General features: G+C 69.1%; 59 protein-coding genes and 2 pseudogenes (1 of these 61 running past the window's edge). 31 read left to right on the top strand and 30 right to left on the bottom strand.

Annotated features, from left to right (window positions below):
- Positions 1-393: the 5' portion of a pyridoxal 5'-phosphate synthase glutaminase subunit PdxT gene (pdxT, locus tag I6N91_RS10425; protein WP_198812495.1), read on the bottom strand. The gene continues 321 nt to the left of window position 1, outside the view; 393 of the gene's 714 nt are visible here — the first part of the coding sequence; it begins with the start codon at positions 391-393; its stop codon lies beyond the left edge, outside the window.
- 84 nt (positions 394-477) lie between these two features.
- Between pdxT and I6N91_RS10420 the strand changes: the two genes are divergently transcribed.
- From I6N91_RS10420 to I6N91_RS10405, 4 genes are all read left to right on the top strand, one after another.
- A complete protein-coding gene (locus tag I6N91_RS10420) occupies positions 478-1749 on the top strand; it encodes a Mur ligase family protein (RefSeq protein WP_198812494.1) in 1272 nt (423 codons plus the stop codon).
- Positions 1749-2471, top strand: coding sequence for a glutamine amidotransferase (locus tag I6N91_RS10415; RefSeq protein WP_198812493.1), 723 nt, complete (start codon positions 1749-1751; stop codon positions 2469-2471). The genes I6N91_RS10420 and I6N91_RS10415 overlap by 1 nt, the downstream gene beginning before the upstream one ends.
- 165 nt (positions 2472-2636) lie before the next feature.
- On the top strand, positions 2637-4646 hold the full coding sequence (locus tag I6N91_RS10410) for a M3 family metallopeptidase (RefSeq protein ID WP_198812492.1): 2010 nt from the start codon (positions 2637-2639) through the stop codon (positions 4644-4646).
- Positions 4647-4652: 6 nt separating this feature from the next.
- On the top strand, positions 4653-5363 hold the full coding sequence (locus I6N91_RS10405; protein WP_198812491.1) for a GNAT family N-acetyltransferase: 711 nt from the start codon (positions 4653-4655) through the stop codon (positions 5361-5363).
- A 28-nt stretch (positions 5364-5391) separates the two neighbouring features.
- On the opposite strand, the gene I6N91_RS10400 is transcribed toward I6N91_RS10405, so the two are convergent.
- On the bottom strand, positions 5392-5811 hold the full coding sequence (locus tag I6N91_RS10400) for a PGPGW domain-containing protein (protein ID WP_307843323.1): 420 nt from the start codon (positions 5809-5811) through the stop codon (positions 5392-5394).
- Between the two features lie 214 nt (positions 5812-6025).
- On the bottom strand, positions 6026-6649 hold the full coding sequence (locus I6N91_RS10395) for a hypothetical protein (RefSeq protein WP_198812489.1): 624 nt from the start codon (positions 6647-6649) through the stop codon (positions 6026-6028).
- A 244-nt stretch (positions 6650-6893) separates the two neighbouring features.
- Between I6N91_RS10395 and I6N91_RS10390 the strand changes: the two genes are divergently transcribed.
- Positions 6894-7679 (top strand): PRC and DUF2382 domain-containing protein, encoded by a 786-nt coding sequence (locus I6N91_RS10390; RefSeq protein ID WP_198812488.1) that lies wholly within the window; start codon positions 6894-6896, stop codon positions 7677-7679.
- A gap of 86 nt (positions 7680-7765) precedes the next feature.
- Here the strand turns inward: I6N91_RS10390 and pdxS are convergent, their stop codons facing one another.
- The 5 genes from pdxS to thrS form a co-directional block, all read right to left on the bottom strand.
- Positions 7766-8680 carry a pyridoxal 5'-phosphate synthase lyase subunit PdxS gene (gene pdxS, locus I6N91_RS10385; RefSeq protein WP_120169118.1) on the bottom strand — a complete coding sequence of 305 codons (915 nt, stop codon included), beginning with the start codon at positions 8678-8680 and terminating at the stop codon, positions 7766-7768.
- Between the two features lie 117 nt (positions 8681-8797).
- Positions 8798-9763: a diacylglycerol kinase family protein gene (locus tag I6N91_RS10380; RefSeq protein ID WP_198812487.1), complete on the bottom strand. Its 966-nt coding sequence runs from the start codon at positions 9761-9763 to the stop codon at positions 8798-8800.
- 31 nt (positions 9764-9794) lie between these two features.
- Positions 9795-10421, bottom strand: a complete 627-nt coding sequence (gene pgsA / locus I6N91_RS10375) for a phosphatidylinositol phosphate synthase (RefSeq protein WP_198812486.1) — start codon at positions 10419-10421, stop codon at positions 9795-9797.
- A 3-nt stretch (positions 10422-10424) separates the two neighbouring features.
- Positions 10425-11054, bottom strand: coding sequence for an HIT domain-containing protein (locus I6N91_RS10370; protein ID WP_198812485.1), 630 nt, complete (start codon positions 11052-11054; stop codon positions 10425-10427).
- On the bottom strand, positions 11054-13066 hold the full coding sequence (gene thrS / locus I6N91_RS10365; RefSeq protein WP_198812484.1) for a threonine--tRNA ligase: 2013 nt from the start codon (positions 13064-13066) through the stop codon (positions 11054-11056). The genes I6N91_RS10370 and thrS overlap by 1 nt, the downstream gene beginning before the upstream one ends.
- A gap of 185 nt (positions 13067-13251) precedes the next feature.
- Here thrS and I6N91_RS10360 point away from each other — a divergent pair, with 185 nt between their 5' ends.
- Both I6N91_RS10360 and I6N91_RS10355 read left to right on the top strand, forming a co-directional pair.
- Positions 13252-13686: a VOC family protein gene (locus I6N91_RS10360; protein WP_198812483.1), complete on the top strand. Its 435-nt coding sequence runs from the start codon at positions 13252-13254 to the stop codon at positions 13684-13686.
- Between the two features lie 89 nt (positions 13687-13775).
- On the top strand, positions 13776-14033 hold the full coding sequence (locus I6N91_RS10355; RefSeq protein ID WP_307843322.1) for a mycoredoxin: 258 nt from the start codon (positions 13776-13778) through the stop codon (positions 14031-14033).
- 155 nt (positions 14034-14188) lie between these two features.
- On the opposite strand, the gene I6N91_RS10350 is transcribed toward I6N91_RS10355, so the two are convergent.
- On the bottom strand, positions 14189-14950 hold the full coding sequence (locus I6N91_RS10350) for a biotin/lipoate A/B protein ligase family protein (RefSeq protein ID WP_374058940.1): 762 nt from the start codon (positions 14948-14950) through the stop codon (positions 14189-14191).
- Positions 14951-15165: 215 nt separating this feature from the next.
- Between I6N91_RS10350 and I6N91_RS10345 the strand changes: the two genes are divergently transcribed.
- Positions 15166-16062 (top strand): diacylglycerol kinase family protein, encoded by an 897-nt coding sequence (locus I6N91_RS10345; protein WP_198812482.1) that lies wholly within the window; start codon positions 15166-15168, stop codon positions 16060-16062.
- Positions 16063-16294: 232 nt separating this feature from the next.
- Here I6N91_RS10345 and I6N91_RS10340 read toward each other — a convergent pair whose 3' ends face one another.
- The 3 genes from I6N91_RS10340 to I6N91_RS10330 all read right to left on the bottom strand — a co-directional run bounded on the left by I6N91_RS10340 (position 16295) and on the right by I6N91_RS10330 (position 18604).
- The gene (locus I6N91_RS10340) at positions 16295-17326 is read right to left on the bottom strand and encodes an aldo/keto reductase (RefSeq protein ID WP_198812481.1); all 1032 of its coding nucleotides are present in this window, start codon (positions 17324-17326) and stop codon (positions 16295-16297) included.
- A gap of 132 nt (positions 17327-17458) precedes the next feature.
- Positions 17459-17743, bottom strand: coding sequence for a DUF427 domain-containing protein (locus tag I6N91_RS10335; RefSeq protein ID WP_120169103.1), 285 nt, complete (start codon positions 17741-17743; stop codon positions 17459-17461).
- An 84-nt stretch (positions 17744-17827) separates the two neighbouring features.
- Positions 17828-18604 carry a thioesterase family protein gene (locus I6N91_RS10330; RefSeq protein ID WP_198812480.1) on the bottom strand — a complete coding sequence of 259 codons (777 nt, stop codon included), beginning with the start codon at positions 18602-18604 and terminating at the stop codon, positions 17828-17830.
- A 291-nt stretch (positions 18605-18895) separates the two neighbouring features.
- On the opposite strand from I6N91_RS10330, the gene I6N91_RS10325 reads away from it, so the two are divergent.
- Positions 18896-20395, top strand: a complete 1500-nt coding sequence (locus I6N91_RS10325) for an MDR family MFS transporter (protein ID WP_198812479.1) — start codon at positions 18896-18898, stop codon at positions 20393-20395.
- 8 nt (positions 20396-20403) lie between these two features.
- Here the strand turns inward: I6N91_RS10325 and I6N91_RS10320 are convergent, their stop codons facing one another.
- Positions 20404-21279 (bottom strand): Rieske (2Fe-2S) protein, encoded by an 876-nt coding sequence (locus I6N91_RS10320; RefSeq protein ID WP_120169099.1) that lies wholly within the window; start codon positions 21277-21279, stop codon positions 20404-20406.
- A 225-nt stretch (positions 21280-21504) separates the two neighbouring features.
- Here I6N91_RS10320 and I6N91_RS10315 point away from each other — a divergent pair, with 225 nt between their 5' ends.
- The 3 genes from I6N91_RS10315 to I6N91_RS10305 all read left to right on the top strand — a co-directional run bounded on the left by I6N91_RS10315 (position 21505) and on the right by I6N91_RS10305 (position 24544).
- On the top strand, positions 21505-22407 hold the full coding sequence (locus I6N91_RS10315) for a neutral zinc metallopeptidase (protein WP_198812478.1): 903 nt from the start codon (positions 21505-21507) through the stop codon (positions 22405-22407).
- 53 nt (positions 22408-22460) lie between these two features.
- Positions 22461-23561 (top strand): ATP-dependent DNA ligase, encoded by a 1101-nt coding sequence (locus tag I6N91_RS10310; protein ID WP_198812477.1) that lies wholly within the window; start codon positions 22461-22463, stop codon positions 23559-23561.
- Between the two features lie 74 nt (positions 23562-23635).
- Positions 23636-24544: an SDR family NAD(P)-dependent oxidoreductase gene (locus I6N91_RS10305; protein WP_198812476.1), complete on the top strand. Its 909-nt coding sequence runs from the start codon at positions 23636-23638 to the stop codon at positions 24542-24544.
- 38 nt (positions 24545-24582) lie between these two features.
- Here I6N91_RS10305 and I6N91_RS10300 read toward each other — a convergent pair whose 3' ends face one another.
- The 3 genes from I6N91_RS10300 to I6N91_RS10290 form a co-directional block, all read right to left on the bottom strand.
- Complete coding sequence (locus I6N91_RS10300) at positions 24583-25020, bottom strand: universal stress protein (protein ID WP_198812475.1); 438 nt, start codon at positions 25018-25020, stop codon at positions 24583-24585.
- 704 nt (positions 25021-25724) lie between these two features.
- The gene (locus tag I6N91_RS10295) at positions 25725-26477 is read right to left on the bottom strand and encodes an HpcH/HpaI aldolase/citrate lyase family protein (RefSeq protein WP_233091724.1); all 753 of its coding nucleotides are present in this window, start codon (positions 26475-26477) and stop codon (positions 25725-25727) included.
- Entirely contained in the window at positions 26474-27295 is an 822-nt protein-coding gene (locus I6N91_RS10290) for a cation transporter (RefSeq protein WP_198812473.1), read from the bottom strand. Before I6N91_RS10290 ends, I6N91_RS10295 begins: the two co-directional genes overlap by 4 nt.
- A gap of 382 nt (positions 27296-27677) precedes the next feature.
- On the opposite strand from I6N91_RS10290, the gene I6N91_RS10285 reads away from it, so the two are divergent.
- Together I6N91_RS10285 and I6N91_RS10280 are read left to right on the top strand one after the other, a co-directional pair.
- The gene (locus I6N91_RS10285) at positions 27678-28085 is read left to right on the top strand and encodes a hypothetical protein (protein ID WP_198812472.1); all 408 of its coding nucleotides are present in this window, start codon (positions 27678-27680) and stop codon (positions 28083-28085) included.
- A 123-nt stretch (positions 28086-28208) separates the two neighbouring features.
- Complete coding sequence (locus I6N91_RS10280) at positions 28209-29051, top strand: DUF427 domain-containing protein (protein WP_198812471.1); 843 nt, start codon at positions 28209-28211, stop codon at positions 29049-29051.
- Here the strand turns inward: I6N91_RS10280 and I6N91_RS10275 are convergent.
- A complete protein-coding gene (locus tag I6N91_RS10275; protein ID WP_198812470.1) occupies positions 28945-29817 on the bottom strand; it encodes a cytochrome c oxidase assembly protein in 873 nt (290 codons plus the stop codon). The two genes, I6N91_RS10280 and I6N91_RS10275, sit on opposite strands and share 107 nt — an antisense overlap.
- Positions 29810-30313, bottom strand: coding sequence for a DUF2243 domain-containing protein (locus I6N91_RS10270; protein WP_233091723.1), 504 nt, complete (start codon positions 30311-30313; stop codon positions 29810-29812). Before I6N91_RS10270 ends, I6N91_RS10275 begins: the two co-directional genes overlap by 8 nt.
- A gap of 321 nt (positions 30314-30634) precedes the next feature.
- On the opposite strand from I6N91_RS10270, the gene I6N91_RS10265 reads away from it, so the two are divergent.
- From I6N91_RS10265 to I6N91_RS10250, 4 genes are all read left to right on the top strand, one after another.
- A complete protein-coding gene (locus I6N91_RS10265; protein WP_307843321.1) occupies positions 30635-31138 on the top strand; it encodes a DUF2087 domain-containing protein in 504 nt (167 codons plus the stop codon).
- Positions 31139-31209: 71 nt separating this feature from the next.
- On the top strand, positions 31210-31935 hold the full coding sequence (locus tag I6N91_RS10260; RefSeq protein ID WP_198812469.1) for a M23 family metallopeptidase: 726 nt from the start codon (positions 31210-31212) through the stop codon (positions 31933-31935).
- A gap of 74 nt (positions 31936-32009) precedes the next feature.
- Complete coding sequence (locus I6N91_RS10255; protein ID WP_159619249.1) at positions 32010-32372, top strand: PadR family transcriptional regulator; 363 nt, start codon at positions 32010-32012, stop codon at positions 32370-32372.
- Positions 32372-33718: a permease prefix domain 1-containing protein gene (locus I6N91_RS10250; protein WP_233091743.1), complete on the top strand. Its 1347-nt coding sequence runs from the start codon at positions 32372-32374 to the stop codon at positions 33716-33718. Before I6N91_RS10255 ends, I6N91_RS10250 begins: the two co-directional genes overlap by 1 nt.
- 5 nt (positions 33719-33723) lie before the next feature.
- Here I6N91_RS10250 and I6N91_RS10245 read toward each other — a convergent pair whose 3' ends face one another.
- Complete coding sequence (locus tag I6N91_RS10245) at positions 33724-34029, bottom strand: four-helix bundle copper-binding protein (protein WP_198812619.1); 306 nt, start codon at positions 34027-34029, stop codon at positions 33724-33726.
- Between I6N91_RS10245 and I6N91_RS10240 the strand changes: the two genes are divergently transcribed.
- Positions 33953-34369, top strand: a complete 417-nt coding sequence (locus tag I6N91_RS10240) for an erythromycin esterase family protein (protein WP_307843320.1) — start codon at positions 33953-33955, stop codon at positions 34367-34369. The genes I6N91_RS10245 and I6N91_RS10240 overlap by 77 nt on opposite strands.
- Positions 34370-34440: 71 nt before the next feature.
- On the top strand, positions 34441-34806 hold the full coding sequence (locus I6N91_RS10235; protein ID WP_198812466.1) for a VOC family protein: 366 nt from the start codon (positions 34441-34443) through the stop codon (positions 34804-34806).
- A gap of 126 nt (positions 34807-34932) precedes the next feature.
- On the opposite strand, the gene I6N91_RS10230 is transcribed toward I6N91_RS10235, so the two are convergent.
- Complete coding sequence (locus I6N91_RS10230; RefSeq protein ID WP_198812465.1) at positions 34933-35577, bottom strand: NAD(P)-dependent oxidoreductase; 645 nt, start codon at positions 35575-35577, stop codon at positions 34933-34935.
- 350 nt (positions 35578-35927) lie between these two features.
- Positions 35928-36809, bottom strand: a complete 882-nt coding sequence (locus tag I6N91_RS10225; protein ID WP_198812464.1) for a LysR family transcriptional regulator ArgP — start codon at positions 36807-36809, stop codon at positions 35928-35930.
- A 68-nt stretch (positions 36810-36877) separates the two neighbouring features.
- Between I6N91_RS10225 and I6N91_RS10220 the strand changes: the two genes are divergently transcribed.
- The gene (locus I6N91_RS10220) at positions 36878-37480 is read left to right on the top strand and encodes a LysE/ArgO family amino acid transporter (protein WP_198812463.1); all 603 of its coding nucleotides are present in this window, start codon (positions 36878-36880) and stop codon (positions 37478-37480) included.
- Between the two features lie 135 nt (positions 37481-37615).
- On the opposite strand, the gene cycA is transcribed toward I6N91_RS10220, so the two are convergent.
- Together cycA and I6N91_RS10210 are read right to left on the bottom strand one after the other, a co-directional pair.
- Positions 37616-39097, bottom strand: a complete 1482-nt coding sequence (gene cycA, locus I6N91_RS10215; RefSeq protein ID WP_198812462.1) for a D-serine/D-alanine/glycine transporter — start codon at positions 39095-39097, stop codon at positions 37616-37618.
- 151 nt (positions 39098-39248) lie between these two features.
- Entirely contained in the window at positions 39249-40691 is a 1443-nt protein-coding gene (locus tag I6N91_RS10210; protein ID WP_198812461.1) for an APC family permease, read from the bottom strand.
- A 252-nt stretch (positions 40692-40943) separates the two neighbouring features.
- Here I6N91_RS10210 and I6N91_RS10205 point away from each other — a divergent pair, with 252 nt between their 5' ends.
- Complete coding sequence (locus I6N91_RS10205) at positions 40944-41315, top strand: VOC family protein (RefSeq protein WP_198812460.1); 372 nt, start codon at positions 40944-40946, stop codon at positions 41313-41315.
- A gap of 41 nt (positions 41316-41356) precedes the next feature.
- Here I6N91_RS10205 and I6N91_RS10200 read toward each other — a convergent pair.
- Positions 41357-41935, bottom strand: a pseudogene (locus I6N91_RS10200) (type I methionyl aminopeptidase); the annotation flags it as partial.
- Position 41936: 1 nt separating this feature from the next.
- Positions 41937-42263, bottom strand: coding sequence for a GYD domain-containing protein (locus tag I6N91_RS10195; RefSeq protein WP_198812459.1), 327 nt, complete (start codon positions 42261-42263; stop codon positions 41937-41939).
- A 178-nt stretch (positions 42264-42441) separates the two neighbouring features.
- Between I6N91_RS10195 and I6N91_RS10190 the strand changes: the two genes are divergently transcribed.
- Complete coding sequence (locus I6N91_RS10190; protein ID WP_198812458.1) at positions 42442-43266, top strand: metal-dependent hydrolase; 825 nt, start codon at positions 42442-42444, stop codon at positions 43264-43266.
- Between the two features lie 20 nt (positions 43267-43286).
- Here I6N91_RS10190 and I6N91_RS10185 read toward each other — a convergent pair whose 3' ends face one another.
- On the bottom strand, positions 43287-43976 hold the full coding sequence (locus tag I6N91_RS10185; protein ID WP_198812457.1) for a DNA alkylation repair protein: 690 nt from the start codon (positions 43974-43976) through the stop codon (positions 43287-43289).
- A gap of 161 nt (positions 43977-44137) precedes the next feature.
- Positions 44138-45046, bottom strand: a complete 909-nt coding sequence (locus I6N91_RS10180; protein ID WP_307843319.1) for a glycerophosphodiester phosphodiesterase family protein — start codon at positions 45044-45046, stop codon at positions 44138-44140.
- Positions 45047-45245: 199 nt separating this feature from the next.
- Here I6N91_RS10180 and I6N91_RS10175 point away from each other — a divergent pair, with 199 nt between their 5' ends.
- From I6N91_RS10175 to I6N91_RS10140, 8 genes are all read left to right on the top strand, one after another.
- The gene (locus I6N91_RS10175; RefSeq protein WP_198812456.1) at positions 45246-46097 is read left to right on the top strand and encodes an SUMF1/EgtB/PvdO family nonheme iron enzyme; all 852 of its coding nucleotides are present in this window, start codon (positions 45246-45248) and stop codon (positions 46095-46097) included.
- An 18-nt stretch (positions 46098-46115) separates the two neighbouring features.
- On the top strand, positions 46116-46859 hold the full coding sequence (locus I6N91_RS10170; protein ID WP_198812455.1) for an alpha/beta fold hydrolase: 744 nt from the start codon (positions 46116-46118) through the stop codon (positions 46857-46859).
- A 197-nt stretch (positions 46860-47056) separates the two neighbouring features.
- Entirely contained in the window at positions 47057-48322 is a 1266-nt protein-coding gene (locus I6N91_RS10165) for a S8 family serine peptidase (RefSeq protein ID WP_198812454.1), read from the top strand.
- Between the two features lie 84 nt (positions 48323-48406).
- Positions 48407-48814 (top strand): hypothetical protein, encoded by a 408-nt coding sequence (locus I6N91_RS10160; protein ID WP_198812453.1) that lies wholly within the window; start codon positions 48407-48409, stop codon positions 48812-48814.
- A gap of 77 nt (positions 48815-48891) precedes the next feature.
- Positions 48892-49395: a histidine kinase gene (locus I6N91_RS10155; protein WP_198812452.1), complete on the top strand. Its 504-nt coding sequence runs from the start codon at positions 48892-48894 to the stop codon at positions 49393-49395.
- Positions 49392-50264 (top strand): DUF4097 family beta strand repeat-containing protein, encoded by an 873-nt coding sequence (locus I6N91_RS10150; RefSeq protein ID WP_198812451.1) that lies wholly within the window; start codon positions 49392-49394, stop codon positions 50262-50264. Before I6N91_RS10155 ends, I6N91_RS10150 begins: the two co-directional genes overlap by 4 nt.
- Before the next feature lie 136 nt (positions 50265-50400).
- Entirely contained in the window at positions 50401-50808 is a 408-nt protein-coding gene (locus I6N91_RS10145; RefSeq protein ID WP_198812595.1) for a YciI family protein, read from the top strand.
- A 3-nt stretch (positions 50809-50811) separates the two neighbouring features.
- Positions 50812-51957: an RNA polymerase sigma factor gene (locus I6N91_RS10140; protein ID WP_198812450.1), complete on the top strand. Its 1146-nt coding sequence runs from the start codon at positions 50812-50814 to the stop codon at positions 51955-51957.
- 54 nt (positions 51958-52011) lie between these two features.
- Here I6N91_RS10140 and I6N91_RS10135 read toward each other — a convergent pair whose 3' ends face one another.
- The 3 genes and pseudogenes from I6N91_RS10135 to I6N91_RS10125 form a co-directional block, all read right to left on the bottom strand.
- On the bottom strand, positions 52012-52905 hold the full coding sequence (locus I6N91_RS10135) for a potassium channel family protein (RefSeq protein WP_198812449.1): 894 nt from the start codon (positions 52903-52905) through the stop codon (positions 52012-52014).
- Positions 52906-52973: 68 nt separating this feature from the next.
- Positions 52974-53585, bottom strand: coding sequence for a DNA alkylation repair protein (locus I6N91_RS10130; protein WP_198812448.1), 612 nt, complete (start codon positions 53583-53585; stop codon positions 52974-52976).
- A 204-nt stretch (positions 53586-53789) separates the two neighbouring features.
- Positions 53790-54005: pseudogene (locus tag I6N91_RS10125) on the bottom strand (hypothetical protein); the annotation flags it as partial.

Here is a 54005-nt window from a genome sequence, read left to right as displayed (position 1 = left end):
TTCGCGCTGGCGGCCGAAGGCGTTGCGCCGCACCACGATGTCCAGTCCCCCAAGGGTCTGCTGCGGGTTGCCCTGGCGGTCCGTTGAGGGGTCGGCGATGACGTCGGCGAGCATAATCATGCCGGCGCAGGAACCGTAGGCCGGCAGCCCGCATTTCAGCAGCGCGCGCAGCGGTTCCGCGAGGTCGAAGGCCCGGGTGAGCTTGTCGATCGTCGTGGATTCGCCGCCGGGGATGATGATCCCGTCGATCCCCTCGAGCTCGGAGGGCCGCCGGACGGCGGTGGCGGTGCCGCCGAGGGCTTCGATGGTCCGGATGTGTTCGCGCACGTCCCCCTGGACGGCCAGCACGCCGATGCGCACGCCGGAGGAGGGCGAAGGTGAGGAAGAGGCCATGGTCCAATTCTAGGTTGTCCGTTTCCACGCCGGGTGCGGGCCGGCTGACCGGTTCCCGCCGGTGCTTGCGCTAGGTTTAAAGGCATGAATCCCCTGAGCGTGCTGGTTGGAAAAGCGGTGCGCCGCGCGTCGAGGCTGCGCGGCGGCGGGTCCGCGCTGCCGGGCCTTGTGGTGGAACGCCTCGACCCGGGTTTCATGGGCCGGGCCCTGTCCACCCTTGAGCACGGCGTGATGGTGGTCAGCGGCACCAACGGCAAGACCACCACCACCAAGATGGTCGTCGAGCTGCTCGAGGGGCAGGGCCTTCGGGTTTTCACGAACCGGACCGGCAGCAACTTCACCCGGGGCGTCGCCGCGGCCCTGCTGGGCGAGGTGGACTGGCGCGGACGCCTCAACGCGGACATCGCCGTGCTTGAACTCGACGAGGCCCACGCCGTGCACTTCGTGAACCTTGTCCGCCCGAAGTACTCCCTGCTGCTGAACGTCCTGAGGGACCAGCTCGACCGGTTCGGCGAGATCGACGCGACCACCCGCCTGCTGGGCAAGATCGCCGCCGCCACCACCGGAACGGTGATCCTCAACCGCGAGGACCCGCGCGTGGCCGGCCTCGCGCCGACGGTGCGGGACGCCGGCGTCGTCTACTTCGGCCTCGACCCCTCGCTGCGCAGCACCTTCCCGAACGACGACGAACTCCGGGGCGCCACCGGCGTTCCGGCGCCGTCGGACCTCCCCGCCGACGTCGTGCTGGAGCAGGTCGAAGGCAACGGCGCGGTGTTCGGCGTCGGCGGGAAATCGGTACCGGCCGACCTGCGCCTGCGCGGGGTCTACAACATCTTCAATGCGGCCGCCGCCCTGGCCGCGGCCCGCACCGCACTCGGCGGGGCCGCCGACGACGACGCACTGTTCGCCTCGCTGTCGGCCGTCGAACCGGCCTTCGGGCGCGGCGAGAGCGTCACCGTCGACGGCCAGCCCCTCGAACTGGTGCTCGTGAAGAACCCCAGCGGCTTCCGGCTCGGACTGAAGTCCTTCGATCCGGCCGGCCACGCCACCCTGATCGCGATCAACGACAACTACGCGGACGGCCGCGACATGTCGTGGCTGTGGGACGTTGACTTCGACTCGCTGCGCGCCGCCGGCGTCGACCTCGTCACCGGGGTGCGCGCCTACGACATGGCGCTGCGCCTGAAATACGACGACGTCGAAGTCCGCGGCATCGAGCCCGAGATCCCGGCGGCGCTCAAGGCGTTCGTCGCCGGCAGCCCGGGCCAGCCCAAGCGCATCTTCTGCACCTACACCGCGATGCTCGCCGTGCGGCGCGAACTGTCCAAGATCACGACCGTCGAGGTGGTTTCCTGATGTCCAAGGGCACGATTTCCATCCTTCAGCTGTACCCCCGCGAGATGAACATCTACGGCGACTGGGGCAACGTCCTGGTGCTCAAGCAGCGCCTGGCCTGGCACGGGTACGACGCCGTCATCTCCGAACACAACGCCGGTGACAGCTTCCCCGACGACGCCGACCTGATCGTCGGCGGCGGCGGTCAGGACAGCGGCCAGCTGGTGATACAGCAGGACCTCCAGGCCATCGGGCCCCGCCTGCGAGGGCTGGCCGAGGACGGACAGCCCATGCTCGCCATCTGCGGGCTCTACCAGCTGTTCGGCAGGTTCTTTCGGACCGTCGACGGCACTGTGATCCCGGGCATCGGGGTGCTCGACCTGGAGACCCACGGTGGAAAGGAACGCCTCATCGGCAACGTCGTCGCCACCAGCGGGGAGTTCGGCGAGATCCACGGGTACGAAAACCACAGCGGGCAGACCTTCCTGGGCGCCGGAGTGACGCCGCTGGCCACCGTCACCAAGGGCGAGGGCAACAACGCCCGCGACAACCATGAGGGCGCGCGCCACCACAACGTGGTGGCCAGCTACCTCCACGGCTCGCTGCTCCCGAAGAACCCGGCGATCGCGGACTTCCTCATCCGGACCGCGGTCGAGCGGAAGTACGGGACCTTCGAGCCAGGCGAGGTTGACGACACCCTCGCCGACCTCGCCCGGCGCCACGCGGGCAGCCGCCCGCGCTGACTCCAGTCCGCGCTGACCTCCGTCCGGGCCAACCCGCGCAATCATTCAGCGGGGTCGTCCGGGCTGGTCATCCGGGCAGGTCATCCGGTACCCGAACCGGCCGGTACGGGAACCGGAGGGGAACCAGTTCCCCGCCGGCGCCGCGGCATGCAAAAGTTAACGCTTATGAGCAACCCCTTCCTCGAGCCGAGCACGCTCCCCTACCAGCTGCCGCCCTTCGACCGCATCGAGGACGGGCACTACCTGCCGGCCTTCGAGGCGGGGTTCGCAGAGCAGCTTGCCGAGATCGAGGCCATCACCGCCAACCCGGAGGCAGCGGACTTCGAGAACACCATCACCGCCCTTGAGCGTTCGGGGCAGGTCCTGCAGCGGGTGGCCGCCGCGTTCCACAACCGTTCCTCGGCCGACTCCACGGCCGCCATCCAGGAGATCGAGACGCGCATCGCGCCGCGCCTTGCCGAGCACTCGGACAATATCCACCTCAACCGCGCCCTCTTCGAGCGACTCAAGGCGGTCCCCGCGGACGGCCTCGACGCCGAACCGGCCCGGCTGCTGACCGAGTACCGTCGGCGGTTCACGGCTGCGGGCGCCGAGCTCGACGACGCCGCACAGGTCCGGCTGCGGGAGCTCAACGCCGAACTGTCCGAACTTTCGACCGAGTACCAGCAGCGGCTGCTGCGAGACACCAATGCCTCCGCGCTCCTGCTCGACACCGCGGCCGAGCTCGACGGCCTCCCGGCCGATGACATCGCCGCCGCCGCGGCCGCCGCCGATGCGGCAGGCCACCCCGGCAGATACCTGCTCACCCTGATCCTTCCGACCAACCAGCCGGCGATGGCGGTGCTGACCGACCGCGGAGTGCGCCGGCGGCTGTATGAACTGTCGGTGAACCGCGGCTTCAGTGACGGCCCGGACAACACCCTCGACCTGGCCGCACGCATGGCGGCCCTGCGTGCGGACCGCGCCGCCCTGCTGGGCTTCGACACGTACGCCGCGGCCGCCACGGACGACCAGACCGCACCCTCGCTCGAAGCCATCCGGGAGCGCCTCGCCGCCCTGGCCGGCCCCGCCGTGCGCAACGCCCGGGCCGAGGCCGCCGAGCTCGAGGCCGACGCCGGGCACCCGCTGGAGCCGTGGGACTGGGCCTTCCACTCGGAGCGGGTCCGGCGCTCGAAGTACGACGTCGACCTCGCCGCGCTGCGGCCCTACTTCGAGCTGGACCGCGTCCTGAAGGACGGCATCTTCTTCGCGGCCGGGCAGCTGTACGGGCTGCGCTTCACCGAACGCCCCGACCTGACCGGCTACCACCCCGAGGTGCGCGTGTGGGAGGTCTTCAACGAGGACGGCTCCGGCCTGGGCCTGTTCCTCGGCGACTACTACACGCGCGACACGAAGAACGGGGGCGCCTGGATGAACTCCTTCGTTGACCAGTCCGCGCTCCAGGGCACCCGCGCGGTCGTGGTGAACAACCTGAACATCCCCAAGCCCCCGCCCGGGGAGCCGACCCTGCTCAGCTTCGACGAGGTGGTCACAGCCTTCCATGAGTTCGGCCACGCACTGCACGGCCTGTTCTCCAACGTTACCTACCCCACCTTTTCGGGCACCAGCGTCCCGCGCGACTTCGTCGAATACCCCTCGCAGGTCAATGAGATGTGGATGCTGTGGCCCGAGGTCGTGGCGAACTACGCCCGCCACCATGAGACCGGAGAGGCCCTCCCGCAGGAGGTCATTGACCGCGTCACGGCGGCGTCGACGTGGGGCGAAGGCTTCGCCACCACCGAGTACCTCGGGGCGACCCTGCTCGACCTCGCCTGGCATTCCCTGCCGCCCGGCACCACTGTTGAGGACCCTGCGGCCTTCGAGCAGCGGGCGCTTTCGGAGGCCGGCGTCGACTTCGCCCTGGTTCCCCCGCGTTACCGGACCGGCTATTTCAAGCACATCTTCGCCGGCGGCTATGCCGCCGCCTACTACGCCTACATCTGGAGCGAGGTCCTCGACGCCGACACCGTCGAATGGTTTAAGTCCTCGGGAGGGCTCACCCGCGCCAACGGCGGCACCTTCCGCACCGAGCTGCTCTCGCGGGGCAACAGCATCGACCCGCTCCAGGCGTTCCGCAACTTCCGGGGCCGGGATGCCGAACTTGAGCCGCTGTTGAAGCGGCGGGGCCTGGCCTGAGCCCGGATGGTCACGATTGCCCAGGTCCAGCGCCTGCACACCGCCTGGTTCGCCGCACTTGCCACCGCCACCGGTGGGAAGACCTTCTCCACCCACGGGTGTACGTGGGCGTGGCTTCCGGCGCGGTCGCAGCTTCTGCTCCTGTTCCCGGAGGAGGTTTCGCTGGCCGGCATCCGCCCGGGCCTCGCCGAGGGCAGCAGGCTGGGAGCGAAGACCGTGGGCGTCTGGATGAACGGCGCGGTGCGCAGCAGCGCCCTGTCGTCCCTGGGGTTCTCCCCGGGGTGGCAGCCGTGGTGGATGGCCGCGCCGGTCGGGGTTCCGGCCGCCTACGAGGATGGCGCCGCCGAACTGTCGACGGAGGTGCCTGAGTATCTGGGGCCGCTGGCCCGGGAACTGCGGGTGGTGCGGTCCCAGCCACGGCAGGCCTGGCACGCCGAGACAAGGGTCGGCGGGAACGTCGTCGGCGCGGCCTACGCGTTCTACCCCTCCGGAGTTCCGGGGCTACGGGGCCTCGGCGGGATCTTCTCGCTCGAGGTCCTGCCCGAGTACCGCCACCGAGGCCTCGGCACCGCGCTGCTGAGCCGCGCGGCCAAGGCGGCGGCCGCATCCGGGGCCCGGCATCTGGCGGTCAATGCGGCGCCCTCGGGATCGGAGTTCTTCGCGGCCCGGGGTTTCGACCTCGTGGGCCGGGGCAAGACCCTGTGGATGGCACTCTAAGCCCAGCACGGCGGGACGGGCGGCGCCCCTAGGCGGCATCCGCGGCACCACTGGGACGGAACCGCCGGATGCTGTATACGATGAAGGCCGCCGCGAGCAGTGCCGACAGGATCAGCCCCGAGCCGACGCTCCAGCCGCCGGGCAGCCACCACTGCGCTTCGAGCGGCCACCATCCGGGTGCGGGCGGCTTAATGCACCAGAGCACGCCGACGAGGGCCAGCACCAAAGCGGCGGCGAAGCTGAGGGCGATGTTGCGCCGGGTTCGAACGCCCTTGGCGGCGGCCGCGAAGGCCCGGGTCTTGACCGGCTGCAGCCACCGGCGGGCCCATTCGTACTGCTGGGCGAGCACGGTGAGGCCGGCGACGAGCGCCAGCAGGCCCGGGCCGGGAAGGACGAGGGCCGCGAGTCCAATGGCCACGAGGAGCCAGCCCACGACCAGCCCGGCCACACGTTTTGCCCCCCGGGGTCGAGTCCGTCCTCCAAACCGCGCCATGCGAACCCTCCAAAAATACTCGCCTGCTCCAGCGCCGGCACCGGATCAGCACCGGACTGCGGATGTGCCCGATCCGGCGAAGCTGCCGCTCCCGCGCGGAGGCGGGAGCGGCAGCCGGACCGGACAAGCGCCGGTGGGATCGACACGCCGGTCCCACCGGCCGTGTCAGTTAAACGTTCAGGCCGGCCGCAGAGTTCGCGCCGACCTGGTCGACCTTGCGGTGGAAACGCATCCCGGCCTTGCCGCCGAGCACGGCCCCGATCAGCGGGACAATGACGGCGATGACGAGAGCGATGATTCCGCCGGTGGTCAGCGCACCCTCATTGACGGGAATGCGGGGGAAGCCGTTGAGGCTGCCGAGGACGTTGAACTGGCTGCCGGCGACGGCGCCGAGGATGGCGAGGAGAATGGCCACGGCAATCGCCCACAGCCAGACCGCAAGGCCCTGCTTGGCGCCGTCGAAGCGCGCCATGCGCCCGGCAACATACCCACCGCAGAAATAGGCGGTGAAAAGGATTGCGGCAAGCACGAGTCCGCTGACGATGCCGACCGTCTGCAGGTCCTGGGAGGCCTGGTCGGCGACCTGTCCGGCGTCGGCGTTGTTCGCGACCCCCACTCCTGCTCCGACCGCGCCGAGAAGTGCGGTGAGGACCACCGCGATGCCTGTGGCCGTCATCCAGCCGAAGAAGGCCGAGCCGAACTTCATTCCGCCGAACTGCCGGCGCTCCTCGGCGACGATCTCGTCACGCCTACCCTTCGGTGTACTCGACCCGGAGGTGTTGTGCTGTGCCACGAAAATCTCCTTCTACCTGCGGTGCGTGTGCGTTGATCCGACCGGCACGCAGGGTGCCCATCGCCGATTCAACGCTAGTAGCGTATCGCTCGATCGGCTAGTAGTAAGCACGCTTGCCATTTATTTCCGGGGCCCCTAGAGTGGGCGGTGCAAGCAGCCCGGGGCCTCGTGCCCATGACCTCCACTACGGCGCCGCCCACCGCGGCGGAGCCCGTGAACACCTTCGTGAACACCAAGGAGAAACATGATTACCCAGGAAAACCTGAATGACCTGGCCGCCGGCCGCGGAAACGTGTACACCGATGACGGCGGCAAGCTCGGCTCGATCGGCCAGCTGTATGTCGACGACGAGACCGGACAGCCCAGCTGGGTCTCGGTCAACACCGGCCTGTTCGGCACCTCCGAGTCCTTCGTCCCGCTCCAAGCGGCATCCGTAGACGGCAACGACGTCCGCGTCCCGTACAGCAAGGACCTCGTCAAGGACGCTCCCAAGGTGGAGAAGGACGGCCATCTGAGCCCCGAGGAGGAGGACCGCCTCTACCGGCACTACAGCCTCAACGGCAGCTCCGACGGGACACGCGGCGTCGACTACGACACCACCCGCACCACCGGCCGTGACGCCGTCGGCCATGACACCTCCGGCCCCACCACCGACGAGGCGATGACCCGTTCGGAGGAGCAGCTGCGCGTGGGCACCGAGTCGCGCGAAGCGGGCCGGGTGCGCCTGCGCAAGTTCGTCGTCTCCGAGAACGTATCCCAGACGGTTCCGGTGTCGCGTGAAGAGGTCCGCCTCGAGCGTGAGCCGATCACCGACGCCAACCGCGGTGCCGCAATGGCCGGTCCGGCCATCAGCGAGGAGGAGCACGAGGTCGTCCTGCACGAGGAGCGGCCCGTCGTGGAGAAGGAAGCCGTTCCGGTGGAACGCGTCCGCCTCGATAAGGAGACAGTGACCGAGCAGCACACGGTCAACGAGGAGGTCCGCAAGGAGCAGATCGAGGCCGACGGCGATCACGGCCGCGGCCGGCACTAACTCCCGGCCCTCCGGGGAAGAAAGAAGGGGCACCGCCTGGTGGCGGTGCCCCTTCCGTTTGTGCCTTGAGTCTGCTGCGCGGGCTGCTACCAGCCGCGCTCGGCGAGGCGGTGCGGCTGCGGCAGCTCGTCGACGTTGATGCCGACCATGGCCTCGCCGAGGCCGCGGGAGACCTTGGCGACCATGTCCGGGTCGTCGTGGAAGGTCGTCGCCTTGACGATGGCGGCGGCCCGCTCGGCGGGGTTCCCTGCCTTGAAGATGCCCGAACCGACGAACACGCCGTCGGCGCCGAGCTGCATCATCATGGCGGCGTCGGCCGGGGTCGCAATGCCGCCAGCGGTGAAGAGCACGACCGGCAGGCGGCCCTCGCGGGCCACCTCCTTGACCAGCTCGTAGGGCGCCTGCAGTTCCTTGGCGGCGACGTAGAGTTCGTCCTCGGCCATTGAGGAGAGCCGGGCGATCTCCGAGCGGATCTTGCGCATGTGCATCGTCGCGTTGGAGACGTCGCCGGTGCCGGCCTCGCCCTTGGAGCGGATCATTGCCGCGCCCTCATTGAGGCGGCGCAGCGCCTCCCCCAGGTTCGTGGCGCCGCAGACGAAGGGCACCGTGAACTTCCACTTGTCGATGTGGTTGGAGTAGTCCGCCGGGGTCAGCACCTCGGACTCGTCGATGTAGTCGACGCCGAGCGACTGCAGCACCTGCGCCTCGACGAAGTGCCCGATCCGGGCCTTGGCCATCACCGGGATGGACACGGCGTCGATGATGCCGTCGATCATGTCGGGATCGCTCATGCGCGAGACCCCGCCCTGGGCGCGGATGTCGGCCGGAACCCGCTCGAGGGCCATGACAGCCACCGCGCCGGCATCTTCGGCGATCCGGGCCTGCTCCGGCGTGACGACGTCCATAATCACGCCGCCCTTCAGCATTTCAGCCATTCCGCGCTTGACGCGGCTGCCGCCGGTCGAAGCGGCGGTTGTCGAATTGTCGTCAACGGTGGACACAGAAAGCCCCTAAAGATTGGTAAAAGGTAACGCATCCCATAATACGCCCGCACGGGCCGCCGCACCGCTGCCCGTTCCGGGCCGTTCCGCGGGTGCGGCGCCCGGCCGGAAAGGGGGCTACCCTCCCGCGCCGGCGCGCGGGCGGCCGGGCTCCGCCGCCTGGTTTTCCCGCAGCGCCGGGGAGGAGCGCGGCACCAGAACCAGCACGGCCGAGGGCAGCAGGGTGACCTCGGCGGGGACGGGCCCGACCAGTTCCCCGTCGGCGTAGACGTTCAGGCCCGGCGCCGCGGTCAGGCGGACCCTCCGGCCCCGGGAGGAGGCGACGCCCGGCTGGGTGAGGTGGGCGCCGCGGAAGGCGCGGAGGAACACGGAGGCGAGGCGGACCCGGCCGCCGCCGCGCAGGCGGACGACGTCGAGCAGGCCGTCGTCGGCGGCCGCGTCGGGGGCGATGCGGATCCCGCCGCCGTACTGGCCGACATTGCCGACGGCGACGAACCAGCCGGCAAAGTCCTCCCGGTCGCCGTCGACCTCAACGTGAAACCCGACGCCCTTCCAGGTGAGAAGTGCCCGCACTCCCCCGGCGAGGTAGCTCAGGGGGCCCAGGCCGACCCGGGCGGCGTTGGCCAGTTCCGCGGCGAGGCCGTCGAAACCGATGTGGGCGACGCCGAGGAACGGGACGCCGTTCACGCAGCCGAGATCGAGGGGGCGCACCGTCAGGGCCGACATCGAGCGGACGGCCCGGACGGGGTTGACCGGCAGCCCCAGCCGGCGGACCGTGTCGTTGCCCCGCCCGCCGCCAAGGGTCAGCAGCACCGCCGAGGTGCCGCGGATGCCGGCGGCGACGGCCCCGTGCAGTCCGTCACCACCGAGGGAGGCGATGAGGGTGTCCGGGCCGGCGGTGGCGGCGGCCGCGCGGGCGTCGGCCAGTCCTTCGGTGACATGCTCCACGACGTCGTAGCCCTGCCCGGCCAGGGCGCTGCGGACCCCGGCCCGGAACCGCAGGCTCCGGCCGCGGCCGGAGGTGGGGTTGACGATCAGCAGGGCCCGCAGCGGGGCGGGCGCGGGGGCCGGCGGCACGCTCACAAGGCGGTCCGGCCGCTGGAGGGCACCGGGTTCAGCCCTGCCCGGCGGGGCGGGGGTCCATCGACTGGCGCCGCACTGCGGCGACCCGCTGGAACACGGTGACCATACTCGCAAGGGCGAGCAGGACCAGGACGCCGAGGAGGAACTCCCCCGGCAGGCCAAGCCCTGTCAGTCCTGCGGTGACGAGCACCGACACGAGCCGCTCGGCGCGTTCGGCGATGCCGACGCTGGCGTCGAAGCCGAGCGCCTCGGCCTTTGCCCGGGCGTAGGAAACGAGCATTCCGAGGACGAGGCACAGCAGGGCCGCGACCGCCGTCGGGGCGGAGTCCCCGCCGGTGAAGTACCAGACGGCCAGGCCCGCGAACACTGCGCCGTCGGCCACCCGGTCAAGGGTGGAATCCAGAAAGCTCCCCCAGGGGCCGCCCGGTCCCCGCAGCCGGGCCATGATGCCGTCGATGACGTCGGAGAAGACGAAAGCGGTGATGAACAGGGTGCCCCAGAAGAGCTCACCCTGCGGGTAAAAGACCAGCGCTCCGACGGCGACGCCCGCCGTGCCGGCAATGGTCACGGCGTCCGGGCTCACCCCCCACCGCAGCAGCAGCGCAGCCAGCGGGGTGAACAGGGTCGTGAAGAAGGTCCTTGCGTACTTGTTGAGCATGGTTCAGGCACGCCCTTCCGCAGCATTGGCATTCCGCAGACCTGCGGCAGCACCGGAGTCGGGCCAGCCTGCGGCCACCTGCCGGCGCACCTCGTCGAGGGTCTGCGTCACCGCCTTGGTCTGGGCGATGATCGGCAGGAAGTTCCCGTCCCCGCCCCAGCGCGGGACGACGTGCTGGTGCAGGTGTGCCGCGATGCCCGCGCCCCCGGTGCGGCCCTGGTTCATGCCGATATTGAAGCCGGTGGGGTTGGACACCGTCCGGAGCACCCGCATCGCCGTCTGGGTCAGGTCGGCGAACTCCGCCGTCTCGGCCCCGTCGATATCGGTGTAGTCCGGAAGGTGGCGGTAGGGAACCACGAGGAGGTGGCCGGGATTGTAGGGGTAAAGGTTGAGCACCACATAGCAGTGCTCGCCCCGGTGGACGATGAGGGACTCCTCGTCGCTGCGGGTCGGGGCCACACAGAACGGGCAGTCGTTCTCGCCGGTGACCTGGTCCTGGCCGCCCTTGATGTAGGCGAGGCGGTGCGGGGTCCACAGGCGCTGGAAGGCATCGGGCACGCCGGCGAGCTGGAAGTCATCCGTCGCCGCGGCATCCCCGGGGTAGTCCGCTCCGGCGTCTGGGGTCCGCTCCATCAGAGAGACTTATCCCGGGTCCGAACCGCGTCGACGATGCGCTTCACGGCATCCTCGACGGGCACCTGGTTCTCCTGGCTTCCGTCGCGGAAGCGGAACGAGACGGCGCCGGCCTCCTGGTCCTCACCACCGGCGATCAGGACGAACGGCACCTTCTCCTTGCTCGCCGTACGGATCTTCTTGGGGAACCTGTCCGTGCCCGCGTCCACCTGGGCGCGGATTCCTTCGGCCTTGAGCCGGTCGACGACGTCGTACAGGTAGTCGTTGAAGGCCTCCGCCACGGGGACGGCGAGGACCTGCACCGGCGCGAGCCAGGCCGGGAAGGCGCCCGCGTAGTGCTCGGTGAGCACGCCCATGAACCGCTCGATCGAGCCGAACAGGGCACGGTGGATCATCACGGGGCGCTGGCGGGTGCCGTCGGCGGCCTGGTACTCCATCTCGAAGCGCTCGGGCAGGTTGAAGTCGAGCTGGATGGTCGACATCTGCCAGGTGCGGCCGATGGCGTCCTTGGCCTGGACGGAGATCTTGGGGCCGTAGAACGCGGCTCCCCCGGGGTCGGGAACCAGCTCGAGGCCTGATTCCTCGGCCACCTCGGCGAGGGTGCGGGTCGCTTCCTCCCAGATGTCGTCGGCGCCGACGGACTTTTCCTCGTTCCGGGTGGAGAGCTCAAGGTAGAAGTCATCGAGCCCGTAGTCCTTGAGGAGTCCCAGGACGAAGTTCAGCGTCCCGGTCAGCTCCTCCTTCATCTGCTCGCGCGTGCAGTAGATGTGGGCGTCGTCCTGGGTCATGCCGCGGACCCGGGTGAGGCCGTGGATGACGCCTGACTTCTCGTACCGGTACACCGAACCGAATTCGAAGAGCCGCAGCGGCAGCTCCCGGTAGGAACGCCCGCGGGACTTGTAGATCAGGTTGTGCATGGGGCAGTTCATCGGCTTGAGGTAGTAGTCCTGCCCGGGCTTGCGCACCGAACCGTCCTCATTGAGCTCCGCGTCAACGTGCATCGGGGGGAACATGCCATCCCGGTACCAGTCGAGGTGCCCCGACACCTCGTAGAGGTGGCCCTTGGTGATGTGCGGGGTGTAGACGAACTCGTACCCGGCCTCGGTGTGACGCTGCCGGGAGTAGTCCTCCATGGCCTTGCGGATGACGCCGCCCTTGGGGTGGAACACGGGCAGCCCCGAGCCGAGCTCGTCCGGGAAGGAGAAGAGGTCGAGCTCGGAGCCCAGGCGGCGGTGGTCGCGGCGCTCGGCCTCGGCCAGGCGCTCCCGGTAGGCCACCAGGTCCTCCTTGGTGGGCCAGGCGGTGCCGTAGATGCGCTGCAGCTGCTTGTTCTTCTCGCTGCCGCGCCAGTACGCGGCCGCGGAGCGGGTCAGCGCGAAGGCGTTGGAGATCAGCTTGGTGTTGGGCAGGTGGGGACCGCGGCACAGGTCCTCCCAGATGACGTCGCCGGACTTCCGGTCGACATTGCCGTAGATCGACAGCCCGCCGGCGCCGACCTCCACGGAGGCGCCCTCATCGTCGGAGGCATCGCCCTTGAGCCCGATCAGTTCGAGCTTGTAGGGCTCATCGGCCATGGCCAGGCGCGCCTCGTCCTCGGACACCTCGCGGCGCACGAAGAGCTGGTTCGCGTTGACGATCTTCTGCATCATCTTCTCGAGCTGCTTCAGCTCGTCGGGGGTGAACGGCTCGTCGACGTCGAAGTCGTAGTAGAAGCCGTCGGTGATGTACGGCCCGATGCCGAGCCGGGCACCGGGACGCAGCTGCTGCACCGCCTGGGCGAGCACGTGGGTGGCGGAGTGCCGCAGCACCTGGAGTCCCTCGGGCGACTCCATCGTCACGGGTTCGATCTGCGCGCCGTCGGGCAGCGGCTGGTCGAGGTCCTTCAATTCACCGTCGACCCGGACCACGACGACGTCTCGACGTTCCCGAAAAAGGTCGGCACCGGTCGTGCCCGCGGTCACCTGGTTCTCTTCGCCATCGACGATGAGGGTGATAGGTAGGGGCGCTGACACAGTGGTCTCCTTGCGAAAGTGGTACGAGCTTATGGCTGGCGTGCGTCCGGGGCCGGCGCACCCGGAACCGGGCGTCGCCGCGGTCCTCTGATCGTATCCGCTGCGCTCGGGCGCGACCAACAACCGCCGCGCCACGCCCGGGCGTCTGTCCGGGAACCGGGCGGAGGCGGTGAGAGGATCGGGGAATGGATTCAACGGTGAATGTGATCACCCTCGGGGTGCGCAGCCTCGGGGCCTCCCTCGCCTTCTACGCGGACGGGCTGGGCTGGGCGCCCAAACTCCACGTCCCGGAGGAGGTGGCCTTCTTCCAGGTGGGCCACGGGCTGCTGCTGTCCCTGTTCCGCCTCGACCACCTCGCAGCGGAGGCTGGCGGAGGCGGGCCGGGGAACCCGCAGCTGTTCACACTGGCCCACAATGTTGACTCACCCGCGGCGGTCGATGCGGTGCTCCACGAGGCCGCAGCCGCCGGCGGAACGATCGTGGCGACGGGAACCCAGATGAGCTGGGGCGGGTATTCCGGGTACTTCGCAGATCCTGACGGATTCCGGTGGGAGGTCTGCTACAACCCGGGCCTGAAGGTGGAGCCGGACGGCACCGTTTCCATCGTCGAAATCGCCTGACGGAATCGAAACCCGTGCAGCGGCGTTGCATCTGTAGGTACTGAAACCACAACAGCACCACTTTTTGCAGCCATCCCAGGAGGAGCACCGTGGATTACACACCAGAAAACGGGACCATCACCATGTTCTCGACATCGTGGTGCGGCTACTGCCGCCGGCTGAAGTCCCAGCTCACAGCCCAGGGCATCGGCTTCCGCGACATCAACATCGAGGAGACCGAGGGGACGGCCGAACTGGTCGCCTCGCTCAACGGAGGAAACCAGACGGTCCCCACGGTCATCTTCCCCGATGGCTCTGCGGCGACGAACCCGTCCGTGGCTGAGGTCAAGACCCGCCTCGGCGTCTAGGCCGCAGCGGCCGGCCGGTGGGCGCGTCCCGCCGGCTGCCGCCACTGCCCAGCTGCCGGCCCAACAGGTCCGGCCCTACCTGCCGTTCATACGGGCCGTCCAACAGGTCCGGTCATACTGACCCGCCCTACAGATCCGGCCCTACAGATCCGGCGCTATAGATCCGGCGCTGGAACGAGCCGCACGTGCCGGTCGTAGGCGCCGAGAACAGTTTCCTCTAGGTCGCGCACCCGCAGGCCCGGGCGAAGATCCTCGGCCGCTCCCGCGGTGGCCGGGTCCCACTTCAGGTCAAGGGCCGAATAGGCGTCGGTGAGCACTGCCCGCAGGGGCGCCGCGTCCTCGATGATCAGCACCGACGAGAACAGCCACGCCCCGGCCACCACCCGCTGCGCCGTTCCCACCAGTTTGATCTGCCCCGGCCCGCCCGCGGGGCCGTGGACACTGAACTCCCCGGGACAGTACTCCCCCGGGATCTCACCCACCGCGGCGGAGACGCCGGCGTCCTGCAGCGCCCGGGCGAGGAGGCCGCCGAAGAATTCGAAGCGCGCGCGGGTGGCGGACACCGGATCGGAGGCCGGTTCGATATGGTCCACGATCAGGCAGCCCCGGTGGTATGCGGCGGCCCTCCCGCCGGCTCGGCGCACCAGCGGTTCGAACCCGGCCGCCCGCACCTTGCCGCTGGCCTCGCGGAATCCCGGAAGCCGCGCGTCGCGCTGTCCGAAGGCCACCGTCGGCTCCGGCCGGTACAGCCGCAGGGTGGGGCCGCGCCGCCGTGCGGCCACCTCCCTCAGGAGCCCGATGCCCGCGTCGAGGTCCTCGGCGGCACCCGACGTGCGGCGCGGCTGGTGCACCTCAAGCGTGTCCGCTCCCTCCCAGGGGTTCTCCATGGCCTCCGGCTCCGTCCGTTCGTTCCGCATCGTCCCGTTCCGTGTGGTTCCGATCCGCGTCGTCCACCTGCGTTCCGGCCCTCCAGCGGGCGGATCAACCCGCCCCGAGGCCGCTTGCGCCCGGCGGCGTGTCCCGCGCCCAATCTATATGACACTCTTGGAGTTGTAAGGTCCGGGCCGCCCGGTGCAGTACCGGCGGCGTATCCGAACCGTCTCGCAGCACCGAACTCCCCCGGGGGCACTTCATGGACTCAGCGCGCACTTTCGATTCCGTCTCGATCATCTTCAACCCGAACAGCACCGGGGACGCGCCACGGCTCGCCCAGGGGCTCCACGATGACCTGACCCGGCTCCTGTCCTACTCTCCGGAGATCACCCTGCGGCCCACCGAGCGCGCCGGTCATGCCGTGGAACTCGCCCGGGAGGCTGCCCGGCGGGGCAACGCCCTCGTGGTTTCAGTCAGCGGCGACGGCGGGTACAACGAGGTAGTCAACGGGGTGATGCAGAGCGGCAGCAGCGACGCCGTCTGCGCCGTCATGGCCGCCGGGAACGCCAATGACCACCGCCGCACCACCGGGACCAAACCCCTTCCCGAGGCGATCGCCGAGGGCGAGGTGCGGCGCCTCGACCTCCTGAAAATCACGATCGGTGAGGGAACGGAGGCCGAGACGAACTACGCCCACTCCTACATCGGCTTTGGACTCACGCCCGTGGTGGCGATCGACCTCGAAAAGGGAAGCAAGGGCGCCCTCAAGGAAATGGTGACGGTGGTGCGTACCTTCGCGAAGTTCAAGCCCTTCGAGATCCGCCAGACCGACGGCGTCCACCGCAGGTTCGACAGCCTCGTGCTGGCGAACATCCCGGAGATGGCGAAGTACGCAACCCTCAGCGAGGCTGAGGACCACCCCTCCGACGGACAGTTCGAAGTGGTGGTCTTTCCCCATATGGCCAAGTGGAAGGTGCTGTTGACGGCGCTGCGCGCCGCCTCCAAGGGGCTCGGAAAGCAGCCCAGCGTCAGCCGGTACGAGTTCACCACCGTCAAGCCGATGCCTTACCAGCTCGACGGCGAGGTCAAGTCGGCCCCGGCCGAGACGAAGGTCCTGGTCGAGGCCGCCCCGCGCGCCCTGGCCGTCCTCGGCTGAGTCGGGGTCCCACCCGGCGCGGACAGGCGGAGCCGCGCTGGCCGCGGTCGAGCGCGGCCGCGACCGGGATCCCGATCTCGTCAGGCGTGAGCGTCCCCTGCAGCGCGTCCGCACCACCATCGGGGCCCTCAAGGTGTACTCGGCGGTCGCCCGGACGCTGCTCACCGGCGGACCGGGTCCGGCCGGGACGCGGTAGGCACCGGCAGCGGGCGGACCCGCTGCGCGCAGCGGCTCAGCGCCCTCCGTCGAGCGCCCGGCTGCGCTGCTCCAGCGCCGGTCCGCCGTAGGGGTAGTCGCTGAACTGGGGGGCGCTGACGGCGTCGAGCCGGCCGGCCTCCTCCGGGGTCAGTTCCAGCCCGGCGGAGGCGAGGTTGTCTTTCAGCTGGTCCACCGTACGCGCGCCAAGGATGACCGAGGTGACGGCCGGCTGGCGCGCCACCCAGGCCAGGGCCACCTGCGAGGCGCTGATGCCGCGGCCCTTCGCGGTCTCTCCGACGGCGTCAATAATCCGCCATGTGCGCTCCTGGGCGTTGCGCTGCTCCCAGGCCTCCATCCCGCGCTGAGGATTCTCCCCCAGCCGGGTGGCTCCCGTGGGCAGGGTGTCCCGCGAGTACTTTCCGCTCAGCCAGCCGCCGCCGAGCGGTGACCACGGCAGCAGGCCCATTCCGGCGTCAAGGGTGGCCGGGACGATCTCGGCTTCGATCTCGCGCACCAGCAGGCTGTACTGCGGCTGGAGAGTGACCGGCGCGCTGTACCCGGAGGCCCGTGCGAGCATCACGGCCTTCGTCAGCTGCCACCCGGTGTAGTTGGAGAAGCCGTAGTAGGAGATCTTGCCGCTGCGCACCGCTTCGTCGAGGAACCCGAGGGTTTCCTCGAGCGGTGTGTGGGGGTCCCAGGAGTGCACCTGGTAGAGGTCGAGGTGGTCAACGCCGAGGCGGGTCAGTGAGGCCTCGAGCGCCCGGCGCAGGTGCCGGCGGGTCAGGCCCAGGTCATTGACCCCCTTGCCCATGGGGAACCGGCCCTTGGAGGCGATCACCATCGAGTCGCGCCCGGCCGGGTTTCGAGCCAGCCAGCGCCCGATGATCTCCTCGGACGTGCCGGCGGTGTAGACGTCGGCGGTGTCGATCAGGTTTCCGCCGGCGGAGGCGTAGGCGTCGAGGATGCGGTGGGACTCCGCCTCGTCGGCTTCCGCCCCGAAGGTCATCGTGCCGAGGGCAAGCGCCGATACTGAGGTGCCACTGCTGCCAAGTTTCCGGTACTCCATGAGATCCCTTCCGTTGCATTGGTCCTGCGGGTGGCACCATGGCACCGCCCCGGCCGTGGGGCCGGGGCGGAGCGGGTGGTGCGGCGGTGCCGGGGCCCGGGCTGTGTCCGGGCGTTCCCGCTGCTTCCGACCTTAGTCAGTGACGACGACGTCGCGCCAGAACGCGTAGTGGTCCTTGATGTTCTGGGCCGCGTCCTTGGGCTGCGGGTAGAACCATCCGGCGTCGACGCTCTGCTTGCCGTCCGCCTCGAGGGTGACGTAGTGGGCCTGGCCCTTCCACGGGCAGGTGGTCTGCGTGGGGCTCGGCCGGAAGAACTCCTCCTTGACGGAGTCCTTCGGGAAGTAGTGGTTACCCTCGACCAGAACCGTAGTTGCGGATTCCGCGATGACCTGGTTGTTCCAGACTGCCTTTGGCATAGTTCCTGTTCCTTTGCGTTTGGTGCGCACGGACCGTTGCGGCCCACTTGTCCCAACGACCCGACGGCACTGACCATTCCGGAATCACAGCGGGCGGACCGTGAGGATCTGCTCGGAGCGGCCGAAGGGCCCGTCCAGATCGTGAAGGACACTGGAGGTGAGCCCCACCCCGTCCGCCCCGAACGTCACCCTCGTGTCCAGGCCCAGCCAGGACCCGGAGGGCGGGCGGTGGAAGTGCAGTTGGAGGTCGACGTTGGGGAACATCCAGCTGCCCGTGCCTGGCCGGACCCTGGCGGCGATCCCATTGGCCGCATCCACCATGCCGCACAAGCGCACGAGGTCCGGCGTCGGCCCGTCATCGACGAGCTCCAGCGGTGTCCGCAGCCAGATGCGGCCGCGGCCCGGGCGGTGACCGGGCACCACACGGAACTCAAGGGATTCGATGAAGCCGCCGGGCCACTGCGTCATGCCGCCGTAGGGTCCCGCCTCGCCGGGCCCGGGCATGTCGGCATCCTCGACGGCGGCGACCTCGGCGGTGTCGGTCCGGGCCAGCCGCCACGCCCTCGCGGTGACCGCCGTGCGGCCCTGAGCGCGCAGCTCGGCCTCGAGCAGCTCGATTGTGCGTCCCGGCCGAAGGACCCGGGTTGAGACCTCGAACTCGCCGCCGGGAATCATTCCCAGGATGTCGAAACCCACCCGGGCCAGCTGCAGGTCCGGGCGGGGCTCGCAGTCCAGCAGGTTCTGCACGAGCAGTCCCGCCACGGGCGCCATGTGCTGCTCCCCGGGATTCCAGGCCCCTTGGGCGTGGACGGTCGACTCGAACCGGCCCTCCCCGAACGAGCGGTAGTACGAGCCGGACATGCGCTACTCCTTCGGGAATCTGCAGGTGGAAGGCGCCGAACCCTGCTCCGGCGCACCCGCACCATGCTAGTGCAGCCCCCCATTTCCGCCGCGCGCCATCCAGACGGGCCTCGGTGCGGATGCCACAGCGCCGGGAACCGATTTTTCATCGCCGGAATAGAGCGGAGGATTGCGCGGTTGTCGCAAACGAGGCCCAGCCAAGCGCCGGCGCTCCCGCCCGGGAGTAGTGGGGCCGCCGCCGCACGCGCGGCAGAAGCAAAAGTAGGCGCCGTCTTAGAAGAAAGAGAGCCCATGCCTCGCAGCACGTCACCACAGGTGTCCCAAGATCCACTTTCGGCAAGACCGGCACCGTTGCCGGCCGAGCCGGAGGTCTCCGCGAAGAACCGCCTGGTCATCCGCCTCCTCATCGTCTCGGCGTTCGTCGTCATCCTGAATGAAACGATCACCGGCGTCGCCATTCCGCGCCTGGTCCAGGACCTCGGCATCACCGTCAGCGCGGGGCAGTGGCTCAGCACCGCGTTCCTCCTCACGATGGCAGTCGTTATTCCGATCACGGGCTTCCTGCTGCAGCGCTTCAATACCCGCCCACTGTTCATGGTCGCCATGTCGCTGTTCAGCGCCGGCACCCTGCTCGCCGCCCTCGCGCCGGGCTTCGCCACCCTCGTGGCCGGCCGGGTGATCCAGGCCAGCGGTACCGCGATCATGCTGCCCCTGCTGATGACCACCGTGATGACCCTGGTGCCGGCCGCCTCACGCGGGCGCACGATGGGGAACATTTCAATCGTGATCTCCGTGGCCCCCGCCGTCGGCCCCACCACCGCGGGCGCCATCCTCAGCGTCCTGGACTGGCGGTGGATGTTCTGGCTCGTCCTGCCCATCGCGCTGATCTCCCTCATCCTGGGCGCCACCAAGATGACAAACGTCACCTCCCCCCACAAGAGTGCAATCGACGTCCTGTCGGTCATCCTCTCGGCCCTGGCCTTCGGCGGCATCGTCTACGGATTCAGCCGGCTCGGTGAGGCCAGCGCCGAAGCCCTGGTTCCCGCCTGGATCCCCCTGGTGGTCGGCATCATCTTCCTGGCGCTGTTCATCGTGCGCCAGATCCGGCTGCAGCGTGCCGACCGCGCACTGCTCGACCTGCGCACGTTCACCTCACGCAACTTCACCCTTGCGATCCTGACCACGTTCCTCGCCTTCATGGCCCTGTTCGGAACGATCATCCTCCTGCCGATCTACGTCCAGAGCGTGCTGGGTGAGTCGCCGCTGGTCGCGGGCCTGCTGCTGCTTCCCGGCGGCGTCCTGATCGGTGTCCTCGGACCGTGGACGGGACGGGTCTTCGACCGCCGGGGACCGCGCCTCCTGCTGGTACCCGGAGCGCTGCTCATCGGGATCTCCTTCGTGGCCCTGAGCTTCGCCTCGGAAACCACGCCGATCTACCTCGTGCTGATCGCCCACATCGTCTGGAGCCTGGGCCTTGCCTTGATGCTGACGCCGCTGCTGACCTCGGCGCTCGGCTCGGTGAAGCCGAATCTGTACTCCCACGCCAGCGCCGTCTTCGGCACGGTGCAGCAGATCGCCGGCGCCGTCGGCACGGCACTGTTCATCTCGGTGACCACCATCGTCGCAGGCAACCTGGCGGCCGCGGGGCAGTCGGAGACAGCGGCCCTGGCCGGCGGCATCCAGGTTGCCTTTATCTGGGGAGCCGTCATCTCCCTGGCCGCGGTGATTGCGGCCATCTTCGTGCGCAAGCCTGACAACGCGCCGGATCCCTCGGCCGTGCCGGCGCACTAGGCTCCGGCCTAGGAGGAGCTGATGCTCTCCTCCGCAGCGGCCCGGCGGACGGTGATCATGCCGTCGTCGACCCGCGCCTCGTACACGGGCTGCGGGTTGCTCGCCGGGCCGCGGACCACGGTTCCGTCATCGAACCGGAAGGTACTGCCGTGCCAGGGACAGGTGACGCAGCCATCGGCGATCTCGCCCTCCTCGAGCGGGCCGCCAAGGTGGCTGCACACGCTGTCCATGGCGCGGACGGTTCCGCCGTCGCGGTACAGCAGGATCGAGACACCGTCGGCCTCCACCACCCGGCGCTCGCCGTCGGCCAGCTCCCCGTCGGTCAGCACCGGCGTCCACGCCTCGGGGCCTTCCCGCCAGGCGGTGCGGTTGACGTTGACGCCGCGCGCATAGCTTAGGTGCCCGCCCAGGTAGGCGCTGAACAGCAGGGCCCCGCACCCGCCGACGCCTAGCAGGGTGCCGGCGGTGCGGCTGCCCCGGCGCCGGGCCACCGCCGACAGGCTGTAGAGGGTCAGGGCGGTGCTGTTCCCGATAGCGTGGACCAGGCCCACCCGGCTGTCCTTGCCGACGGTGTCCGCCCAGTCGTTCGCTCCGGTGAGCGCCGTCGGCACGGCGGAGGCGATACCCACCCCCACGAGGAGGTCCGCCGAGTGCTCCGAGTCCCGTCCGCCCACCAGGTCGAGCAGCGTCGCCATGGTCCAGGCCCCGGTGGGGATGTCGGTCAGGACCGGGTGCAGCCGGTGCCCCAGGGCCGTGCCGCTCAGGGCGTTGCGCAGGAGGCGCGGCCTCAGGGTCTTCTCAACGGCCGAGGCGACCGGCGCTGCGACGGTATCGAGGGGCTTGAATTTCTCAAGGGCTTCGACCATCGAGTGCAGCAGGTTCACGGGGATCTCCTTCGGGTCGGCCGCGCACGCAGGGCTCCCTCGAGCCGGGAGACCGCAGGGCGGTAACCCTTATTGTCCGCGGCGCCCGCGGGGCCGCAAGCCGCCGGGCCGAAGCTAAATTTCCCTTGGTGCATCGGAGCTGCACTGGCACAATGCCGCTCCCGGGCGGCGCGGCCGCCGCACCACTCCATCCATAAAATCATCAGTTGGCTTATGGTTGGTTTCATGAGTTTCAACGACAACGTCCGCCTCGACCCTTCACGCGTAAGCGACCGGCGAGGCCGGGGCCGTGGCCTGGCCGTGGGCGGCGGTCTCGGCGGCGGGCTGGTGTTGATCCTCTCCCTCCTGTTCGGACCCGAGGTGGTGGGCCAGCTCGGCCTCGACGACGGGACCGGCCAGGGCCAGGGCAGCAGTGCCGGCGCGCCGGAGGCGATCACCTCGTGTCAGACCGGCGCCGACGCCAATGAACGCCTCGACTGCCGCATCCTCGCCACCGCCGAAAGCCTCGACAGCTTCTGGCTGCCCTACCTGGACCAGTACGGCGTCGAGTACAGCGCGCCCGGGGTGGCCCTATTCAGCGGCCAGACGGACACCGGGTGCGGCAGCGCCACCAGCGCCGTCGGGCCCTTCTACTGCCCGGTGGACCAGCAGACGTACTACGACACCGCGTTCTTCGACGACCTCGTCACCCGGTTCGGATCCTCCGGGGGGCCGCTGGCGCAGGAGTACGTGATCGCTCACGAGTTCGGGCATCACATCCAAAACCTCACCAACACCCTTGAGGCGGGCCGGCAGGACCCCCAGGGGCCGGAGTCCGGCGCCGTTCGGGTCGAACTTCAGGCCGACTGCTACGCGGGCCTGTGGGCCGCCCACGCCTCCAGCACCCCCGACCCGGAGTCGGGCGAGCCTTTCCTGCGGGAATTCACCACCGAGGACCTGCGCGATGCGCTGTCGGCGGCGTCGGCTGTTGGCGATGACCGCATCCAGGAAGCGGCGACCGGCCAGGTCAACCCCGAGGTGTGGACCCACGGCTCCAGCGAGCAGCGCCAGGCCTGGTTCCTCGAGGGCTACCGCACCGGCGACATCAACGCCTGCGACACCTTCCGGGCACCGGACCTGAGCCCCTGACCCCGACCGCTGAACTCCAACCCCCGCCACGTCTTCCGAGGAGAACGATCAGCATGCAGCTACCCGTGATGCCGCCGGTGACCCCGATGCTGGCCAAGTCAGTTGCCCGGATCCCCGAGGGCGAACTGCTGTATGAGCCGAAGTGGGACGGGTTCCGCTCCATCGTCTTCCGCGACGGGGACGAGGTCGAGATCGGCTCCCGCAACGGCAACCCGATGACCCGGTACTTCCCCGAGGTGGTCGAGGCGGTCCGGGCCAACCTCCCGGACCGCTGCGTCCTCGACGGTGAACTGATCGTCGTCAGCGGGGCGCGGCTCGACTTCGAAGCGCTCCAGCAGCGCATCCATCCCGCGGCGAGCCGCGTCGCACTGCTGGCCCGCGAGACCCCTGCCCACTTCGTCGCGTTCGACCTGCTCGCCCTCGATGACGAGGACCTCACAGGCAGGCCCTTCCGGGAACGCCGGGCACTGCTGGAGAAGCACTTGGCCGCCGCCCGACCGCCCGTGCACCTCACGCCCGCCTCCGCCGACTCCGCCGTCGCCGGCGAGTGGTTCTCCCAGTTCGAGGGCGCCGGCCTGGACGGGGTCGTCGCCAAGCCGCTCGACGGGCACTACGAGCCAAACAAGCGCGCGATGTTCAAGGTCAAGCACGAGCGCACCGCCGACTGCGTGGTGGCCGGCTACCGCACCCACAAGGCCGACGCCGAAGGCATCGGTTCCCTGCTCCTGGGGCTCTACACCGACGACGGGGACCTGATGGCCGTCGGGGTGGTCGGTGCCTTCACCGCCGCCCGCCGCCGGGAGCTGTTCCGGGAGTTGCAGCCCCTGGTCACCTCGCCGGAGGAGCACCCCTGGGCCGCCGCCCGGGAGGACGACGGAATCCGCACCCCGTTCAACGCCGAAGGCAGCCGCTGGGCCGCCGGCCGAGACCTGTCCTTCACTCCCCTGCGCCCCGAGCGGGTCCTCGAGGTCCGCTACGACCACATGGAGGGCGAGCGGTTCCGCCACACCGCCCAGTTCAACCGCTGGCGTCCGGACCGGGATCCGGCCTCCTGCACCTTCGGCCAGCTTGAGGAACCCGTAAGCTTCGACCTCGCCACCGTGCTCTCCGGCGGCGCACCGGTGGCCGGGACCACCCCCAACACCGGGCCCTGACCCGTCCGGGTTGGTCCCCGGAGTGAGGTGCGCCATGCTGGTGCGGTAGCCAGCACCACCGACGAGGGAGCCCCATGACCAGCACCGCCCGGCAGATCGTCTTCGTCACTGGGGCCAGCCGCGGCGTAGGGCGCGGCATCGCCCACGCCTTCGGTGAAGCCGGTGCCACCGTCTACGTCGGCGGACGCACCACCGAGGAGGGGACCGCGTCCTCGCGGATGCCCGGGACCATTACCGAAACCGCACGGCTCGTCACCGAGGCCGGCGGCACCGGCATCCCGCTGCGCCTGGATGTCACCGACGACGACCAACTCACCGAGGCTTTCGCCCGCATCGAGTCGGAGCAGGGCCGGCTTGACGTCCTCGCCAACACCGCCTGGGGCGGGTACGAGCGGTTCACCGACGGCAGTGAGTTCAATCCCGGCCCGTTCTGGGAACAGCCTCTCGGCCTCTGGGATTCGATGCACCGGGCGGGCCTGCGGGCGCACTACGCCGCCTCGTCCCTCGCCGCGCCGCTGATGGTCCGCGCCGGGAGGGGCCTGATCATCACCCTTTCCTCCTTCGCTGGGCAGGTCTTTGTCCCTCCGGTTCCCTACGGCGTCGCCCACGCGGCCATCGACCGGCTGGCCGCCGACATGGCCGTCGACCTTCGGGACCACGGTGTCGCCTCGATCGCCCTCTATCCGGGGCTTGTCCTCACCGAGAGCGTAGTCGCCAACCTTCAGTATTTTGAGCACGAGACCAACCGGGAGACTCCGCTGTTCGTCGGGCGGACGGTCTCCGCGCTGGCCGCCGACCCGGACGTGCTGCGCCTCAGCGGCCTTGCCCTGGTCGCCGCCGAGGCGGCCGCGGCCTACGGGGTGCGCGACGAGCACGGCCACCTGCCCTCCTCCAACCGCCAGGCCATCACCGGAGCCCCGACGGCGGCCTTCCCCAATCCCTTCGACCGCGCGGAGGACGCCGGCGGGTCTGCCTGCCAGTGACTTCACCGTGGCGGCACCGCCGGGCCGGCACGGGAGCGCTAGTCCGACTCCTCGTGGACGACCAACACCGGACACGCCGCGTGTGACACACAGGCGGCGCTGACCGAGCCCAAAAGCAGGCCGCGGAAGCCGCCGTGTCCGCGTCGCCCCACGATCAGGAGGTCGGCATCCCTGCCCTCCCGCACCAGGACCTTAGAGGGCCGCCCGAACACCACCTTCCGCTCAAGCTGAGCGGGGACCTCCTCACCGAAGGCCTCGGCAATGGCGTCGTCCATCCGTTTCTTTGTCACTTCGGCGAAGTTGTCGCTTCCCAGGGGGACATAGCCGGCGTACTCCTCCGGGTACTCCCAAGCGCCCACCGTTGTGATGTCAGCGTCCAAGGCGGGAGCGATCCGCGCGGCAAGACGTAGCGCTTTTACCGACTGGGGGGAGCCATCAAGGCCCACCACAACGCGTCCCCGAACCCCACGCTCCATAGCTTTTCCTTCCGCAGCGGTCTTTCCGTCCTCGGTGGCCCGTCCTCACAGGGTGACCCCGTCGCACATCGCCGCGTAGGGCCGAAGGTCACCGATCCCGTCAAGCTAATGTCAGCCGACGCCGGCCGGTAGACGGCTAGTCGGGACCAATGGCCCTCCTGTCTGCTGCCCAGGAAGACGATACTGATGCAGGGGACCGGTCCGGTCTCATACCGGACCGCTGGTCGACACTCCAGTGTGGGTCCCGGATTCCCGGATCCGCAGAACCGAAAAACCATAGGATCGGACGCCGCTTCCATGCCCTCCTCCAACGGCGCACTCACGGCGCCCCGTAACCGGCCCGCCCCAACCCAACAAAGCCCACTTCAACAGACCCCGACGCCGCGGGCACAGGTTCCTTCCTGCCCGCAGTGCGGCACGGATAGCTTCCTGATCTATTCCTCCTACCTGCCGGGCGCAAAGGCGCCGGACGGAGGTACGGAGCCGGCACAGACCTTCTACACGTGTACGCGCTGCGGGACGGCCCGCGGACACGAGGTCCCCTCCGGGTGGCGGCCGCCCGGCTGGTTCTACTGCACCTAAGGGCGCGCTTAGGCCGCCACAAATTTCTGGCCACCGGCGGCTCAGCGCCATCACTTAAGAACGCGCCCCTTCGCTCCGGGCCCGCTGCTTAGGTCCGGGCCCACTGCCCCACTGCTGGCTGGTCATGCCGTCTGGTCAGTGCGGTCAGGGCGGTCAGGGCAGGGTCCGCCGAGGATAGCGCGTGCGCCTGCCGCGATGACGCCGGAGTCCGTCGCGACCGCGATCCGGTCGAAGCCGCGGGCCCGCAGGATACGGGCGCGCTCCGGATCGCCGGCGAAGATCCCTGCCGCCTTCCCGGCCGCGGACGACGCGGCGGCAATTTCGACCAAAGGCCCGTCTTTTTCGGCCAGCAGGGCGTCGACGGTGGTGCCCAGCGACAGGGCAAGGTCGAACGGCCCGACGAACAGGAGGTCGACGCCGGGCACCTCGGCAATCGCGCCGACGTTTTCCAGCGCCGCTGCGGATTCGATCATGACACCGAGCTGGGGAACAGCCGCAGCAGGCGGTGCCGCCTCATGACCCCAAAGCGGAGCCAGCGGGCCCCAGCTGCGGGAGCCCTGCGGCGGATACCTGCCGGCGTCCACCACCCAGCGTGCCTCGTCGGGGGTGTCGATCTGGGGAACGATCACCGCGGAAGCGCCGGCATCGAGGGCCAGTCCGATGCCGGACGGGTCGGGGCCCGCGGTGCGGACCGCGAAGGCGAGACCGGCACCGGCCAGGGCGCGCCCGTTGTCGATCAGCGAGCGCCGGTCGAACCTGCCGTGCTGGGCGTCGAGCGCCACCCAGTCGAAACCCGACCGGGCCAGCGCAAGAACGGTGTCCACGTCGTCTCGGAAGCACCAGACTCCTGACGAGCCGGGACCGATGGCGTTCATTGAGAGGGTTCCGCCGGTTTGCCGGGGCAACAGGACGACGACGGCGCTTCGGTGGCTACCGGGACCGGCCCCTCCCCCGGGCCGGCGGCTGTCCGGCCCGCCGGTTCCGTCGCCGGTTCCGCCGCCGATGCCATCGGCACCGCGCAGCAGGTGTCCCCCTTCCACGCCTCCCAGCCCTCCTTTAGGGCAACCGCGGCGATAATCAGCGCTGCGATCGGATCGGCCCAGGACCACCCCAGCGTGGAGTTGAGCAGCAGCCCTCCGAGCAGGACGGCGGAGAGGTAGGTGCACAGCAGGGTCTGTTTCGAGTCCGCTACGGCGGAGCGGGACCCGAGCTCACGTCCGGCCCGGCGCTGCGCCAGGGACAGAAACGGCATCACCACGAGGCTGGCCGCGGCCAGGGCGATGCCGACCGGCGAGTGCTGGGCTTCGCTGCCGCCGGCGAGCGCGCGCACCGCGTCAATCGTGACAAAGGCGGCCAATCCGAAAAAGGAGAACGCAATGAACCGCAGCGCCTTCGGTTCGCGGGCCTCGGGGTCGGGTCCGGCGAACTGCCAGGCCACGGCCGCTGCGGAGAGCACCTCGACCACCGAGTCGAGCCCGAACGCCAGCAGCGCTCCGGACGAGGCGACGGTTCCGGCGCCGAGCGCCACCACCGCTTCAATTGCGTTGTAGGTGATGGTGGCCGCCACCAGGAGACGGATCCGCCGGGCCAGGAGCCTCCGGCGGCCATCGGACGCCGGCGGTACCCCGGCGCCGGTGCTGCCCGGCCGGCTGCCGGATGCTGTCCCCGCGGGGAGGACTGAATGGGTTGGCATCTCCACCAGCCACACGATACCCGCTCCCCGCGGCGGGAGTCAGGGGCCGGCGGCCCGGACCGTAGGCTTTCGGCGCCCGTGCCGTTATGCTTCGGCACACCGGGCGGTCCGGTGGCCGTCCGGCGCGTACCGCCGACTCATCCGGGCACGAGGGGAAGCCATGAGCGCAGGGCAAGGGACCGGCACGGTTCCAACGGTTGGCGGGGCCTCGGGCGCTCCGCCACTACCCCTTCCTCCGCCCTTCCGAAAGGCCTTATCCCGAAAGGCATTGTCCCGAAGGGTCCTCCCAGCAGTGGGGCTTGCCGCTGCGGGATTGGCCGCCGCCTGGCTGCTTGATCCCGGACCGCTGGGAAAGACCCATGACTCGGGTGCAGGTGTGTGCATGCCGAAGCCGGTCGAGGGCCATGCGGCGGCGGGCCAGATCTTCCTGCTGAACAGCTCGCGGCACCCCGTGACGCTGGAGAAAGTCGAACTGCAGGAGCCGCGGGGCCTTCACCTCGTCGAGGCGCACCTGCTGATGGTGCCGGAGGGAGCCGGTGCCACCTTCGGTGCCGGGTCGACAGTTCCGCGCGACGACCAGCATCGCCGGTGGTGGGCCGCGGCCGAGCCGGCCGTGGGGAGCGAACTTCCCGCCGGGGCCACCGGGAACCTCATCCTGGCGGTCACCGATGGTGCCGGCGGGGGCGGCGGCGTCACCGAGGGCGCCCGGATCACCTACTCCACCGGACTCCGCAGCTACACGCTGACCTACGACTTCGGCATTACCCTCGCGGCCGACGCGTGCCCCTGAGCCCGCCCGGGAAGCGAACGCCCCATCAGGGGCACACTGGAAGGAACCGGCGTAGGCTGAAGTGCGGTCCGGTCTCCGGTGTCCCGGGCTCAGGATCATCATCGCGGAGGGTGGCGAAAGAGGATGGGCGTACGCATCAGGGACCTCCTGGGCCGGCATCTGGGGGAGCTGCGGTATGAACCGACCGCCAAGCGCATCCGGGGGATGCTCGATGGCCAGACCCTTTTTGACAGCCGGAAGGCGTTGCTCGTCTGGGAACCACGGCGTGTCCTTCCCACCTATGCTGTGCCGGTGGGGGACGTCGCCTGCGAGCTGGTGCCGGAGGACTCCGCGCCGGCCGCGTCGGGCACCGAGGCGCAGATTGAACTTCCCGACGTCGCCACGAGCGCTCCGGTGCTGAGTCCCACCGTCCCGTTCCGGGTCCATGCCGGCTCCGGCGTTGCCCTGAAGGCGCGGATGCCCGGAAGTGGCGAGGCCGCCGAGGCGTTCCGCCCGGACGATGCCGACCTTCGGGATTACGTCATTTTTTCCTTCGACTCGCTCGATGCGTGGCTTGAAGAGGATGAGGAGATCATCGGGCATCCGCGGGATCCCTACTGGCGGGTCGATCGGCGGCGCAGTTCCCTTGAGGTCGAGCTGCGGCTCGACGGGCACACGCTCGCCTCGACGAACCGCCCGCTGCTGGTGTTCGAGACGATGCTGCCCGTGCGCTATTACTTCCCGGCGGACGCCGTCCGGGTGCCGCTTGCTCCCAGTGACACCCTCTCGATCTGCCCGTACAAGGGCCGGGCCCGGTACTGGAACGTCGAACTGCCCGAACGGACCTACCCCGACCTCGCCTGGACCTATGCTGAGCCGTTCATCGAGACCGCTGATCTTCAGGGGCTCGTCTGCTTCTTTGAGGAACGGGCGGATCTGCTGCTCGACGGCGTGCCGCAGCCGCGCCGCCGGACACCCTGGAGCTGACCGGACCGCCGGCAGCTCCGCGCCCGTCCCGGTGGGCGCGGGCATACTCCTGGGCGCAGAACACGGTGATCAGTGCCGCCTCGACCAGTGCGCCGCCGTAGTACATCAGGTGGGCCCCCGTTTCGGCTTGACCGGCAGGAACCCCCGGCGGCGGATACGCGTAGAGGTATTTCGCGAGGACGCCGTGCCCGGCGAGCGCGGCGAGCAGCACCGCCGTCCGCAGGGCAAATCCGGCCCGGTGCGGATTCGGGTCGACGCCGATGATCGCGTTGGTGAAGAGACAGCCCGCCAGGAGGAAATGGACCTGAACCGCCGCATGCCCGGCGCCGGAGCCGAGGAGAGCCGCGGCCGGGGTGGTGTACAGAAGCCAGAGCCCACCGGTGTTAAGGACGCAGGCCGGTACCGGATGGGCTAGCACGCGCAGGGGCGGAGATCGAAGGAGGCCCGATAGCCGGCGGGCGCGCCCGACGGCGAGCGCCCGCAGGGCCAGCGTGGCCGGTGCGGCCAGAACCAGCAGGAGAGGGGCGACCATGCCTACCAGGAGGTGGGAGCCCATATGGGCAGGAAAGCTCGCGGGGGCCGGCCCGAGGAAGCCGAGGGCGGCCGCCACCACCCCGGCCGACCAAAGCACGCTGCGGTACACCGGCCAGGGCCGTCCGGCGCGCCGGGCACCGGCGGCCGCTGCCAGATAGAGCGCCAGCGCAGCCAGGAACGGGAGGGCTCCAAGCAGCAGGACGCCGGGGCCCGCACCGGCGTGCTCATGCATCGGGCCGGGCCGCCCTCGTGCCGCTTCCGGTCCTCCGCCGCCTGCGGGCAACGACTCCGGCAAGGACGGCGCCGAGCAGCAGCAGGGCCAGGGCCGCCGCGTTCCAGGCCAGGTCGTAGGGAAGCACGTCCACGCCATACCGGATCTGATGAAACCGGAGCACCTTGTGGTTGATGAGCCCATCGAACAGCTGGAACCCGCCGGCGCCAAGGAACAGCCCGGCCAGGGCGGCGCCGGTCGACGCCGCTCCACGGCGGAGTGTCGAGGCCAGCAGGAAGAAGCCGGCGATGAGCAGGAACAGTTCGACGGCGTGTAGCACCCCGTCCGAGACCAGGCCGACAGTGCCTCCTGCCCGGTCATAGAAGGAGTGCCAGGCGAGCAGCTGGTGAAAGACGATTTCGTCGACGGCGGCCATCATCCCCACCCCGATCATCACTCCCGCCCACATCGAACGGTCGCGGCGCAGCGGCCGGCCTTCCTTGGCATCGGTTGGCAATCCTCTGTCCTCCCTCCGAAACCTGCGTCGACCTCGCACCGCCCAGGCAGCTCACCCGGGCAGCTCACCCCGGCCTCCCACCGGGGGTCGGCCCTTTCCCAGCCTCGCACGCCGCACGCCCTCAGGTCCGGGCGCGGGGCGGACGCGATTTCCCTTGCCGCACGGCGCGGGCAATGGCAGGAGTCCACGCGTGCAGCGCGCCGCTTTACTTTCCGTCGAGGCCGCCGGACATTTAACGGGACGCACCGCGCCCGGGAACCGGCCGGTGATGCCGCACCGGACCGCCGGGCGGAAGAGCACTCCACGAACGGGTCATCAACGGTGAATAGCTGGCAACAGGTCCTGGCCGCCCTGGCCAATGAGAAGCTCCGCATTGTGTTCGCTGAACTGGTGCTTGAGGACGCTCGCCGAAGGGGCATTGTGGTGCCCGGGGCGAAGCGCGCCAAGGCGCTGGACCAGCTTGCTGCCGCCGGGCTGGCGGTCCGGGAGGACGGCTGGTCCCTGAACCCCTCGATCTTCCGGGCGCTCCTCGAGGCCTCTGGAGGCGCCGGACGCAGGGAGGGAATCGAGCGTTTCCTCGTGGCCGGCCGGATCGACCAGTACCCGGCGAACAAGCGCCAGCGCAACGAACTGCTGAGGTGGATTGCCGGGAAGGCGTTCACTCCAGGGGAGGAGCTGTCGGAGAAGGAGGTCAATGAACGCCTGGAGAGGTACACCTCCGACTCCGTCACGCTGCGCCGCTACCTGGTGGACGCCGAACTCCTTGAAAGGACCCGGACCGGCAGCGCCTACTCCCCCGTTACCGAGGGCTCCGGCGGGAGCTGAGACCGGCATCCGGGAAGGTCCCGTCGGACCAGGAAGGGCGCCGGGATCGCGGCGGTCCTAGACTTCCGTTCATGAACGAGGTGAATCCGCCGGGCGGCCCCGGTGGGGCGGTAATGCTCCAGCTGCCCTTTGAGGGCAGGTGGCTGGCACGGAACAGTCCCGCACGGCGGGTGCCCAGCCACGGCACCGACCTGGTGGGCGGGCGGTACGCCATCGACTTCATCGGTGTCGATCCGCGGCACCGGACGGCGTTCTCCAGCGACTGGCGGACCCTTGCCGCCACCGAACCCCCCGACCGGTTCGTCGCCTGGGGGCAGCCGGTGCTGGCCCCTGCCGGTGGCGTCGTCGTCGGAGTCCACGACGGCGAACCGGACCACGCCGCCCGGCGCTCGCAGCTTGCACTCCTGCCCTATGCGCTGGGCCAGCCTGCGCGCCTGCGCAAAGGGGTGGCCGCGGTGGCGGGCAACCACGTCGTGATCCGCCTCAGGCACGCACCGGCCTTCGTCGCCCTGGCGCATCTGCGGGCCGGATCCATCGACGTGGCCCCCGGCGAGGAGGTCGCCGCCGGTCAGGGCATCGCCGCGTGCGGGAACTCGGGCAACTCGACCCAGCCGCACGTGCACCTCCAGGTGATGGACGGGCCGGACGCCTCCACCGCGCGCGGAGTGCCGATGGCGTTCGCGCGCTTTCGGGAGTGGCCCCGCGGACCGGGCTCCTCTTCCCGGATCCGGGATTCCGGCCTCCCGCAGGAGGGCGCCGTCGTCGAGGCGCTGCCTCCGGACGGCGCCCGAGGCTAGAGGCAGCCACCAAAACTTGTCATACCTAGCACTGCTATGGTTCGATACCCTTTACTTCTAGGTATGGAGGCGCAATGCGCATCGATAAGGACCTGGTCGCCGCGTCGGCAACCCCACTGGTGCTGGGGATCCTGTCGGACGGTGACCTGTACGGGTACGCGATCCTGAAACGCGTGGGCGAGCTGTCCGGAGGCGGCATGCAGTGGACCGACGGGATGCTCTATCCCCTCCTGCACCGGCTGGAACGCCTCGGCTACGTCTCCTCCTCATGGGGCACCTCGGAGGCCGGCCGCCGCCGCAAGCACTACGCCATCACCCCCGCAGGCCGGGAGGCGTTCGCCGACCGGCAGGAGCAGTGGACGGTCGTGGCGGAGGCCCTGCGTCAGGTCTGGCACACCGCGCAGCGCCCGCCGGCCGTCGCGCAGGGGTGGGCGTGATGGAGCACGCGGAGCTTGAGGCCCAGATCGACAGGTGGCGCGGTTACGTCCAGCGGCGCCAGGCCATCTCCCCCGCCGACGTCGATGAGCTGGAGGACCACCTGAGGGAACAGGTCGCCGACCGGCAGGCCACCGGGCTGGACGACGAGGAGGCCTTCCTGGTGGCCATTAAGCGCCTCGGCAACCTCGATGCCGTCTCCCGCGAATTCGCCCGGGAACACTCCGACCGGCTGTGGAAGCAGCTGGTCCTGATGCCCGAGGACCCTGCGGACGCCGGGGCGCCGCCGTGGCGCGAACTGGCCATCGTGCTCGCGCTCGCCGTCGGGGCCGGCCTCGCCGTCAAGGCCGGCTTGACGTGGATCGAGGGTGGCGGAGTGCTGGCCCGGAACCTTGGGCTGCTCGTCCTCCCGTTCCTCACCGGATACTTCGCCTGGAAGCGGCAGCTGAGCGCCCGGGTGGTGGTGGGGATCCTCGTCCCCTTCGCCGTCCTGGCCGTCGTCCTCAACGCCTACCCGTTCGCATCCGGTGGCTCAACCGAACTGCTGGCCGTGCTTCACGCCCCGGTGGTGCTGTGGTTGCTGGCCGGAATCGCCTACGTCGGCGGCAGGTGGCGCTCCGATGGCCGGCGCATGGACTTCGCCCGGTTCACCGGCGAGCTCGTCATCTACTTCACCCTGCTGGCCCTCGGCGGGGCCGTCCTGACCGGGCTCACCTTCGCCGTCCTGCAGCTGGTCGGTGCCGACCTCGAACCGGTCCTTGAAAACTGGATCCTGCCGTTCGCCATTCCCGGGGCACTCGTCGTCGCGGCGTGGCTCGTGGAGGCCAAACAGAACGTCGTCGAGAACATCGCCCCGGTCCTCACCCGGGTCTTCACCCCCCTCACGATCGCCATGCTGCTGGCGGTGCTGGCCGTACTCGCCGCCGTCGGCGGGCTCGCGGAAGTCGACCGCGGCCTGCTGATCCTCATGGATGCGATCCTCGTGCTGGTGCTCTGCCTGCTGCTCTACGCGATGTCGGCCCGGAACTCGCTGGCGCCCCCCGGCGTGTTCGACGTGCTGCAGCTGGTGCTTGTCGCCGCAGCCCTCGCCGTCGACGCCGTGATGCTCACGGCGATGCTGACGCGCATTGCCGAGTTCGGTTTCAGCCCCAATAAGATCGCGGCGCTCGGGCTGAACCTGCTGCTGCTGATCCATCTTGCCCGCACCGGGTGGCTCACGGTCGAATTCCTGCGCGGACGCCGTCCATTCACCGCGCTGGAGCGCTGGCAGACCCGCTACCTGCCGGTGTACGCACTCTGGGCGGCCGTCGTGGTCCTGGCCTTCCCGCCCCTCTTCGGCTTCGCCTGAGCGGGTCAGCCAAGCGCTGCGGCCAGTTCCCGGCACGCGTTCTCGCACCGACGGCAGGCCCCGGCGCAGATCCTGCAGTGTTCGTGCGTCGAGGCGTGGGTTTCGCATTCCTCGGCGCACGCACGGCATGCCGCCTCGCATGCGGCCAGGACCGGATGGGTGAGGGTGGCGTCGTACGCGGTGTGGCGGGACAGCACCTTGCCGGTCGCTGCACAGATATCGGCGCAGTAGGACGTGGTGCTCGTCGGTTTTGGGACCCACTCCGGGAGGGTGCTCGCTGCCTCCCGGTGGGGTGGAGCGGTCCACGCCATGAGCGTGCCTGCGGCGCGGAAGGTCAGTGTCGAACGCGTCCTCCACAACGCGCTGGGGGAAGGACGCACGGCGCTGTTCGTCTTTGACGGCGCCGAGGGCGACTGGGCCGCGACGCTGCTGGGACACCGGGCCATCGGAGTGGTCTATCACCCGCAGATGGATCGGTGGCGCAGCTATGTGCCGACCGTGCTGAACCGGAGGTATGACTCCTTCCTGTGGATCGATGAAAACAACGGCGCTCTCGCCCCTGGGCGAACCGTCACGGCACGGTGCCGGGCATGGGCGCGAGATGGAGGCCTGGCCCAGCGGCACCTAGCGGACCCCCCCCGACGGGGGTGATACTGGGGCTGGACCGGCTGCGCCCGAGCCGGTCCAGCCCGCGGACCCCGTAGACGGAAGGAGGGGCCGACGTGATCGAGCATGTCCTCGCCGTCGTTCCCGTTTCAGACCTCGCTGGGGCGCGCGCCTGGTACGAGCGGGCGCTGGGAGCTCCCCCGACCAATGTCCCGATGCCCGAGTCGCTGGTGGAATGGCGGATCACCGGCGAGGGGTGGATCCAGGTCACGCTCGACCCTGGGCGGGCGGGATCCGGCCTGTTCAACTTCGCCGTCGATGACTTGGAGTCCCATGTCGCCGGGCTCGCGGCACGGGGAATCGAACCGGGCCCGGTCGTCACCGCTAACCGGAACGTGACGTTGTGTTCCCTTCAGGACCCGGACGGCAACACCCTCACCTTCATCGGCAACTTCCGCATCGACTACGACGCCCCCGACTGACGGCGGGGCCGGTGCCGGGACTCTTGCCCCGAAAATCGTGCCCCGAACTTCTGCCCGGGAACCGATGCCCGGCGCCGCCTGCCCCGCTGCGCGCCCGCGCGTCATCCGCCGGCCGGGGCCATGGGATCAGTGGGCGGCGTGGAAGCGCCGGCGGCGGTACCGGGGCTCCTCGATCTCGTCGAGGACTGCCAGTGCGAGGTCCGCGGCTGAGATTGTCGATTTCCCCTCGGCATCGGCGAGCAGGACGTCGTCGCTGAGACGGTAGCTGCCTTTTTCCTCCGCGGGGGCCCAGACGCCGAAGGTCACCGGAGGGCTGACGTAGAACCAGTCGACGTTTTCCGGGGAGTTCTTGAGCAGCTCAAGGAGCGCGATGCCGGTCTCCACCTCCAGGCGCACGGGCTCGGGTACCGTGCTGACGTCGTAGAGCCGGGGTCCCTCCGGTGCGACAAGGAGCGAGGAAGCACCCCCCATGACGCCGAGGCGGATCCCGGTCCCGGCCGTCAGGGCGATCAGGCGCTCCACCAGGCCTTCCTCCTTGCCCGCCATCTCTCCTCGGGGGGCCACGCTCTCGAAGACGACATCACTGTCGGCCACAACCGGTTCGAGGAAATCCGGGTCAAGCACCGATCCAGGTGTATAGGTGACCCCCGGAAGCGGGTCCGCCGGCCGGTTCCGGCTCACTACGACGACGTCATGGCCGCGCCGCTGCGCCTCCCTGGCGACGGCGCTCCCTGTATAGCCGGTTCCCCCAAGTACGGTGATGCGCGCCATCTGCTGCTCCCTCTCGTCGGTGGTCCGGGCTCCGGTGGTTCAGGTTTCGGCGGTCCTGCCTTTGGTGGGCCCGGCTGCGTGGCCCAGCCTGCCTGCACCAGGTTTCGGTGTCCAGACTTCGTGGTCTCCGATCCATCCTCCGCCGCCACTCGGGAGATCCCAAGCACCGCCCGCACCGCGGCGCACTGTTACGGGTGCGTACCCGCGCAAGCGGGTGGACGCGGGACTCCCCAAACCTTCCCGGCCGCACCCCGGATCACGCCGCACCCAGCCCTCCCTGCGGCCCCTCAGACCGCACCACTACGCACCCCGGCTCGCGCCGCATCCTGGATCGCGCCTCACCGTCCCCCCTATCGGAGTACCGCTGCCGCCCCGCGGATGGCCGCAGCCACCTCATCGAGCGCCGCCGAGCCGTGGCGCCATTGCTGCCAGTGCAGGGGAACGTCGACGAATGTCCCGGCGTCGAAGGCCGCAAGGGTCCGTCGGCGGGGATCGCGGGCCAGCTCCAGTTCCGGAAGCAACCCCCACCCCATGCCCAACGCGATGGCCTCCCCGAATTCATGGGCGGCCGGAATGTAATGGCGGGGCGGGCTCCCCGGCTGGACGCCCCGGCCCCGCAGGTACCGGTCCTGCAGATCGTCCTTCCGGTCGAGGACGATCACCGGGGCGCGGGTGAGCGCCCCGGGACTAACTCCGTCCGCAAACCACTCCCGCCGGAACTCCGTGGTGCACACCGGAAGGTAGCGCATCACGCCCAGCGGCCGGGCGGAGCATCCCTGGATCGGCGCGCCGGTGGAGGTGATGGCGGCAGCGGCGGCACCGTTGCGCAGCAGCTCGAGCGAGTGTTCCTGGTCCTCACGCAGCACCTCAAGCTGCAGGGTCCGGGCCAGCGGCGCCAGGGCCGGCAGCACCCAGGTGTTGAGCGAATCGGCGTTGATGACGATCGTGAGGCCGCGGCCCGCGGCCAGGTCGTCCGATCCCAGTTCGGTGAGGACGTCGGCGGAGAGCAGTTCGAGCTGCCGGGCAAACCGCACCACGGCCTGGCCGGCGTCGGTCAGTTCGACGGGACGTGTCCGCCGGAGCACCGGCCGCCCGACGGCGGTCTCAAGGGCCCGGATGCGCTGGCTCACCGCGGACGCCGTCACGGACAGGGCGGCCGCGGCCCCCTCGAAGCTGCCGGTCGAGGTGATGGCAGCCAGCGTGCGCGCCTGATGTGGGTCAATCTCCTTCATTAGCCCTTCTTATCACTCTTTAGAAAGATGAGCTGTCTTAATTTTGGTGCGGTGCCTACCGTGGAGGGGTGATCCTTCCTGTTGCAGCCGGCCTGACCGCCGGCCTGTCCCTCATCATTGCCATCGGCGCCCAGAACGCCTTCGTCCTGCGGCAGGGGCTGCAACGCTCCCATGTCGCGCTGGTCGTCGCCGTCTGCGCCCTGTCGGACCTCGTCCTCATCGTGCTCGGCGTGGGCGGGCTCGGCGTGGCCATCGAGCGGGCCCCGCTGCTGCTCGAGGTCGTCCGGTGGGCCGGTGCCGCATTCCTGCTTGGCTACGCGGTCCTTGCCGCCGTCCGGGCCATCCGCGGGGAGCACCTCGACCTCGCCGGCGCGCAGGAGAAGCGCACCTGGAAGGCCGCCCTGGGAACGTGCCTGGCGCTCACCTGGCTGAACCCGCACGTCTATCTGGATACCGTCCTTCTCCTCGGGTCGTTGGCGAGCGCCCACGGCGCGGATGGCCGGTGGTGGTTCGCCGCGGGTGCGGGCGTGGGCAGCATTGTGTGGTTCTCGGCCCTCGGGGTCGGCGCCCGGTTCCTCGCACCCGTCTTCCGCCGCCGCAGCGCCTGGCGCGTCCTGGACGGGGCGATCGCCGTCGTCATGGCGGCGCTGGCAGTGTTCCTCGTCGTCTAGGCCCTGCCCGGCGCGGATTGTTCAGAGTCAACAGGGTCGCGCCACCGGCTGCAGGAAACGACGAAGGACCGCCCCAGAGCCGGAGCGGTGCTTCGTGTGCGGAGCCTTGCCGGAGGCCGGCGCGGGCGCCCGCGCCTAGCGGGAGAGGCCTTCGAGCTCGGCGGCCCGTAGCGCCTTATGCTCCTCGATCCGTGCCTGCTGCAGCGGGGTCTGCCGGTTGAAGTACCAGGCGACGCCGAGGATCAGGAACCAGACGGGCGCGACGACGAGGGCCAGCCGTGTGTCGGCGGCCTGGGCCAGGGCGACGAGCATGAAGCCGAAGAACCCCAGCACGACGTAGGGCATGAACGCCGATCCCGGCATCTTGAAGGCCGATGCCTCGTGCAGCGCGGCGCGGCGGCGGCGGAACACGATGTAGCTGATCAGGATCATCGACCAGACGAACATGGTCAGCACCGAGGCCACGGAGGTGACGACGGTGAACGCCTCAATCACCGAATCGCCGGCGTAGAGCAGGACGAGTCCGGCCAGGAGGAAGATGCAGGAGAACAGCAGCGCGTTCTGCGGGACCTTGCGCGGGCTGAGCCGGCCGAAGGCCTTCGGTGCGTTACCGTCCTGGGCGAGCCCGTACACCATGCGCGAGGTGGAGTAGATCCCGGAGTTGGCGCTGGAGGCGGCGGAGGTCAGGACTACGAGGTTGATCACCACAGCCGCAATGCCGAGCCCGGCGAGGGAGAACATGCCGATGAACGGACTGGTGGCCGGGTCGATGCTGCGCCACGGGTTGACGGCCATGATGACGACCAGGGCACCCACGTAGAACAGCAGCACGCGGATCGGGATGGAGTTGATCGCCCGGGGCAGGTTCTTCTCGGGGTTCTTCGTTTCGGCGGCCGCGGTGCCCACGAGTTCAATGCCGGCGAAGGCGAAGATGGCAATCTGGAAGCCGAGGACGAAGCCGAACATCCCGTGCGGGAACATGCCGCCGTCGTTCCAGATGTTCGCGAGGCTGGCCTCCTGCCCGCTGGGCGAGGTGAAGTGGGTGGCGATCATGATGGCACCGGTGACGATGAGGGCGACGATCGCGACCACCTTGATGATGGCGAACCAGAATTCCGCCTCGCCGAAGGCCTTCACCGTCGGGAGGTTCAGCAGCACCAGGACCACCGGGGTGATCAGGGCCGGAATCCACAGCGGCGTTCCGGGGGCAAGCACGTCGACGTAGCTCGCGATCGCCACAATGTCGGCGACACCGGTGACCACCCAGAAGAACCAGTAGGACCAGCCGGTGAAGAAGCCGGCCCACGGGCCCAGCAGGTCGCCGGCGAAGTCGCTGAAGGACTTGTAGTTGAGGTTGGACAGCAGGATCTCGCCCATGGCGCGCATGACGAAGAACAGCATGAAGCCGATGATCATATAGACGAAGATGATCGACGGACCGGCGAGGGAGATGGTCTTGCCTGATCCCATGAAGAGACCGGTGCCGATCGCCCCGCCGATGGCGAGCAGCTGGATGTGGCGGTTGCTTAGGGCCCGCGAGAGATGGGGTTGGGAACTGCTTGAGCCTGCGGTGGCAGGCGCGGATACGGGCGCAGCGTTAGCTGTGGGTTCGGGCATGAAGAGGTTTCCTTCAGCAGGCGGGGGTGCAGGGCACACACCGCCTGCGCGATTGTGACGAGCATGACAGACCTAAAACCCTGCATTCTGTCCGATCGAGAGTCAAATCAGGCAGCCGCAGGGTCTACGGTCCGCGGGTCCGTGCGGAAGGTTACGCCTGCCGGTCGGCGCCGGCGTTCGTCTTCTTGTTGACGAACCAGGTGATAGCCCACAGCACCACGCCGATCGCCAGCAGTCCGCCGGCGATCTGGTACTGGATCACGTCCCGGTCGACCCAGGGTCCGGCGAGGAAGGCGCAGAGCACCGCCGCGATCAGGGGCAGCGGGCCCGGCGAGGTGAAAAATACCTTGCGGTTGGGGTCCCGCTTACGCCGCAGGATCACGCAGGCGACGTTCACGACGGTGAACACGCACAGCAGCAGGAACGCGGTCGTGCCGGACAGGTTGGCGACGACGTTGCTGTCCGGGTCGCTGGTGACGTACCAGATCAACCCCAAGGCAAGAATCGTGGAGAACGCGATGCCGGCCCACGGGGTCCGGCGGCCCGGGAGTACCTTGCCCAGCGGCCGCGGCAGGACGTCCTGGCGGGCCATGCCATAGATCATGCGGCTTGCCATCAGCATGTTGATGAGGGCGGTGTTCGCGACGGCGAAGACAGCAAGGAACGGGAAGATGTTGTCGATGGGGAAGTCCGGTGAGCCCTTCTCCACCACCTCGAGAAGCGCTGCGCCTTCGGCCTCCCGGATCCCTTCGAGCTCCGTGGGGGTGAGCACAGAGACTACGGAGACCGCGACCAACATGTAGAGGATCACAGCGATCCCCAGGCCTGTGAGCATGGTCCGCGGGAAAATCCGCTCAGGATCCTTGACCTCCTCGACCATGTTCACCGAATCCTCGAAGCCGACCATGGCGAAGAAGGCGATGGAGGTAGCCGCTGTGACCGCAAGGAACAGTCCCTTGTCCTGGTAGTCGGAGAAGACGGTGACCTGTTGGAGGTTCCCCTCCCCCTGGGCAATGACGTAGAAGCCGACCCCGATCACGATGCACAGGGCGATCATCTCGACGAGGGTAAGCACGACGTTGAATTTCACGCTCTCCCCCACCCCGCGGAGGTTGATGGCCGCGAGCAGCAGCATGAAGCCCATCGCCACCGCAGTGATCACACCCTGGCCCGGGACATCCATCCAGCCGTTGATCTCGAGCCCGCCGAAAAAGTTCTGGGCGAGGACGTTCGCGGAGGTCGAGGCGCTGGTGATGCCGGAACAGACGACGGCGAAAGCGACGAGGAACGTGATGAAGTGGATTCCGAACGCCTTGTGGCAGTAGAGCGCCGCCCCCGCCGCCTGGGGGTACTGCGTGACCAGCTCGAGGTAGGAGAACGCGGTCATCGTCGCGACGACGAAGGCCAGGAGGAACGGGAGCCAGACGATGCCGCCAACCGTCCCGGCCATGGTGCCGGTCACGGCATAGACGCCGGCGCCCAGAATGTCCCCGACGATGAACAGGAGCAGGAGTTTTGGCCCGAGGACCCGCTTAAGCGCCGGTTCTTCCCCCTCGCGGGCCGGCTCGGTTACTGGTTCAGAAGTCGTGCTCATGGTGACCTCCCTAGCGGGTGCGCGGTTCCGACACCGGACAGCGGCCGGACTCCGGCATGAATATGGGACCTACTTCACTCCCTTGCAGGCCCCTTGGCAACAAGCAACGGACAGAATTTTGGGGGACCCCGTCCCCTTGCGGGCCGCGGTGGTCCGAAGGCTGCGCACTCTCCCCTGTTGCACGGGCGCGCACAGTGCCATTCTGGGGCTACCGGCCGCGGTGCAGCGGCCCAGATGAGGAGGAGACCAACCATGTTCGCTGATACCAAGGCCTTCGGCGGCCTGGCGGTCCGCAGCCTTGAGGATGCCCGGCGGTTCTACGGTGACACCCTCGGGCTCAGGACCTCTGAGGAGCACGGCCTGATGTGGCTTCACCTCGCCGGAGGACGGGACACCCTCGTCTACGAACAGCCCGACTCCACTCCGGCGAGCTATACCGTCCTGAATTTCGAGGTGGACGACATCGACGCCGCCGTCAGCGCGCTCACCGAGCGCGGGGTACGCCTTGAACGCTACGACGGCATGGAGCAGGACGACGCCGGCGTCCACCGCGGCGGGGGCCCCTTCATCGCCTGGTTCAAGGATCCCTCGGGAAACGTGCTGTCGGTGCTGCAGGAGCGGTAGCTCCGCCTCTCAGGCGGGGGCCCATCGGTGGCTCGGTTCCGGGTGCGCACGATGGGCTGGTCCCTGGTGATGGCGGTCGTGTGCTCCGAGTGGGCGCCGCGGCTGCCACCGGCGCTGCGCAGCGTCCACCCATCGGGGTCGACTCGAAGCTTGTCGGTTCCGCGCATGAATCAGGGTTCAAAGGCCAGCACCAGGCCCGGCTTGAGCGGGAAGCCCCGGCCAGGCCGGCCCGCGTTGGGTATGTGGGGGTCGCTGTGCATGGTCCGGCCGACGCCGTGGCCGCCGAACTCAACGTTGACCGACAGGCCCGCCTCCCGTGCGATGCTCCCGATCGCGCAGGAGATGTCCCCGGTCTTGCTACCGGGGACGGGGGCGGCGATCCCGGCCTCCAGCGCGCGCTCCGTGAGCTCGATCAGCTCGAGGTCATCGGCGCCGGCTGTGCCGACCACCATGCTGACCACGGAGTCGGCGACCCACCCGTTGACGTTGGCCGCGAAATCGAGGCTCAGCAGGTCGCCGTCCTGGCGGCGGTAGGAGTGGGGCTTGCCGTGGAGGACGCCGCACGACTCGGCCCCGCGGTGGCGGATCAGGTCATGCGCCACCGCATCAAGTTCAAGCAGCTTAGGCGCCGGGCAGACGGTATCGGACCTCCGCGGCCCGTTGCAGGGCGGTGAGGGTTTCGTCGACCGTCATGAGCACTGTCGTGTCCAGTGAACTGAGGGCGCCGCCTCCGCTGAGGGCCATGGCCACCGCGGCCATCGACACATTGTCCGGCGCCTCCCAGAGGGTGTAGCCGTCGTGTGATCCGAAGGCGTACCAGAAGCCGTGGAGGCTTCCTCCAACCGATTCGATGTAGGTACGGGCGGCCTCCCGCCGGTCCTCCGGGTTGCCGATGAGCCGGGCCCAGGATTCGGGGGTGTAACTGAATTTCGACAGATAGAGCGGCATCCTCGGTTCCTCCCGTGTGCTGCTGGCGGCCGCGGTTTCCTCAAGGATGCCAGCCCGCCACCCGACCGGCAATGGCCCTGCCGGGCACAATGACAGTGGCAGCGGCAACGATGGGCTAAAACGCCCGGCCCGCAGATCTGCGGCACGGCGAAGTTTCTCCAGGAAGGGACCGCTCACCATGATGGGAGCCCACCACGCAGCCTGCGGCGCAGCCGCCTGGGTCGCTGTCACCACCCGGATCGAGGTGGCCGGGCTGCTTCCCGTTCCGCCCGGATCCCTCAGCCTCGGGCTCGGCCTGCTCGACGTCAGCCCCATCGGCGTCGTGACGGGCGCCCTGGTGACCGCCGGGGCCGCACTGCTCCCGGACGCCGACCACCGCAGCGCAACCATCGCCAACTCACTGCCCCCGGTGTCGAACCTCGTCTGCACCGGCATCGGCAGGATCGCCGGCGGGCACCGCCGCGGCACCCACTCCCTGCTCGGCGTCCTGGCCTTCGTGGGAGTGGCCTGGCTGGCAGGCATGTGGACCGTGGAAACAGCAGCGTATGGGACCGTCTATCCCGGAGCGGGACTGCTGACCGTCCTGCTGGTCTCCTTCGCCGCCAAGGCGCTGAAGATCATCCCGGACACCATGCGCAAGTTCCCCTGGGCGGTGGGCCTGGCCGCAGGTGCCTTCGTCACCGCCTTCGCACCCGAGGAGCAGTTCTGGTTCCCGATCGCCGTCGGGCTCGGCGTCGTCGTACACATCGCCGGTGACATGATGACGACAGGGGGTTGCAACCTCCTCTACCCGCTTCGGATTAGACCGCCGCGGGTCGTGGCGTCACTGCCGGTGGTGGGCTGGATGTGGAAGCGGAACGGCCATTTCGCCGTGCCCATCCTGGGCAACGCGGGATCCCTTCGGGAGTGGTGCCTGCTGGTGCCGGTCTCGCTGTATGCGGTGGGCGGGATCGGGGCATCGCTGCTCAGGATCGATAACCCGGCGCTGCAGGCGTTGGGCTGAATCCGGACGGGCGCCCACCGTCAGCGCGATCGGAGGTAGGAGTCGCGGGTTGGTGTATCGAGCTTTTCGATGGCCGCCCGGACTCCCGAGCGTGACATCGAGTCCGCGTACCGGTCGAGGTGGGCCAGGAGCCTTTCCCGGTCGATGTCTCCGACATAACGGAGCATCCACCCGATCCCCTTTTGCACGAGCTCTTCGGGATCCCCGGCGAGCGCTGCGGCGATCCTCAGCGTGTCATCCACCTCCTTCCGCTTCAAGAACGCGGCCGTCGCGACGATGGCGCTGCGCCGTTCGGGCCAGAAGCCGGATTCGGCCAGCCGGTCGAGCGGGGTTCGGGGCTTGTCGAGGAGCCACGTGCCGAGAACCTGGTGGGCGGCTAGGTCCACCAGGTCCCAGGTGTCGATGCGGTCGTGCCGCCGCAGGTACAGCTCATACAACTCAAGGTGGCGCCCGGGCTGGATCTTCCTGGCCGTGGCTGCCTTTCCCATGATCGAGCAGGCGCCCACGCGCACTTCGTGGGTGGGGCTTTCGAGCAGTGCCTCAAGCTCGGCCGCGGACAGGTCAAGGGCGGTCTTGGCCAGGTTGAAGACGTCTCCCATCCGCACGCCGATGAAGGATTCGTCCCCGGGGAAGAACCGTCCATATTTGACCCGCTGGTCCTCGGTGGCGAGCGCACGGAGTGCGGCTTCGAAGTCGGCAGCAGTCCTCATCGGTGATGCCCTCCTCGATCCGGCGTTTTCCCGGATGATAGTCTCCCGGGCCGGGGTGGTCGAGCAGCGCCCGCCGGGGTGGTCAGTCAGCGCCTCGGAACGTCCGGAGGGAGGAGCCACCGGCACGGGGCGGTCGAATCCCCGTACCGGTGGCCGCCGGCCTAACGGGTGGCTGCGGCGTCCGTCTTCAGCAGGTCGGTGAGCAGGGCGGGCTTGTTCGTGATGATGCCGTCGACCCCGAGGGCGGTCAGGGCTCGCATGCGCTGCGGGTCATCGACGGTGTACGGCCAGGTTTCCATCCCGTACTGGTGGACCAGGTCCACGAACGCGCTGGTGACGCGGGTGTGGCTGGGGTTGATCTGATCGGCCCAGGTGGACAGCTCGGCGTATTCGGCCGGTGCGGGCGGGCCACCCAGCAGCCCAGCCGGGACCTCGGGCGCAAGGGCATTGAACTCCCTCATGAAGTCCCAGTTGAACGACTGGACGACGAGGCGTCCGGCCCGCGCGTCGGCCTTCAGCCACCCCTCCGAGTCCAGCTCGGCGGCGATGTCGGCGCCGATGCCCGGGTAGAGCTCGGGACTCTTCACCTCGAGCAGCAGCCCCGCCCTGCCGTGCAGCGTATCGAGGACCTGCTGGAGGGTCGGAACCTGTGTCCCTGCGAAGCCCGGACCGAACCAGGAACCGGCATCGAGCGTCGAAATTTCCGCATAGGTGAAATCGGCGACGCGGTAGGGGGCCCGGCCGGGGAATTTGGTTTCCACGTCCGTGGTGCGGCCGAGGGTGGTGTCGTGGATGACGACGAGTTCGCCGTCGAGGGTGCGTTGGACATCGATCTCGACGAAGTCGGCCTTCACCGCCGCACCGAGGTCGACGGCGGGAAGCGTGTTCTCCGGGGCGTCTGCTGAGGCTCCGCGGTGGGCGATCACCGTGGTCCGGCCCTCCTTGGCGGGTTCGGCGGCGGCTCCGGTGATGCCTGCGGCGAGGGTCGCCAGGGTCATCACGCCGGTGAGGAGGGCCCGAAGGGGTTCCTTCCGCCGGGATGTGTTTACGTTTGCGGTGGGATGCGTCACAGGCAATCTCCTTGGTCGACAGGCCGGTTCTCGTCGTATTCAGCCGTAACAGCTGACCCACGGGACTCTTCCGGCTCGAGGTGGCCAGCCGGAGACGGGGGCCCAACGCGTGGGTGAATCCGGGTGGACAAGGGAAATCCGGTGGACAATGAGGGCCATGGCGACAAAGGACCCGGTGAAATGAAGACGACGGCGAGTGATGACGACGGCAAATGATAACGACGGCGTTGCCATTCCCCGGCCTCCCGCCCTCCCGGCCCAGCCGGACTCCCCTGCCGGGCCGGCTGTGACGGTTTCGCTGGTATCTGTCCCTGGGGGCACCCTCGAAATGCGCGATGCCCGCTCCAATTCCTCCCGCACGGTCACCCTTGTTCCGTATTCGATCGGAAGGACGCAGATCACGGCGGCCGAATTGGCGCAGGCCGGAGGTTCACCGGCAGCCCCGGAACGGGCGGGACTGGTTCCCGTCCACCCGGTCACGTGGTTCGACGCTGTCCGGTGGTGCAACAACCTGTCGTCGCTGGCCGGGCTACGTCCGGCCTACGCCATCTCTTCGCGGGAGGTCAGTTGGGACGTTGGCGCGGACGGCTACCGGCTCCCCACCGAAGCGGAGTGGGAGTTCGCCTGCCGGGCGGGCACGCTGACCCCGACCTACGGGCCGCTTCCGGACATCGCGTGGACGGCCGCGGACCGGGTCGATGCACCTCGTGAGGTGGCCTTGAAGGCTCCGAACGCCTTTGGACTGTTCGACATGATCGGCAATGTCTGGGAGTGGTGCTGGGATTATGCCGACACCGCTAGGTATGGCGACTACCGGACCCTGCGTGGAGGTGGGTGGGCCGATAAGGCGTGGAGCACCCGCGCGTCGGTGCGCCGGGGCAGCGCCCCGGACGCGGTTCTTGAGGATGTTGGTTTCCGGGTGGCGCGGGGGCCGGTCGGTGAACCGGGAGCCCACGAGGCCCAGGGCTGGTCGGCGGCCGCCGACCGGCGCCGCGCGGACATCACCGGCCCGCTCCCCGTTGGCTGGACCCCGCACCGGGGGTTACGTTGATCCCGAACGGGAGAACCCATGAAATTTCTTGAATCCAACCACGCTGACGGAATCCTCGAACGTCCGTTCCGGCTCGGGGCGCTCCCGGGTGTGGTGTGGACCCGGAATCAGCCGGGCCAGCGGACGGCACTGGTGCTGCTGGCCCACGGCGGCGGGCAGCACAAGGGCGCACCGGCCGTGGCGGCCCGCGCCCGGCGGTACCTGAAGGAGCTGGATGCCGCCATCGTCGCCATCGACGCCCCGGGCCACGGTGACCGGGAATGGGACGGGCGTGACACGCTGTTCATCGACCAGCTGACGCAGGCCCGACGCGACGGCACCCCGGTGGGCAACCTGATCGAGGGATACAACGCCGACGTCGCCACCCAGGCCCTGCCCGAATTATCCGAGGTGCTCACAGCCGTCCAGGCGCTCGACGAGATCGGCCCAGACGTCCGCATCGGGTTCTGGGGGCTGTCATTGGGGTCAGCGATCGGGATCCCCTTCGTCGCCGGGGAACCTCGGGTCACCGCCGCCGTCCTGGGACTCGCCGGCAGCGATCAGCTGAGGGAGCAGGCCCGCCGCATCCGGGTTCCCGTCCAGTTCCTGCTGCAATGGGATGACGAATTCGTGGACCGTGCGGTCGGCCTTGGGGTGTATGACGCCCTCGCCTCCACCGAGAAGTCACTCCATGCGAACGCCGGCGGCCACACCGCCGTGCCGCGGTTCGAGATCGAGGCCGAGGCGCGGTTTTTCGCCCGGCATCTCGCCGTTTCGGCCTAGGGTCAGGGTGTGGACGCCCCCGTCGTCGGGCCGGGCTGCGTGCTGGCACGCCAGCTGCGGGAACGTTTCGACGGAGGTCCAGAGAAACCGGCAGGCCTTTTGGCCGTTGTTGCATGGCCCCGGCGCACCTAAGATGGGCACAACGGTGAGAGACCCTCCCCGAACCTCGCCCCATCTGCAGGCCAGGAAGGCGTCTTGTGAACGCTTCACGAATTTTCGGAACTATCCTCACGGCACTGCTCGCCGTAACCCTTGGACCCTTGCCGGCGGGCGGTGTGGAGCCCAGTGAACCGGCCGCTGCCGGGCCGGTCATCGTGATCCTCAATTCGAGCGTTGATGCCGACCAGGTCTCAGCAGAGCACGCACAGAGCTCGGGAATCCGGCCGGACATCGTCTACAGCTCGGCCTTCCAGGGCTATTCAGCCGTGCTGTCCGAGGCCCAGGCCCAGCAGCTGCAGGCCGATCCCCGGGTCAGCGAAATCCTGCCGGACCGGACCGTTGCTGCCCCCCAGATCGGCGCCGTTGAGAATCCGCCGCAGCCGGCCCAGCTCGTGTCGAACGGCGTAAAGCGGATCGGGGCGTTGGAGAGCCCGACGGCGAAGATCGACGGCATCGACGAGCGGGTCGACGCCGACATCGCGGTCCTCGACACCGGTCTTCAGTCGGATCATCCCGACCTCAACGTCGTCGGCGGCGCTGATTGTGCGCCCGGGGACGGGTACGAGGATGTCGTCGGCCACGGCACGATGGTCGGCGGTCTTGCCGCTGCCCTTGACAACGCGATTGGACGGGTAGGAGCAGCACCCGGCGCGCGGCTGTGGGCGGTCCGGGTGGCCGACCCGCAGGGGATCGTCACCGACTCAAGCCTCCTATGCGGGTTGGACTGGGTCACCGCCAACGCCGCCACCGTCGACGTCGCCAACCTCAGCCTCGGCGGACCCCTGCGCGGATATGACGTCGACTGCGCACCCCCGAACGACAACATGATCCTTGAGGCCGTCTGTGCAGCGACGACTGCCGGTGTCACGGTGGTGGCAGCGGCAGGAAATGAGGCCCGCGACGCGGGCTTCCTGGAACCGGCCGCCTATTCCTCGGTCATCACCGTCTCCGCAATGTCCGACACCGACGGTCGGCCGGGCGGCCTCGGACCCACCGAGGCCTGCATACCCGGCGTGACGGACGACACTCTCGCGTCCTACTCGAACTTTGGTCCGGCCGTCGACATCACCGCACCGGGCACCTGCCTCAGTTCCACCTATCTCGACAGCCAGTACGCAGCCAGTAGTGGAACAAGCTTTTCCGCTCCTCTGGTCACGGGCGGTGCCGCGCTGTACCTTGCCAACAATCCGGGCGCTCCGCCCGAGCAGGTCCAGGGCGCGCTCGTCAGCTCCGGGGAGCCAGGGCCTCTCCTGAACGACCTGGATGGCTTCCCGGAGCCGATCCTGAACGTGTCGCGGTTCTAGCCGGTGGCAGGACCGCCGGATCGCCGCCGTTCCCGCACCGGGATCGATCCGGTTCGGATTCCAGCGCGGCGGATCCTGCTCGGCATGCTGGCGGTATTCGCCGCCGCGGTGTCCGGTTGTGGTGGCCCGGCCATGCATGGGTTGGACGATATCCAGTTCCGCACCGTCTCCGGCACCGATCCCGCCGGTGACCTCCAGTGGCTTGAGGACCATCCGATCCATTGGCGGATGACACGCGCCGGAGGGGAGGGAGCCGCCTTCATTCGACCGCCGTGCAGCGGGCTCCAGGCCCCTGTCAAAGTGACTGAGGACAAGGTGGTCGTTGACACCCGCAGGATGTCGATAGAGGCGCAGTACTGCGAGCCGCCGGTCAGCGACTACGACCTGTGGCTGCACCACCTCATCGAGCGGCCGCTGAGCTACAGCTGGGACGGACGGACTCTTATTCTGAGCAATGACCGCGGCTCCCTGACGTTCGAACGCGAAGAATAGCCCGCCGGCCGCCCGCCGCCCGCCGGACGATCTTCCTGCGCCCTTGCGCCGACACCACATGGTGTCATGCTGGTGTCATGAACCTTCTCCCCTATCTTGAGCGGCTCCGTGAACAGCTGCTGGTTGCAGCCGAGGCGGGGGGCGAGGATGCCCGGGATGTCGCAGAACGCCTGGTGATTCCGCTCGAAGCCGCCGCTCGCCTGATGCTGCTCGATGCCCTGTCCAACGCGGTCGGCGAGATCACGGATGATTTGGCACCGGGTTCGGTCGAGGTCCGCCTTCGGGGCGTCGATCCCGAGTTCGTAGTCTGCCTGCGCGAGGTACCTGCCGGTCCAGCAGTAGGAGTGGAGGCCGCCATCCCGGGCCCATCCGACGGCGAGGAGGGCGGCACCACCCGGACAACACTGCGGCTGCCCGACCACCTCAAGGCGAGGGTTGAAGCCGCGGCGGGCCGTGAGGGCCTGTCGGTCAACACGTGGCTGGTACGCGCGGTCGCCGCGTCACTCGATTCCGGTGCGGGACGGCCCGTTTCCAGGCCGATTCCCGGCACCCAAAGCATCACAGGATGGGCACGCTCATGACGCTCTTTGAAACCCCCGGACCCGTTGAAGCGCGCATAGACATTGGCGCCCGGGGTGACATCTGGGTCGGCGCCACCGGCCGGGCGGAGGTGACCGTCGACGTCCGCCCGCGGAACCCGTCACGGTCCCTGGACATCGACGCCGCCGAACAGACAACGGTGGAGTTCGTCGACGGCCGGCTGAGCGTGAAGTTGAAGCAATGGCGCCGCCACAGCTGGTTCAGCGACGGAGGTGCCGTCGTCGTCGCCGTCGAGGTCCCGATCGGCTCGTCGCTGGAAGTGTCGTCGGGGATGGGGAGCCTCCGCGTGGACGGGGAGTTCGGCGACGTTTCGCTGTCCACCGGCGTGGGCGAGATCCGCGTCGGCACCTGCGCCGCCCTCAGGGCCAAGACCGGAATGGGCGACATAACGGTCCTGAGGGCAGCCGGCCCAGCGGAACTGGCCAGTGGTACCGGCAGGATTCGCGTCGACAGCCTTCATGGGTCAGGCAGCATCAGGAATTCGAACGGCGAAACCTTCGTCGGGGAGGTCGCCGGAGACCTGCAGGTGAAGGCGGCGAACGGCGACATCCTGATCCACGGAGCCGGCGGAAATGTGAACGCCAGGGCCTCCAACGGTGCGGTACGGATTCAGGAGGTGCACCGCGGAGCCATCACCGCGCACACCTCCGCCGGGTCGATTGACATCGGCGTGCGGCCGGGCACGGCGGTGTGGCTGGGACTGACCACGAAGTTCGGACAGGTCCGCAGCGGGCTCAACCCGGCCGACGCCCCCGACGGCGGCCACGAGACCGTGCAGGTGCGCGCCGACTCCTCGTATGGAGATGTCACGGTTCACAGCAGCTCCGACGTGGGATCCGGAATGCCCTAACCCCGGTCCCCCGCGGGCGGAAACTCCGCGCTGGAAAGAATTTTCCAGACGGATGTCGAAATTTCCCGCGCTGCTGCGTCCCCCAAGTGAATGCAGCCACAATGGGCTGTGTCCTAGAAACGAGGAGAAGACGACGATGGCCAAATACCTGTTGCTCAAGCACTACCGCGGCGCACCGACGGGGGTCAATGACGTCCCGATGGACCAATGGACGCCAGGGGAGATCTCGGCCCACCTGCAGTACATGGACGATTTCGCCGCGCGGCTCCAGGAAACCGGCGAGTACATCGACGGCCAGGCGCTGTCGCCCGAAGGCACGTGGGTCCGCTACGACGGCGAGGGACGGCCCCCGGTCACCGACGGCCCGTTCGCGGAGACCAAGGACCTTATCGCCGGGTGGATGGCGCTCGACGTCGACAGCTACGACCGCGCGGTCGAGCTTGCCGGGGAACTGTCAGCGGCTCCGGGGGCAGGCGGCCGGCCGATCCACGAGTGGCTCGAGCTGCGCCCGTTCCTCGCCATGCCTCCCACCGTGACGGAGTAACCCATGGATGAGGTCCTCCTTCGGACTCTCACCCCCGAGGTGATCGCCGTCCTCGTCCGCCGTGGAGCCGACTTCTCGGCGGCCGAGGACGCGGTGCAGGAGGCCCTGATCGAGGCCCTGCGCACCTGGCCGGATCGGCCGCCGCGTGACCCGAAGGGCTGGTTGGTGACGGTATCGTGGCGGAAGTTTCTCGACGCCGTGCGGGCCGATGCCTCCCGTCGGCTACGGGAGCAGCGGGTCGTGGCCGAGCCCTCCCCCGGCCCCGGCACGAGCGGGGACGATTCGCTCCAGCTCTATTTCCTGTGCGCCCACCCGTCGCTCACGCCGTCGTCGGCGGTTGCGCTCACGTTGCGCGCTGTCGGAGGCCTCACCACCGGGCAGATAGCGCGCGCCTACCTGGTCGGTGAGGCCACCATGGCGCAGCGGATCAGCCGGGCCAAGCGCACCGTCGCCGGCATCCCGCTCGATCAGCCCGGTGACGTAGCCACCGTCTTGCGGGTCCTTTACCTCGTCTTCAACGAGGGCTACTCGGGCGAGCTCGACCTTGCTGCTGAGGCGATCCGGCTGACCCGGCAGCTCGCAGCCCGGATTGACCACCAAGAGGTGGCGGGGCTGCTGGCGCTCATGCTGCTCCATCATGCCCGGCGATCGGCGCGGACCCGGAGCGACGGCAGTCTCGTGCCGCTCGCGGAGCAGGACCGCGGCCTGTGGGATACCCGGCTGATTGCCGAGGGTGTCGAGGTGCTGCAGAGGGCGTTGGCCCGTGACAGGCTGGGCGAATACCAGGCCCAGGCTGCGATCGCCGCGCTGCACGCCGATGCCCGGACGGCCGAGGAGACCGACTGGGTGCAGATCGTCGAGTGGTACGACGAGCTCGTGCGCCTCACAGACAGCCCCGTCGCCCGGCTCAACCGGGCCGTTGCGGTGGGCGAAGCTGACGGGCCCCGGGCCGGCCTGGCCGCGCTGGCGTCGCTCGATCCCGCCCTCCCCCGCCATACCGCCGCCGCCGCATACCTCCACGAGCGCGACGGCGATCGGGTGGCCGCAGCACGGCTCTACGCGGAGGCCGCACGGCAGGCACCGAACCTTCCGGAACGGGACCACCTGACACTGCAGGCTGCCCGCCTGAACACCGCTCTTCGCCGTTGACCGGAGGCGTCGGGCTGAACACCGCCCCTCGCCGCTGACCGAGGGAGGTGGGTCCTACGGGGTACGCCCGGCGCGGACCCGGCGGTGTCGGTGGTGCACGGCGTAGTGGTCCAAGACCGCTGAGGAGGTCGCCCCAGAATGGCCGAACCTGCTGCGGAGGATCTGGGCGAGGTCGTCCAACGCCGAGGTAAGCATCCTGCCCGCGAAGCGGAGTTCGGGGTCACCACTGCGCTGGGCATCGTCGGCGAGCTGCTGGGCATAGGAGACGGTGTCGGGCAGGGAGCCTCTCTCCTGCACCTCATGGAAGTAATAGCTTTCGTAGAACGACAGCAGATCGATGCTCACCAGCGAGACCTGCCGGGCCAGCGATTCAAGGAGGCTGGCAGCATGGTGCGGATCCAGCAGCGTCAGGCCCTCCGGACCGCTTGCCTCCCGGAGGAGGTTCAGCTCATGGGCGAGCGCGCGGCGGCGGCCCAGCGCCGGATAGGCCTGCAGGATCCAGGACACTGCCGCCGTCAGCAGGCCGAAGCCGGTAATCGCCTGGGATGCGGTGAGCAGCCTGAGGCCGGCGTCCCCCGCGACAATCTCGCCGAACCCGACGGTGGAGAGGGCGACCATGGAAACGTAGAGCGCCTCGGTGAAATTGCCCTCCTGCGGTACTCCATCGGCGTAGACGAATCCGTCCTGCAGGTGCGGCAGGTACAAGAAGGCCCACCCCACGACCGCCAGCGCAGCCCACGCCGCGATGACCGCAGCCATTGCCGCGGGTGCGGCAAAGGCGGAGGACCGCCCCCTCACCGTTCGTGACACGTGCCAGAACCCCCGCATGATGGCCCGGCAGACGGGCCCGGACCCGTGAGGGTAGAGGAGGGTATAAAGAACGTCGGCGAGCATCAGAAGGATGAGCCCGGCACCCGCCGCCGTCCACACCGCGTCTGAGAAGGTCATGCCTCATCTTACGGACGAGCGCTATCTGACGGACGCGCGCCGCAGCGGCGTCGAGACTTCACCGCTGTTCAGGACTCCATGGCTCCCCGGAGGAGCCGGATCGCCTCCTCGACCTCCTCAACCCGCCCGTCCTTTGCCCTCGTCACCAGCCGGACGGTGCGGCGGAAGACCGCCTCGTCGCCCTCGCCCTTCCGGAATGCGGGCAGGTGCACCAGCACAGCCGCCCGGCGCAGCCAGATGTTTTCGGAGGACGCCCAGCGTTCGAGGACCGCCCGCGCCCGGACGGCATCCTGCCCATCGAGCCTGAGAAGGAGGGCTCCGACGACGTCGACCGCGAGCGGATCAGCAAGGTCGCGCACGACGGACGAGCGCAGGAACCCTTCGACGCGGGTGAGGTCTGAAACGTGGAGCAGTTTGAGGTTCGCCTGCAGGAGCACCACGGCGCCAAGCCTGCGTTCAAAGACGGGCCGGGCCCAGAGCTCTGATGCGAGGGCGGTGACGGCATCGTGTTGAAGTTCCGGGTAGCGTCGGGAAGCGTTGCGGATGGTGCCGCGGATGGCGCCCACGGACGCTCCGTAGAACTCGAGGGCGTCCCCTAGGCGCCGTGCATAGTCTTCCGCGCGCTCCTCGGTGCTTTCGTACTGGAGGGAGTCGTCGATGAACTCGGCGGCGGCACTCATGCCATTCACCCTAGGGCTGGATCCACCGTGCAGCGCAAGCGGGATCGATGGAGTGCATCCGAAACGGTGAAAGTCCGGCGGCCTTGCCGCATGGCCTCGTCGCATGGCCTCGTCGCATGGTCGGGTCGTTTGTTCCGGTCGCGTGGTTGAGTCGCGCCGTCGAGCCGCATAGCCGGGTGGGACAGCGAGGAGGTGCTCTCCTGCTCACTCCAGATGGAATTCCGTGGTTGCCTTCGGGGGTCCGGCGGTCCAGTAGCCGTTGCGCCGGGGTCTTTGCTCCGGGTCCAGGTGGTGGGGTGGGAAGAACCAGGGAATGCCGTGCCGGGAGTGCACGGTCCACGATCCGTCGTGGATGCGGTGGTGGTGGTGGGAGCACAGCAGCACCCCGTCGCCGAGGGTGGTGGTGCCGCCCTTTTCCCA

This window comes from Arthrobacter sp. MSA 4-2, assembly GCF_016405885.1.
Taxonomy (GTDB): Bacteria; Actinomycetota; Actinomycetes; order Actinomycetales; family Micrococcaceae; genus Arthrobacter_D.
The sequence above is the reverse complement of the archived record's forward strand: the minus strand, read 5'-3'. Positions and strand labels throughout refer to the sequence as shown.

Coding starts and splice junctions, on each gene's coding strand:
- I6N91_RS10420 (WP_198812494.1), top strand. CDS start 478: ATGAATCCCCTGAGCGTGCTGGTTGGAAAAGCGGTGCGCCGCGCGTCG.
- I6N91_RS10415 (WP_198812493.1), top strand. CDS start 1,749: ATGTCCAAGGGCACGATTTCCATCCTTCAGCTGTACCCCCGCGAGATG.
- I6N91_RS10410 (WP_198812492.1), top strand. CDS start 2,637: ATGAGCAACCCCTTCCTCGAGCCGAGCACGCTCCCCTACCAGCTGCCG.
- I6N91_RS10405 (WP_198812491.1), top strand. CDS start 4,653: ATGGTCACGATTGCCCAGGTCCAGCGCCTGCACACCGCCTGGTTCGCC.
- I6N91_RS10390 (WP_198812488.1), top strand. CDS start 6,894: ATGATTACCCAGGAAAACCTGAATGACCTGGCCGCCGGCCGCGGAAAC.
- pgsA (WP_198812486.1), bottom strand. CDS start 10,421: ATGCTCAACAAGTACGCAAGGACCTTCTTCACGACCCTGTTCACCCCG.
- I6N91_RS10370 (WP_198812485.1), bottom strand. CDS start 11,054: ATGGAGCGGACCCCAGACGCCGGAGCGGACTACCCCGGGGATGCCGCG.
- I6N91_RS10360 (WP_198812483.1), top strand. CDS start 13,252: ATGGATTCAACGGTGAATGTGATCACCCTCGGGGTGCGCAGCCTCGGG.
- I6N91_RS10350 (WP_374058940.1), bottom strand. CDS start 14,950: ATGCGGAACGAACGGACGGAGCCGGAGGCCATGGAGAACCCCTGGGAG.
- I6N91_RS10345 (WP_198812482.1), top strand. CDS start 15,166: ATGGACTCAGCGCGCACTTTCGATTCCGTCTCGATCATCTTCAACCCG.
- I6N91_RS10340 (WP_198812481.1), bottom strand. CDS start 17,326: ATGGAGTACCGGAAACTTGGCAGCAGTGGCACCTCAGTATCGGCGCTT.
- I6N91_RS10335 (WP_120169103.1), bottom strand. CDS start 17,743: ATGCCAAAGGCAGTCTGGAACAACCAGGTCATCGCGGAATCCGCAACT.
- I6N91_RS10330 (WP_198812480.1), bottom strand. CDS start 18,604: ATGTCCGGCTCGTACTACCGCTCGTTCGGGGAGGGCCGGTTCGAGTCG.
- I6N91_RS10325 (WP_198812479.1), top strand. CDS start 18,896: ATGCCTCGCAGCACGTCACCACAGGTGTCCCAAGATCCACTTTCGGCA.
- I6N91_RS10315 (WP_198812478.1), top strand. CDS start 21,505: ATGAGTTTCAACGACAACGTCCGCCTCGACCCTTCACGCGTAAGCGAC.
- I6N91_RS10310 (WP_198812477.1), top strand. CDS start 22,461: ATGCAGCTACCCGTGATGCCGCCGGTGACCCCGATGCTGGCCAAGTCA.
- I6N91_RS10305 (WP_198812476.1), top strand. CDS start 23,636: ATGACCAGCACCGCCCGGCAGATCGTCTTCGTCACTGGGGCCAGCCGC.
- I6N91_RS10300 (WP_198812475.1), bottom strand. CDS start 25,020: ATGGAGCGTGGGGTTCGGGGACGCGTTGTGGTGGGCCTTGATGGCTCC.
- I6N91_RS10295 (WP_233091724.1), bottom strand. CDS start 26,477: ATGAACGCCATCGGTCCCGGCTCGTCAGGAGTCTGGTGCTTCCGAGAC.
- I6N91_RS10290 (WP_198812473.1), bottom strand. CDS start 27,295: ATGCCAACCCATTCAGTCCTCCCCGCGGGGACAGCATCCGGCAGCCGG.
- I6N91_RS10285 (WP_198812472.1), top strand. CDS start 27,678: ATGCCGAAGCCGGTCGAGGGCCATGCGGCGGCGGGCCAGATCTTCCTG.
- I6N91_RS10280 (WP_198812471.1), top strand. CDS start 28,209: ATGGGCGTACGCATCAGGGACCTCCTGGGCCGGCATCTGGGGGAGCTG.
- I6N91_RS10275 (WP_198812470.1), bottom strand. CDS start 29,817: ATGCATGAGCACGCCGGTGCGGGCCCCGGCGTCCTGCTGCTTGGAGCC.
- I6N91_RS10260 (WP_198812469.1), top strand. CDS start 31,210: ATGAACGAGGTGAATCCGCCGGGCGGCCCCGGTGGGGCGGTAATGCTC.
- I6N91_RS10255 (WP_159619249.1), top strand. CDS start 32,010: ATGCGCATCGATAAGGACCTGGTCGCCGCGTCGGCAACCCCACTGGTG.
- I6N91_RS10250 (WP_233091743.1), top strand. CDS start 32,372: ATGGAGCACGCGGAGCTTGAGGCCCAGATCGACAGGTGGCGCGGTTAC.
- I6N91_RS10245 (WP_198812619.1), bottom strand. CDS start 34,029: ATGGCGTGGACCGCTCCACCCCACCGGGAGGCAGCGAGCACCCTCCCG.
- I6N91_RS10230 (WP_198812465.1), bottom strand. CDS start 35,577: ATGGCGCGCATCACCGTACTTGGGGGAACCGGCTATACAGGGAGCGCC.
- I6N91_RS10225 (WP_198812464.1), bottom strand. CDS start 36,809: ATGAAGGAGATTGACCCACATCAGGCGCGCACGCTGGCTGCCATCACC.
- cycA (WP_198812462.1), bottom strand. CDS start 39,097: ATGCCCGAACCCACAGCTAACGCTGCGCCCGTATCCGCGCCTGCCACC.
- I6N91_RS10210 (WP_198812461.1), bottom strand. CDS start 40,691: ATGAGCACGACTTCTGAACCAGTAACCGAGCCGGCCCGCGAGGGGGAA.
- I6N91_RS10205 (WP_198812460.1), top strand. CDS start 40,944: ATGTTCGCTGATACCAAGGCCTTCGGCGGCCTGGCGGTCCGCAGCCTT.
- I6N91_RS10195 (WP_198812459.1), bottom strand. CDS start 42,263: ATGCCGCTCTATCTGTCGAAATTCAGTTACACCCCCGAATCCTGGGCC.
- I6N91_RS10190 (WP_198812458.1), top strand. CDS start 42,442: ATGATGGGAGCCCACCACGCAGCCTGCGGCGCAGCCGCCTGGGTCGCT.
- I6N91_RS10185 (WP_198812457.1), bottom strand. CDS start 43,976: ATGAGGACTGCTGCCGACTTCGAAGCCGCACTCCGTGCGCTCGCCACC.
- I6N91_RS10175 (WP_198812456.1), top strand. CDS start 45,246: ATGACGACGGCAAATGATAACGACGGCGTTGCCATTCCCCGGCCTCCC.
- I6N91_RS10170 (WP_198812455.1), top strand. CDS start 46,116: ATGAAATTTCTTGAATCCAACCACGCTGACGGAATCCTCGAACGTCCG.
- I6N91_RS10160 (WP_198812453.1), top strand. CDS start 48,407: ATGCTGGCGGTATTCGCCGCCGCGGTGTCCGGTTGTGGTGGCCCGGCC.
- I6N91_RS10155 (WP_198812452.1), top strand. CDS start 48,892: ATGAACCTTCTCCCCTATCTTGAGCGGCTCCGTGAACAGCTGCTGGTT.
- I6N91_RS10150 (WP_198812451.1), top strand. CDS start 49,392: ATGACGCTCTTTGAAACCCCCGGACCCGTTGAAGCGCGCATAGACATT.
- I6N91_RS10145 (WP_198812595.1), top strand. CDS start 50,401: ATGGCCAAATACCTGTTGCTCAAGCACTACCGCGGCGCACCGACGGGG.
- I6N91_RS10140 (WP_198812450.1), top strand. CDS start 50,812: ATGGATGAGGTCCTCCTTCGGACTCTCACCCCCGAGGTGATCGCCGTC.
- I6N91_RS10135 (WP_198812449.1), bottom strand. CDS start 52,905: ATGACCTTCTCAGACGCGGTGTGGACGGCGGCGGGTGCCGGGCTCATC.
- I6N91_RS10130 (WP_198812448.1), bottom strand. CDS start 53,585: ATGAGTGCCGCCGCCGAGTTCATCGACGACTCCCTCCAGTACGAAAGC.